This window comes from Nonomuraea sp. NPDC054003, from assembly GCF_055585125.1.
In genome coordinates, this window is the sequence record NZ_JBVJKR010000009.1 from 311,441 (window position 1) to 367,877 (window position 56,437).

Annotated in this window: 54 protein-coding genes (1 of these 54 only partly in view); 33 read left to right on the forward strand and 21 right to left on the reverse strand. The window is 71.9% G+C overall.

The annotated features are described in order from the left end of the window. Positions 1-331, reverse strand: partial view of a PaaX family transcriptional regulator gene (locus tag ACZ6YG_RS25195; RefSeq protein ID WP_148029251.1) — the start only. It extends 446 nt beyond the left edge of the window; only the first 331 of its 777 coding nucleotides appear in the window; it begins with the start codon at positions 329-331; its stop codon lies beyond the left edge, outside the window. Between the two features lie 188 nt (positions 332-519). On the opposite strand from ACZ6YG_RS25195, the gene ACZ6YG_RS25200 reads away from it, so the two are divergent. Together ACZ6YG_RS25200 and ACZ6YG_RS25205 are read left to right on the forward strand one after the other, a co-directional pair. Continuing rightward, on the forward strand, positions 520-687 hold the full coding sequence (locus ACZ6YG_RS25200) for a DUF3117 domain-containing protein (RefSeq protein ID WP_020545024.1): 168 nt from the start codon (positions 520-522) through the stop codon (positions 685-687). 76 nt (positions 688-763) lie between these two features. Beyond that, positions 764-2,173, forward strand: a complete 1,410-nt coding sequence (locus ACZ6YG_RS25205; RefSeq protein ID WP_397199164.1) for a leucyl aminopeptidase — start codon at positions 764-766, stop codon at positions 2,171-2,173. A 6-nt stretch (positions 2,174-2,179) separates the two neighbouring features. Here the strand turns inward: ACZ6YG_RS25205 and ACZ6YG_RS25210 are convergent, their stop codons facing one another. Then, positions 2,180-2,818, reverse strand: a complete 639-nt coding sequence (locus tag ACZ6YG_RS25210; protein WP_466019357.1) for an O-methyltransferase — start codon at positions 2,816-2,818, stop codon at positions 2,180-2,182. A gap of 248 nt (positions 2,819-3,066) precedes the next feature. Here ACZ6YG_RS25210 and sigE point away from each other — a divergent pair, with 248 nt between their 5' ends. The 4 genes from sigE to ACZ6YG_RS25230 all read left to right on the forward strand — a co-directional run bounded on the left by sigE (position 3,067) and on the right by ACZ6YG_RS25230 (position 6,854). After that, complete coding sequence (sigE, locus tag ACZ6YG_RS25215; protein WP_372452411.1) at positions 3,067-3,636, forward strand: RNA polymerase sigma factor SigE; 570 nt, start codon at positions 3,067-3,069, stop codon at positions 3,634-3,636. Position 3,637: 1 nt separating this feature from the next. After that, entirely contained in the window at positions 3,638-4,162 is a 525-nt protein-coding gene (locus tag ACZ6YG_RS25220) for an anti-sigma factor family protein (RefSeq protein WP_148029255.1), read from the forward strand. 165 nt (positions 4,163-4,327) lie between these two features. Further along, complete coding sequence (locus ACZ6YG_RS25225) at positions 4,328-6,289, forward strand: S1C family serine protease (protein ID WP_466019358.1); 1,962 nt, start codon at positions 4,328-4,330, stop codon at positions 6,287-6,289. A gap of 211 nt (positions 6,290-6,500) precedes the next feature. Then, positions 6,501-6,854, forward strand: a complete 354-nt coding sequence (locus tag ACZ6YG_RS25230) for a sec-independent translocase (RefSeq protein ID WP_148029257.1) — start codon at positions 6,501-6,503, stop codon at positions 6,852-6,854. A gap of 18 nt (positions 6,855-6,872) precedes the next feature. Here the strand turns inward: ACZ6YG_RS25230 and ACZ6YG_RS25235 are convergent, their stop codons facing one another. The 3 genes from ACZ6YG_RS25235 to ACZ6YG_RS25245 form a co-directional block, all read right to left on the reverse strand. After that, positions 6,873-8,012, reverse strand: coding sequence for an Mrp/NBP35 family ATP-binding protein (locus ACZ6YG_RS25235; protein ID WP_148029258.1), 1,140 nt, complete (start codon positions 8,010-8,012; stop codon positions 6,873-6,875). A 186-nt stretch (positions 8,013-8,198) separates the two neighbouring features. Further along, positions 8,199-8,666: a DUF1003 domain-containing protein gene (locus ACZ6YG_RS25240; protein WP_148029259.1), complete on the reverse strand. Its 468-nt coding sequence runs from the start codon at positions 8,664-8,666 to the stop codon at positions 8,199-8,201. 1 nt (position 8,667) lies between these two features. After that, the gene (locus tag ACZ6YG_RS25245) at positions 8,668-9,864 is read right to left on the reverse strand and encodes a magnesium transporter MgtE N-terminal domain-containing protein (protein WP_364231505.1); all 1,197 of its coding nucleotides are present in this window, start codon (positions 9,862-9,864) and stop codon (positions 8,668-8,670) included. Between the two features lie 96 nt (positions 9,865-9,960). Between ACZ6YG_RS25245 and ACZ6YG_RS25250 the strand changes: the two genes are divergently transcribed. After that, positions 9,961-10,932 carry an EamA family transporter gene (locus tag ACZ6YG_RS25250; protein WP_466019359.1) on the forward strand — a complete coding sequence of 324 codons (972 nt, stop codon included), beginning with the start codon at positions 9,961-9,963 and terminating at the stop codon, positions 10,930-10,932. Here the strand turns inward: ACZ6YG_RS25250 and ACZ6YG_RS25255 are convergent. After that, entirely contained in the window at positions 10,860-11,261 is a 402-nt protein-coding gene (locus tag ACZ6YG_RS25255; RefSeq protein WP_364231499.1) for a hypothetical protein, read from the reverse strand. The genes ACZ6YG_RS25250 and ACZ6YG_RS25255 overlap by 73 nt on opposite strands. 42 nt (positions 11,262-11,303) lie before the next feature. Here ACZ6YG_RS25255 and ACZ6YG_RS25260 point away from each other — a divergent pair, with 42 nt between their 5' ends. Further along, positions 11,304-12,245: an HpcH/HpaI aldolase/citrate lyase family protein gene (locus tag ACZ6YG_RS25260; protein WP_148029261.1), complete on the forward strand. Its 942-nt coding sequence runs from the start codon at positions 11,304-11,306 to the stop codon at positions 12,243-12,245. On the opposite strand, the gene ACZ6YG_RS25265 is transcribed toward ACZ6YG_RS25260, so the two are convergent. Both ACZ6YG_RS25265 and ACZ6YG_RS25270 read right to left on the reverse strand, forming a co-directional pair. Continuing rightward, positions 12,242-12,787, reverse strand: coding sequence for a DUF6529 family protein (locus ACZ6YG_RS25265; RefSeq protein ID WP_148029262.1), 546 nt, complete (start codon positions 12,785-12,787; stop codon positions 12,242-12,244). The genes ACZ6YG_RS25260 and ACZ6YG_RS25265 overlap by 4 nt on opposite strands. After that, a complete protein-coding gene (locus ACZ6YG_RS25270) occupies positions 12,784-13,491 on the reverse strand; it encodes a hypothetical protein (protein ID WP_397199161.1) in 708 nt (235 codons plus the stop codon). Before ACZ6YG_RS25270 ends, ACZ6YG_RS25265 begins: the two co-directional genes overlap by 4 nt. A gap of 194 nt (positions 13,492-13,685) precedes the next feature. Between ACZ6YG_RS25270 and ACZ6YG_RS25275 the strand changes: the two genes are divergently transcribed. Next, positions 13,686-14,582 carry a lysostaphin resistance A-like protein gene (locus tag ACZ6YG_RS25275; RefSeq protein ID WP_466019360.1) on the forward strand — a complete coding sequence of 299 codons (897 nt, stop codon included), beginning with the start codon at positions 13,686-13,688 and terminating at the stop codon, positions 14,580-14,582. 423 nt (positions 14,583-15,005) lie between these two features. Here ACZ6YG_RS25275 and ACZ6YG_RS25280 read toward each other — a convergent pair whose 3' ends face one another. Next, positions 15,006-15,194 carry a hypothetical protein gene (locus ACZ6YG_RS25280; protein WP_466019361.1) on the reverse strand — a complete coding sequence of 63 codons (189 nt, stop codon included), beginning with the start codon at positions 15,192-15,194 and terminating at the stop codon, positions 15,006-15,008. A gap of 915 nt (positions 15,195-16,109) precedes the next feature. Here ACZ6YG_RS25280 and ACZ6YG_RS25285 point away from each other — a divergent pair. Beyond that, positions 16,110-18,356: a beta propeller repeat protein gene (locus ACZ6YG_RS25285; RefSeq protein ID WP_466019362.1), complete on the forward strand. Its 2,247-nt coding sequence runs from the start codon at positions 16,110-16,112 to the stop codon at positions 18,354-18,356. A 21-nt stretch (positions 18,357-18,377) separates the two neighbouring features. Here the strand turns inward: ACZ6YG_RS25285 and ACZ6YG_RS25290 are convergent, their stop codons facing one another. Next, a complete protein-coding gene (locus tag ACZ6YG_RS25290) occupies positions 18,378-18,773 on the reverse strand; it encodes an NUDIX hydrolase (protein ID WP_466019363.1) in 396 nt (131 codons plus the stop codon). A gap of 74 nt (positions 18,774-18,847) precedes the next feature. Between ACZ6YG_RS25290 and ACZ6YG_RS25295 the strand changes: the two genes are divergently transcribed. The 3 genes from ACZ6YG_RS25295 to ACZ6YG_RS25305 are packed head-to-tail and all read left to right on the forward strand — an operon-like array spanning position 18,848 to position 21,201. Continuing rightward, the gene (locus ACZ6YG_RS25295; protein WP_148029267.1) at positions 18,848-19,474 is read left to right on the forward strand and encodes a DUF6758 family protein; all 627 of its coding nucleotides are present in this window, start codon (positions 18,848-18,850) and stop codon (positions 19,472-19,474) included. Positions 19,475-19,523: 49 nt separating this feature from the next. Then, positions 19,524-20,240 carry an MBL fold metallo-hydrolase gene (locus ACZ6YG_RS25300; RefSeq protein ID WP_219543983.1) on the forward strand — a complete coding sequence of 239 codons (717 nt, stop codon included), beginning with the start codon at positions 19,524-19,526 and terminating at the stop codon, positions 20,238-20,240. Between the two features lie 28 nt (positions 20,241-20,268). Further along, a complete protein-coding gene (locus ACZ6YG_RS25305; protein WP_466019364.1) occupies positions 20,269-21,201 on the forward strand; it encodes a RecB family exonuclease in 933 nt (310 codons plus the stop codon). A 5-nt stretch (positions 21,202-21,206) separates the two neighbouring features. Here ACZ6YG_RS25305 and ACZ6YG_RS25310 read toward each other — a convergent pair whose 3' ends face one another. Both ACZ6YG_RS25310 and ACZ6YG_RS25315 read right to left on the reverse strand, forming a co-directional pair. Further along, entirely contained in the window at positions 21,207-22,091 is an 885-nt protein-coding gene (locus tag ACZ6YG_RS25310; RefSeq protein ID WP_397199157.1) for an alpha/beta fold hydrolase, read from the reverse strand. Positions 22,092-22,246: 155 nt separating this feature from the next. Next, positions 22,247-24,163, reverse strand: a complete 1,917-nt coding sequence (locus tag ACZ6YG_RS25315; protein ID WP_466019365.1) for a DEAD/DEAH box helicase — start codon at positions 24,161-24,163, stop codon at positions 22,247-22,249. 349 nt (positions 24,164-24,512) lie between these two features. Between ACZ6YG_RS25315 and ACZ6YG_RS25320 the strand changes: the two genes are divergently transcribed. Continuing rightward, on the forward strand, positions 24,513-25,157 hold the full coding sequence (locus tag ACZ6YG_RS25320; RefSeq protein ID WP_148029271.1) for a ferritin-like fold-containing protein: 645 nt from the start codon (positions 24,513-24,515) through the stop codon (positions 25,155-25,157). 50 nt (positions 25,158-25,207) lie between these two features. Here ACZ6YG_RS25320 and ACZ6YG_RS25325 read toward each other — a convergent pair whose 3' ends face one another. The 4 genes from ACZ6YG_RS25325 to ligD form a co-directional block, all read right to left on the reverse strand. Continuing rightward, a complete protein-coding gene (locus ACZ6YG_RS25325) occupies positions 25,208-25,441 on the reverse strand; it encodes a DUF3107 domain-containing protein (protein ID WP_246639500.1) in 234 nt (77 codons plus the stop codon). A gap of 83 nt (positions 25,442-25,524) precedes the next feature. Next, entirely contained in the window at positions 25,525-26,145 is a 621-nt protein-coding gene (locus tag ACZ6YG_RS25330; protein ID WP_148029272.1) for a TetR/AcrR family transcriptional regulator, read from the reverse strand. Positions 26,146-26,207: 62 nt separating this feature from the next. Next, positions 26,208-26,420 carry a hypothetical protein gene (locus tag ACZ6YG_RS25335; protein WP_246639498.1) on the reverse strand — a complete coding sequence of 71 codons (213 nt, stop codon included), beginning with the start codon at positions 26,418-26,420 and terminating at the stop codon, positions 26,208-26,210. 33 nt (positions 26,421-26,453) lie between these two features. Next, a complete protein-coding gene (ligD, locus tag ACZ6YG_RS25340; RefSeq protein WP_397199155.1) occupies positions 26,454-27,338 on the reverse strand; it encodes a non-homologous end-joining DNA ligase in 885 nt (294 codons plus the stop codon). A 213-nt stretch (positions 27,339-27,551) separates the two neighbouring features. On the opposite strand from ligD, the gene ku reads away from it, so the two are divergent. Continuing rightward, positions 27,552-28,457 carry a non-homologous end joining protein Ku gene (gene ku / locus ACZ6YG_RS25345; RefSeq protein WP_466019366.1) on the forward strand — a complete coding sequence of 302 codons (906 nt, stop codon included), beginning with the start codon at positions 27,552-27,554 and terminating at the stop codon, positions 28,455-28,457. Positions 28,458-28,773: 316 nt separating this feature from the next. Beyond that, a complete protein-coding gene (locus ACZ6YG_RS25350) occupies positions 28,774-29,058 on the forward strand; it encodes a hypothetical protein (RefSeq protein ID WP_148029275.1) in 285 nt (94 codons plus the stop codon). 779 nt (positions 29,059-29,837) lie between these two features. Here the strand turns inward: ACZ6YG_RS25350 and ACZ6YG_RS25355 are convergent. Both ACZ6YG_RS25355 and ACZ6YG_RS25360 read right to left on the reverse strand, forming a co-directional pair. After that, positions 29,838-30,194, reverse strand: coding sequence for a hypothetical protein (locus ACZ6YG_RS25355; RefSeq protein ID WP_466019367.1), 357 nt, complete (start codon positions 30,192-30,194; stop codon positions 29,838-29,840). Positions 30,195-30,831: 637 nt separating this feature from the next. Continuing rightward, positions 30,832-31,197 (reverse strand): SH3 domain-containing protein, encoded by a 366-nt coding sequence (locus tag ACZ6YG_RS25360; RefSeq protein ID WP_466019368.1) that lies wholly within the window; start codon positions 31,195-31,197, stop codon positions 30,832-30,834. Positions 31,198-31,315: 118 nt separating this feature from the next. On the opposite strand from ACZ6YG_RS25360, the gene ACZ6YG_RS25365 reads away from it, so the two are divergent. From ACZ6YG_RS25365 to ACZ6YG_RS25415, 11 genes are all read left to right on the forward strand, one after another. Beyond that, positions 31,316-32,212, forward strand: a complete 897-nt coding sequence (locus ACZ6YG_RS25365; protein ID WP_271276323.1) for an alpha/beta fold hydrolase — start codon at positions 31,316-31,318, stop codon at positions 32,210-32,212. A 42-nt stretch (positions 32,213-32,254) separates the two neighbouring features. Further along, complete coding sequence (moeZ, locus tag ACZ6YG_RS25370; protein WP_148029279.1) at positions 32,255-33,436, forward strand: adenylyltransferase/sulfurtransferase MoeZ; 1,182 nt, start codon at positions 32,255-32,257, stop codon at positions 33,434-33,436. A gap of 56 nt (positions 33,437-33,492) precedes the next feature. Continuing rightward, entirely contained in the window at positions 33,493-34,209 is a 717-nt protein-coding gene (locus ACZ6YG_RS25375) for a hypothetical protein (RefSeq protein ID WP_364237133.1), read from the forward strand. Then, the gene (locus ACZ6YG_RS25380; protein WP_261808308.1) at positions 34,203-35,459 is read left to right on the forward strand and encodes a S8 family serine peptidase; all 1,257 of its coding nucleotides are present in this window, start codon (positions 34,203-34,205) and stop codon (positions 35,457-35,459) included. The genes ACZ6YG_RS25375 and ACZ6YG_RS25380 overlap by 7 nt, the downstream gene beginning before the upstream one ends. A 57-nt stretch (positions 35,460-35,516) precedes the next feature. Beyond that, positions 35,517-36,425 (forward strand): hypothetical protein, encoded by a 909-nt coding sequence (locus ACZ6YG_RS25385; protein ID WP_261808309.1) that lies wholly within the window; start codon positions 35,517-35,519, stop codon positions 36,423-36,425. Then, a complete protein-coding gene (locus ACZ6YG_RS25390; protein ID WP_148029280.1) occupies positions 36,419-37,576 on the forward strand; it encodes a S8 family serine peptidase in 1,158 nt (385 codons plus the stop codon). The genes ACZ6YG_RS25385 and ACZ6YG_RS25390 overlap by 7 nt, the downstream gene beginning before the upstream one ends. 22 nt (positions 37,577-37,598) lie before the next feature. After that, entirely contained in the window at positions 37,599-37,958 is a 360-nt protein-coding gene (locus ACZ6YG_RS25395; RefSeq protein ID WP_148029281.1) for a hypothetical protein, read from the forward strand. After that, positions 37,946-38,266, forward strand: a complete 321-nt coding sequence (locus ACZ6YG_RS25400; protein ID WP_148029282.1) for an MGMT family protein — start codon at positions 37,946-37,948, stop codon at positions 38,264-38,266. Before ACZ6YG_RS25395 ends, ACZ6YG_RS25400 begins: the two co-directional genes overlap by 13 nt. Positions 38,267-38,360: 94 nt before the next feature. Then, positions 38,361-41,213 (forward strand): CDP-glycerol glycerophosphotransferase family protein, encoded by a 2,853-nt coding sequence (locus ACZ6YG_RS25405; protein WP_466019369.1) that lies wholly within the window; start codon positions 38,361-38,363, stop codon positions 41,211-41,213. Between the two features lie 186 nt (positions 41,214-41,399). Continuing rightward, positions 41,400-44,570: an ATP-dependent helicase gene (locus ACZ6YG_RS25410; RefSeq protein ID WP_364237125.1), complete on the forward strand. Its 3,171-nt coding sequence runs from the start codon at positions 41,400-41,402 to the stop codon at positions 44,568-44,570. Further along, entirely contained in the window at positions 44,564-47,818 is a 3,255-nt protein-coding gene (locus ACZ6YG_RS25415) for an ATP-dependent helicase (protein ID WP_466019370.1), read from the forward strand. Before ACZ6YG_RS25410 ends, ACZ6YG_RS25415 begins: the two co-directional genes overlap by 7 nt. A 313-nt stretch (positions 47,819-48,131) precedes the next feature. On the opposite strand, the gene ACZ6YG_RS25420 is transcribed toward ACZ6YG_RS25415, so the two are convergent. After that, entirely contained in the window at positions 48,132-49,829 is a 1,698-nt protein-coding gene (locus tag ACZ6YG_RS25420) for an IucA/IucC family protein (protein ID WP_466019371.1), read from the reverse strand. Positions 49,830-49,944: 115 nt separating this feature from the next. Here ACZ6YG_RS25420 and nudC point away from each other — a divergent pair, with 115 nt between their 5' ends. Next, on the forward strand, positions 49,945-50,919 hold the full coding sequence (gene nudC / locus ACZ6YG_RS25425; RefSeq protein ID WP_271279778.1) for an NAD(+) diphosphatase: 975 nt from the start codon (positions 49,945-49,947) through the stop codon (positions 50,917-50,919). A 45-nt stretch (positions 50,920-50,964) separates the two neighbouring features. Here nudC and ACZ6YG_RS25430 read toward each other — a convergent pair whose 3' ends face one another. Both ACZ6YG_RS25430 and ACZ6YG_RS25435 read right to left on the reverse strand, forming a co-directional pair. Next, a complete protein-coding gene (locus tag ACZ6YG_RS25430) occupies positions 50,965-51,213 on the reverse strand; it encodes a glutaredoxin family protein (RefSeq protein WP_148029287.1) in 249 nt (82 codons plus the stop codon). Between the two features lie 74 nt (positions 51,214-51,287). Beyond that, on the reverse strand, positions 51,288-52,190 hold the full coding sequence (locus ACZ6YG_RS25435) for an alpha/beta hydrolase (protein WP_271279779.1): 903 nt from the start codon (positions 52,188-52,190) through the stop codon (positions 51,288-51,290). 152 nt (positions 52,191-52,342) lie between these two features. On the opposite strand from ACZ6YG_RS25435, the gene ACZ6YG_RS25440 reads away from it, so the two are divergent. The 5 genes from ACZ6YG_RS25440 to ACZ6YG_RS25460 all read left to right on the forward strand — a co-directional run bounded on the left by ACZ6YG_RS25440 (position 52,343) and on the right by ACZ6YG_RS25460 (position 56,430). Beyond that, a complete protein-coding gene (locus ACZ6YG_RS25440; RefSeq protein WP_466019391.1) occupies positions 52,343-54,379 on the forward strand; it encodes an ATP-dependent DNA helicase UvrD2 in 2,037 nt (678 codons plus the stop codon). Between the two features lie 134 nt (positions 54,380-54,513). Continuing rightward, positions 54,514-55,398 (forward strand): acyl-CoA thioesterase II, encoded by an 885-nt coding sequence (gene tesB / locus ACZ6YG_RS25445; RefSeq protein ID WP_466019372.1) that lies wholly within the window; start codon positions 54,514-54,516, stop codon positions 55,396-55,398. Between the two features lie 96 nt (positions 55,399-55,494). Continuing rightward, positions 55,495-55,791, forward strand: a complete 297-nt coding sequence (locus tag ACZ6YG_RS25450; RefSeq protein WP_219543968.1) for a hypothetical protein — start codon at positions 55,495-55,497, stop codon at positions 55,789-55,791. A 131-nt stretch (positions 55,792-55,922) separates the two neighbouring features. Beyond that, entirely contained in the window at positions 55,923-56,192 is a 270-nt protein-coding gene (locus ACZ6YG_RS25455) for a WhiB family transcriptional regulator (RefSeq protein WP_148029290.1), read from the forward strand. 40 nt (positions 56,193-56,232) lie between these two features. Next, entirely contained in the window at positions 56,233-56,430 is a 198-nt protein-coding gene (locus tag ACZ6YG_RS25460; protein ID WP_148029291.1) for a hypothetical protein, read from the forward strand. The last annotated feature ends 7 nt before the right edge of the window (positions 56,431-56,437 follow it).

Genomic DNA, 56,437 nt, shown 5'->3' on the forward strand with positions numbered 1-56,437 from the left:
TCCGCTCGCGGCGCGGCCGTTCCTTGACGGGCGGGAACACGATCAGGTGCCAGCGGCTGTTCCAGCTCAAGGTTCCGGCTCGGTAAATTCTCAGCGCCGCCTCATCCAGCCGTCTGACGCACTTCGGGGTGAGACCGTAGCCGGGCCCGCGCGGCAGCCGGACCGGCCGCAGCCAGCCCTGCCTGACCATGCGGGAAACGGCTGTACGCACGGCCGGTGCGGCGATTTCCAGGGGTTTCATCAATCGGACGAGAGCGGCCACGGACGCCTGCCCACCGCGAGAGCGCAGGTGGTCTCCATACAGGTCGAACAGAGCGGCGCGTGCGTGCACGAAGTCCAGTTTGGAGGGCTTCGCCCCGCTCGACAACGCATTCTGGGAGGAGATCGTTACCCATGAGGGCTCTCGATGCGGGAGAATAGGACATCACAGAAGACGTGAATACGCCGACCACCCGTTTCGGGAGGTCGGAGGTCGGAGATCGCGGGCCGCGGGAGCCCAAGGCAGGAAGGGATGCACGCATGGCGGCGATGAAGCCGCGGACCGGCGATGGTCCGCTCGAGGTCACCAAGGAAGGGCGCGGCATTGTCATGCGGGTCCCCCTGGAGGGGGGCGGACGGCTCGTCGTGGAGATCTCCGCGGACGAGGCCAAGGCTCTCGGCGAAGCGTTGAAGAACGTCGTCGGCTAGAGCTTCCGACCGATCTTCACCCCACGGCCCTGGCGTGCACCCGCGTGCCAGGGTCGCCGACGTATGAGGAGAGAACGTGCCGATCGAGACCGCTGCCTCGGTGGTCGCCCAGGTTCCCGACGACGCCCCGCTGCTGGCCGTCCCCTACGACTCCGCGCTCGCCCCGGCGCTCCAGCTCGACCTGCACGTGCCGGTCGCCGGGCTGCTCGCGCACTACGAGGCCGAGGGAGAAGCGGGCGAGGTCGTCGAGGTCCCGGTGGCCAGGGGCGACGGCGTCGGCCGCGTCCTCCTCTACGGGGTGGGCGACGGATCTCCGCGAGCCCTGCGCAAGGCCGCGGCCACGCTGACCCGCCGCGCCCGCGGCAAGGAGTCGCTGGCCGTGGTCACGCCCGAGGGCGACCCGCGGGCCTTCGCCGAGGCCGCGCTGCTGGCCGCCTACTCGTTCAAGATCGGTTCGGCGGGCAAGCGGCCGGTGGGCGCGATCACCTTCGTCGGCGCCGACGAGGAGCAGGTCCGCAGGGGCGAGAGCGTGGCGCGGGCCGTCGCGCTGGCCCGCGACCTGGCCAACATGCCGTCGTCGGTCAAGGGCCCGTCGTGGCTGGCCGAGCGGGCCGCCGAGCAGGGCGTTCCGATTCGCGTCTGGGACGAGGAGCAGCTCCAGGCCGAGGGGTTCGGCGGCCTCCTGGCCGTCGGCCGCGGCTCGGCCCGCCCGCCGCGGCTCATCCAGCTCTCCTACACTCCCGACGAGCCCGCCGAGCGCCACGTGGTGCTGGTCGGCAAGGGCATCACCTTCGACTCGGGCGGGCTGTCGCTCAAGCCCACCGAGAACATGAAGACGCAGAAGACCGACATGGCCGGCGGCGCCGTGGTGATCGCCGTGATGGGCGCGCTGGCCCGGCTCGGCCTCCCGATCCGGGTGACGGGCCTGGTGGCCGCCGCCGAGAACATGCCGTCCGGCACGGCCCAGCGCCCCGGCGACGTGATCAGACCGTACGGCGGGCGCACCGTCGAGGTGCTCAACACCGACGCCGAGGGGCGCCTGGTGCTGGCCGACGCGCTCGCCTACGCCGACGCCCGGCTCGACCCCGACGTGGTCGTCGACGTCGCCACGCTCACCGGCGCCGTCACCGTCGCGCTCGGCCGCCACCGCGGCGGCCTCTACGCCTCCGACGACGAGCTGGCCAAGCGGCTGCTGGAGGCCGGGGAGGCCAGCGGCGACCGGCTGTGGCGGCTGCCGCTGATCGACGACTACGCCGGGGCGCTGGAGTCGCCGGTGGCCGATCTGGCCAACGTCGAGATCGGCTCCCGTTACGGCGCCGGTTCGATCACGGCCGCGCTGTTCCTGCGCGAGTTCGCCGGCGACCGGCCGTGGGCCCACCTCGACATCGCCGGGGTGGGGCGGAGCACGGTCGACGAAGGGCTCCTGACCAAGGGCGCCACCGGGTTCGGCGTGCGCGTGCTGCTGGAGTGGCTGTCCGGGCTGTGACGCGCCTCAGCCGGAGACCTTGACCGCGGCCAGCAGGCCGTCGCCGAGCGGTATGAGCACCGACCGCAGCCGGTCGTCGGCCTGCACGAGCTTGCCCAGCTCGCGCAGCGACACGGTGTCGGGGTCGCGCTGGGCGGGGTCGGCCACCCGGTGGTGCCAGAGCACGTTGTCGAAGGCCACGATGCCGCCGACGCGGAGCAGGCGGATCGCCTCGGAGAGATAGTCGGCGTACTCCTGCTTGGCCGCGTCGGCGAAGACCAGGTCGTAGCCGCCGTCGGAGAGCCGCGGCAGCACGTCGAGCGCCCGCCCGGTGATCAGCCGCACCCGGCCGCCCGAGAAGCCCGCCTCCGCGAACGCCTGCCGGGCGAGCCGCTGGTGCTCGGGCTCGACGTCGACGCTCGTGAGCGTGCCGTCGGCGCGCATGCCCCGCAGCAGCCACAGCCCCGAGACGCCGCAGCCGGTGCCGACCTCGACCACCGACTTGGCGTTGATCGCGGTGGCGAGGAAGCGGAGCGCCGCGCCGCCGCCGGGAAGGATGGGCGGGGCACCCATCTCCAGCCCGCGCTGCCGCGCCGCGTGCAGGATCTCATCCTCGTGATGAAACTGCTCCGCATAGGCCAGAGTGGCCTCCAACGGACTGGTCATCGGCCTCCTCCCCCCACTTTCGTGCGATTGGTCACCGATCGCAGCCTAGGGGAGTAGTGCCGGGACGGGAACTCAGGAGGGCCTCGAGGCGTTGCAGGTTTAAACGGGCTTTGCCGGTCCGGATGGCAGTGAGTGCGCACGAAGGGACAAAACCAGGCACTATGACGGTAGCGGTGGTCCCAGAGAGAGGAGTGCTGGTGGACGAAAGTGACCACCAGGCCGATACTCCGTTGTCCGATGTCCCCGGCATGGTCCCCGAACCGGAATGGACCCCTCCCACCTGGGAGGAAGTGGTGCGGACCCACTCCGCGCGTGTCTACCGGCTGGCGTACCGTCTCACCGGCAACGTCCACGACGCGGAGGATCTGACCCAGGAGGTCTTCGTCCGGGTCTTCCGATCTTTGTCCAGTTACACCCCCGGCACGTTCGAGGGCTGGCTGCACCGGATCACGACCAACCTGTTCCTCGACATGGCGCGGCGCAAGCAGCGCATCAGGTTCGAGGGACTGGCCGACGACGCGGCCGAGCGGCTTCGCGGCCGGGAGCCGTCGCCGGCGCAGGCCCTGCACGACGCTCACCTGGAGCCTGACATCCAGGCCGCTCTCGACGCGCTCGCACCCGAGTTCCGGGCGGCGATCGTGCTGTGTGACATCGAGGGATTGTCCTACGAAGAGATCGCGGCCACGCTCGGCGTCAAGCTGGGAACGGTCAGAAGCCGGATTCACCGTGGCCGGGCACAGTTGCGCGAGGCGCTCGAACATCGGGCACCCCGTAATTCCCAACTCCCCCCGACCGTAACCCGTGGGGAGGAAGTCTGACATGGCTCACCTTGAAGAACGCATATCCGCGCTCGTCGACGGCGAACTCAATCACGCCGAGCGAGAGCGCGCGCTGGCCCACCTGACGTTCTGCGCCGACTGCAGGAGAGAAGTGGAGTCGGTGCGGGCGCTCAAGTCCCGCCTGCGCTCGCTGGAGACCCCCGCGCTGCCCGCGGACCTCACCATGTCGCTGCTGCGCATGGCCGAGCCCGGCGGTCCGCTGCCGCCCAGGGAGCGGCCTTTCCCTACGCGTACGTTCGGAGGGGTGCCCATCCCGGGGCCGCACAGCATCGCCCCTTTGGACAACCGGCCCCGAAGGAACGGCACTGGTGGCGCCTCCTCGGGCCCTGGCCGCGCGACTAGGCGCGGCACGTACGTCGCGGTCAGCGTCGTGTCGGCGGCCGTGGCGCTCGGCACGTTCTTCGCCGTATCCGGCGTCGGGCAGAACACCCAGACCCCGCCGGTCGAGCTCGTCAAGCGCGTGCAGCCGACGCCCACGGGCGCGCCGTCCACCGCCACTCCTTGAGACCGATCCCGGCTGGGATACTCGTGATGGCGTAGTCCATGGCGTGAGGGGCATACGATCTGAGATCGGGATATGTCAGGAGAATCGGGCTGACAATTGCTTTACAGCACCCGTATGCCGTACAGACCATGGTTGCGGTGTCGTGAGCAAGGAGTGGTGGATTAGATGACCGACGAGACGCGCCCCGAAGGACGCACGCCGTCGGGACACCCTGAGCCACAGGGCCGGCCGGAGTTCCTCCCCGCCGGAGACCGGCAGGACGGGCGGCCGCCCACCCCCGGCGGTGACGACGCCGGCGAGACCTCCGTCTTCGGCACCTCCCACCCCTACGACGAGCCGGCCCGCCCGGGCGACACCCGCGCGTACGAGCCCCCCGGCCCGCCCCCCGCCTTCGGCCACCCCAGCGGCGAGAGCCCGTCCTTCGGCAACCCGAGCGGCGAACGCCCCTCTTTCGGACACCCCGGCGGCGAAGGCCCGTCCTTCGGTCATCCGGGCGGCGAGCGTCCGTCCTTCGGCAACCCGAGCGGCGAGGGTCCGTCCTTCGGTCATCCAGGTGGCGAAGGCTCGCCCTACGGCGAGTCACCCCGCTTCGGCGACTCAGGCGAGGGCCCGCCCTTCGGGCATCCGAGTGGTGAGCGTCCCTCTTTCGGGCACCCCGGTGGTGAAGGCCCCGGTTTCGGCAACCCCGGTGGCGAGCGTCCGACCTTCGGGCATCCGGGTGGGGAAGGACCGGCTTTCGGCAACCCCGGCGGCGAAGGTTCGTCCTTCGGGCATCCCGGTGGCGAAGGACCGCGCTTCGGTGGCCCGGCCGGCGAGAACGCGTACGCGACCGGCGAGTGGCCGTTCTTCGGCAGCGGCGAGAAGCGCCCCGGCTCCTTCACCAACCCCAGCGGCGAGGGCCCGTTCGGCGGGAGCGGCCCGCCGCCGCCGCCGAACGCCCTGCCCATGGGCGCCAACTGGGCGCCGCCGCCCGGCGCCACCAGGGTCGCGGCCCCCCGCCGCGGCCCCAGCACCCCGATGCTGCTCGTGCTGGCCCTGGTCGTCGCCCTGGTCGCATCCGGGCTCGGCAGCGTCGGCACCTACCTGCTGACCCGCCCGAGCGGCAGCACCGACCCCTCCTACAGCCTCGGCCCCATCCCCACGGGCAACGTCGACCGCGCCCCCACCTCCGTCGCCGGCGTGGCCGCGCGGGTGCTGCCCAGCGTGGTCTCGCTGGAGGTCGGCAACGGCAGCAACACCGAGGGCGCCTCCGGCTCCGGGTTCCTGATCAAGAACGGGTACGTGGTGACGAACAACCACGTGGTCGCCCTGGCCGCCGGCGGCGGCGACATCAAGATCATGTTCAACAACCGCAAGACCACGACGGCCCGCATCGTCGGCCGCGACCCCGGCTCCGACCTCGCGGTGCTCAAGCCCGAGGAGACGTTCGGCACTCCCGAGATCACGCTCGGCAACTCCGACCAGGTGGTCGTGGGCGACCCCGTCATCGCGATCGGCTCGCCGCTGGGCCTGACCGGCACCGTCACCACCGGCATCGTCAGCTCGCTCAACCGGCCGGTCATCGCCGGCGACGAGAGCGGCGGGGGCGGCGAGGAGACCGCGTACATCAGCGCCATCCAGACCGACGCCGCCATCAACCCCGGCAACTCGGGCGGCCCGCTCGTCAACGGCCGCGGCGAGGTCGTCGGCGTCAACTCGGCGATCGCCACCCTCAGCCGGTCCATGACGAGCCAGAGCGGCAGCATCGGCCTCGGCTTCGCCATCCCGGTCAACCAGACGCGCCGCGTCGCCGAGGAGCTCATCACCACCGGCAAGGCCAAGCGTCCCAAGATCGGCATCGTGCTCGACACCGAATACCGCGGCGAGGGCGTACGCATCGCTTCCGGCATCCAGAACGGCCGCCCGCCGATCGACGAGGGCGGCCCGGCGGAGAAGGCCGGGCTCAAGCCCGGCGACATCATCCTTGAGGTCGACGGCCTGCGCCTCCAGGACGGCAACGAGCTCATCGCGCTGATCCGCAGCAAGGCGCCGGGCGCGAAGATCAACATCAAGTACGAGCGCGACAACGAGGAACGCACGGCCACCCTCGTGGTCAGCGCCGACGCTCCCACGCCTACTCCGTCCTGATCTCGCGCGCTCCCGCCGTAGGGGAACTCCCTCGGGTGAGGCGCTGTGACGCGTGCCTCCGGCCCGCTCGGCTGAAAAGCCGGGGGAGGTCCTGGAGCCTCTTCGGAGGCGGGATTCGTCCGCGAGGAGGAGACCGAGCTACCCGTTAGAGCCCTTAGTCTGTGGGATAGCCGGGGTTGTCCCCGGGGCGGTTGACTGCTTGGAGCTGACGGTGTTCGGACTTGGCTGGCTGGAAGTCGGCGCGCTGATCATTATCGCGCTGCTGGTCTTCGGCCCGGATAAGCTGCCCCAGGCGGCTTCCCAGGCCGGGAAGACCCTGCGCAACCTGCGCCGCATGGCCAACAACGCGCGTGACGACCTGCGGGCCGGCCTGGGGCCCGAGTTCTCCAATTTCGACCCGGCCGACCTCAATCCGCGCAACTTCGTCCGCAAGCATCTGCTGGAGGACGACGAGGACGACTGGAAGAAGCCGGCCGCGGCCGAGCTGGAGCCCGCCGACACCGTCCCGGTGGGCGGCGAGCTGGGCGTGGGCGAGATCCCCCCGTACGACAACGAGGCGACCTGACCCACGCCCGTCGCGGGGTCAGCCCCGGTTGGGCGAGAGCCCGAGCTGCATGCCCTTGAGGCTCGACGAGCGCTTGCCGAGCGTGGCCGCGATCGAGCGGAGCTGCGTCGCGGCGGGGGAGTCGGGGTCGGTGAGCACCAGCGGCTTGCCTTCGTCGCCGCCCTCGCGCAGCCGCAGGTCGATCGGGACCTGGCCGAGCAGCGGCACGCGCGCGCCGAGGATGCGGGTCAGCGCGTCGGCGACCGTCTGGCCGCCGCCCTCGCCGAAGACGGCGATGCGCTCGTCACAGTGGGGGCAGGGCAGCCAGGCCATGTTCTCGATGACGCCGGCGATCTGCTGGTGGGTCTGCGCCGCGATGGAGCCGGCCCGCTCGGCCACCTCGGCGGCGGCCATCTGCGGGGTGGTGACGACCAGGATCTCGGCCCCGGGCAGCCGCTGGGCCACCGAGATCGCGATGTCGCCGGTGCCGGGCGGCAGGTCGAGCAGCAGGACGTCCAGGTCGCCCCAGTAGACGTCGGCGAGGAACTGGTGGAGCGCCCGGTCGAGCATCGGCCCGCGCCACACGACGGGGGTGTTGCCCTCGGGCTTGAACATGCCGACCGAGATGACCTTGATGTCATGGGCCATCGGCGGCATGATCATGTCTTCGACCTTGGTGGGCCGCTCGGCCGCGCCCAGCATGCGGGGGACGCTGTGGCCGTAGATGTCGGCGTCGACGATGCCGACCTTCATCCCGCTCGCGGCCATGGCGGCGGCGAGGTTGACCGTCACGGACGACTTGCCGACGCCGCCCTTGCCGCTGGCCACCGCGAAGACGCGGGTCAGCGAGCCGGGCTTGTTGAACGGGATCTCCTTCTCGGGACCCCGGTCGCCGCGGAGCTTGGTCTGCAGCTCCTTGCGCTGCTCCTGGCTCATCACGTCGAGTTCGAGCTCGACGGCGCTGACGCCGTCGACCTTGGCGACCGCGGCGGTGACGTCGCGCCGGATGGTGTCCTTCATCGGGCAGCCGGCGACCGTGAGGTAGACGCCGACGCGCACCTTGCCGTCTGCGGCGATGTCGACGCCCTTGACCATGCCGAGGTCGGTGATCGGGCGGCGGATCTCGGGGTCGATGACGGTGGCGAGGGCGGCCGTCACCTGGTCCTGGGTTGGTGCCATCGAAGTCTCGGCACGCCCGGATGAGGGGGTGCCGTCCCTCCTTTGCCGGTATATGTGTGACAGGCGCTGGACGCCAGTTGAGGATGCCCCTCCATGGTATGAACCTGGAAGCCGGTCCCGTTAATCCAGTCGGATCCGTCGGTTTTCCGGGCAGCCCTCCAAGGTTACTCCCTGGCTCCCACGGCGTCAGCGCCGCTCCTTGAGCTCCTCGCCCAGCCGCTGGAGTTCGGAGCGCAGGTAGTCGCGGGTCGTCACCTCGCCGAGCGCCAGCCGCAGCCCGGCGATCTCGCGGGTGAGGTACTCGACGTCGGCGCGGTTGCGCTCGCCCGTCTCCCGGTCCTGCTCGTACTGGACGCGGTCGCGGTCGTCCTGCCGGTTCTGCGCGAGCAGGATGAGCGGGGCCGCGTACGAGGCCTGCAGCGACAGCATGAGCGTGAGGAAGATGAACGGGTACGGGTCGAACTGGAACCGGGCCGGGGCGGCGACGTTCCAGCTCACCCAGACCGCCACGAACACGGTCATGTAGACCAGGAAGCGCGCGGTGCCGAGGAAGCGGGCGATGCGCTCCGCCAGCCGCCCGAACACCTCGGGGTCGTAGTGCGGGCGCAGCGAGCGGCGCAGTTCGCGGGGCTGGTCCAGGCGTTCGGTGGTCACGTCAGAGCCTCTCGCGCCAGTCTTCGGGCAGCAGATGGTCGAGGACGTCGTCGACGGTCACCGCGCCGACGAGCCGGGCGTGCTCGTCGACGACCGGGGCCGCGACGAGGTTGTAGAAGGCCAGGTAGGCGGCCACGTCGTGGAGCGGCAAGTCCGGTTTGATCGGGTCGATCGACGGGTCGATGACGCTGCCGAGGAGGGTGGAGGGCGGGTCGCGGAGCAGCCGCTGGAAGTGGCTCATGCCGAGGTAGCGGCCGGTCGGGGTCTCGTTGGGCGGCCGGGTGATGAACACCTGGGCCGCCACCGAGGGAGTCAGCTCCTTCTGCCGGACGTGCGCGAGCGCCTCGGCGACCGTGCTGGTCGGCGGCAGGATGACCGGATCGGTGGTCATCAGGCCGCCGGCGGTGTCGTGCGGGTAGGTGAGCAGCCGCCGCACCGGGGCGGCCTCCTCCGGCTCCATCAGCGCCAACAGCGCGGCCGCCTGCTCCGGGGGCAGGTCGTGGAGCAGGTCGGCGGCGTCGTCGGGGCCCATCTCCTCCAGCACGTCGGCGGCCCGCTCCGGTTCGAGCGTGCGCAGGATGCCGACCTGGTCGCCGGGCGGCAGCTCCTCCAGCACGTCGGCCAGCCGGTTGTCGTCGAGCGCGCGGGCCACCTCCTCGCGCCTCTTGCCGGACAGCTCGTGCAGCGCGCTGGCCAGGTCGGCGGCGCGCAGCGACTCGAACGAGGCGATCAGCCCGGCGGCGCCCTGGTCCTTCTGCAGGATGTCGAAGCCCGACACCTCGCTCCAGTCGACCACCCGCGCGTCACGCCGCCTGCCCCGGTGGACCGCGATCCGGGTCACCTGCCACTCGGACCGCTTGACCTCGGCGACGGCCACGTCGTAGACGGTCATCGGCTCGCCGTCGACCCGCACGGTCAAGTCGAGCATCTCGCCGATCACCAGGGTCTCGGTGGGCCGCTGCTCGAACCGGCGGACGTTGAGCCTGCCGGTGAAGATCACCGCGCCCGCCTGGATGCCCCGTACGCGGGTGATGGGCAGGAACACCCGGCGGCGCGGGCGGACCTCGACCACCATGCCGTGCACCCGGGGCGGGCGCGTGCCGCGCAGCCCGACCACCACGTCTCTAATGCGCCCGATCTGGTCGCCCGCCGGGTCGAAGACCGGCGTGCCTGCCAGGCGGGCGACAAAGATCTGCACGTCAGCAGGCTAACAGTGCTATGGCATTGCGCCGCGGACCCCCGGCGTGTCAGTATCAAACCCGCTAAACAGTGATTACTTCTCACGGGGGTTCGCGTGCGCTACGCGGGACTCGCGATGGCGTTCGCGTCCTCGCTCTGCTTCGCCTTCTCCGGGCCCATGGCCAAGTATCTCAACGAGGCCGGCCTGGCGCCGCTGGAGGCGGTCTGGGTGCGGATGGCCGGCGCCGGGCTGCTGCTGCTCGCCGTGCTGGCCGTGGTGAAGCCGTCCGCGCTGCGGATCGCCCGCTCGCGGCTCCCGTTCTTCGCGGTGTACGCGATCGTCGCCGTCGCCGGTGTGCAGTCACTGTACTTCGCGGCCATCACCCGGCTGCCCGTGGGGATCGCCCTGCTGCTGGAGTTCATGGCGCCGGTGATGGTGGTGGCGTGGGTGCGGATCGTGCGCAAGATCCGGCTGGCCAGGGCCGCCTATATCGGCGCGGTCATGGCCGTGGCCGGGCTGGCCATCGTGGTCGAGGCCTGGGAGGGCATCCGGCTGGACGCGATCGGGCTGGTGCTGGCGCTGATGGCCGGGGCGTGCTGCGCCGGATATTTCCTGATGAGCGATAGCTTCGGGGACGACGTCGACCCGCTCGGCCTGATCGCCTGGGGCATGACCGGCGCCGCCGTCGTGCTCGCCCCGATCTCCCAGCCCTGGAACATCCCCTGGGACGCCTTCACCCTGACCGTCGCGCCGGCCGGCGGCGCCACGCTCCCGGTGCTCGGCGCGTACCTCTGGATGGTGCTGGCCGCCACCGTCGTCGCCTACATCCTCGGGGTGAACGCGGTGCGCAGGCTCTCGGCGGCCGTGGGCGCGACCGTCGCCTCGCTGGAGGTCATCGCCGGCGCGGTCGTGGCCTGGCTGCTGCTCGGCCAGGCGCTCGGCGCGTATCAGATCCTGGGCGGGGCCATCGTGCTGACGGGCGCGCTCCTCGCGCAGACCGCGACCGTCAGCCGTCAGGCGCCCGCGCTCGCCGAGCCGGTCGCGCCCGTGGACGTGGGCGTGAGCCGCAGCACCGTCGACTCCTGAGCCCAGCGCCCGGGCAGGCCCTCGCTGTCGCGGGCGTTGAGCCGCTCCTTGGCCAGCACGGCCACCACCTCGGGCGCCGCCGCCTGATCGACGACCGCCACGGCGGCGTCGAACTCCACCAGCCGGGCCCCGTTGTCCTTGCTGCGCAGCGTGACCCGTACGCGCTCACGGCTGGTCAGCCCCGGCAGCTCCTGCTCCTCGCCGCCGGTCACCAGATAGATCGCGCCGTCGTGCCACGCGTGCCAGGCCAGTCGCGGCCGGTCGAGATCGAGCCAGAGGATGCCGGACTTCTTGGCGCCCTCCTCGATTGCCAGGGTGTTGTCGGTCACAGCTTGAATGTAACCGGCCCGGGTGCCGTTACGGTGTGGCTCATGTTGCGTTCGCGTAGATCCGTCCTGGCCGTGCCCGGTAGCAACCCCCGGTTCGTGGAGAAGGCCCGCGGCCTGCCCGTCGACGAGGTGTTCCTGGACCTGGAGGACGCGGTCGCGCCGCTGGCCAAGGAGGAGGCGCGGCGCAACGTGGTGGCCGCGCTGCGCGAGGGCGGCTGGGACGGCAAGACCGTCGCGGTGCGGGTCAACGACCTGGCGACGCAGTGGGCGTACAAGGACGTGATCGAGGTCGTCGAGGGCGCCGGCGACCGGCTCGACTGCCTGATCCTGCCCAAGGTGCAGGACCCGACCGAGGTCGTGTGGCTCGACACGCTGCTCACGCAGATCGAGAAGGCCATGGGTTACGAACCCGGCAGGATCGGCATCGAGGCGCAGATCGAGAACGCGCGCGGGCTGGTGAACGCCGACGCCATCGCGGGCTCGTCCGGACGGCTGGAGACGCTGGTCTTCGGGCCGGCCGACTTCATGGCCTCGATCAACATGCGCACCCTCGTGGTGGGCGAGCAGCCGCCCGGTTACGAGGAGGGCGACGCCTACCACTACATCCTCATGCGCCTGCTCATGGCCGCCCGTACGCATGACCTCCAGGTCATCGACGGCCCCTACCTGCAGATCAAGGACGTCGACGGGTTCCGCAGGGCCGCCCGCCGCTCGGCCGCGCTCGGCTACGACGGCAAGTGGGTGCTCCACCCGCTGCAGGTCGACGCGGCCAACGAGGTGTTCTCGCCGCCGCAGGACGACTACGACCGCGCGGAGCTCATCCTCGACGCGTACGAGCACTACACGACGGTCGAGAAGCGCGGCGCGGCCATGCTCGGCGACGAGATGATCGACGAGGCGTCCAGGAAGATGGCGCTCGTCGTCGCGGCCAAGGGACGGGCCGCCGGGCTGAAGCGCACCACGCGCTTCAGCCCGGAGGGTTAGACCTTCAGCCCGACCGCGGTGAAGAACCAGAACGACGAGGTCAGCCAGAGACCGACGAGCGCGGCGAACACCAGCCCGCCGATCACCGGCAGGGTCCAGCCGGGGGCGTCCTCCTTGCGCAGGGCCAGCATCTTCGTGGTGAACACCCCGTAGAAGAAGCAGCCGAGCAGCGAGTGGACCATCACCCTCGGCACGTCGTACTGCAGGCCGAGCGCGTACAGGCAGTGGAAGGCCACCGGGATCGTGAGCAGGAACGCCAGCCTGCCCGACCACCGGTGGACCCCGGCGGGGATGTCCACCCCGAGCTTGCCCCACATCGACAGGGCCGAGACGACCTGCACCACGGCCAGCGCCGCCGAGGCCGTGGTCAGCCAGACCTTCATCGGCAGCGCGGCCGAGAAGCCCGCGACGCCGACGGCGAAGCCGGTGGGGGCGTGCACGCGCCCGTACACGCCGAGCGCGACCATGAGGACGCCGCCGGCCAGCAGCGGCACCAGCAGCGAGACGGCGCCGCGGGCGGGGCGGTGGTGGAGGGCGGTCATGACATCTCCTCGATGAAGCCGTCGACGTCCTCGGGGGTGACGGTGGCCCCGTTGACGGAGACGGGGCTGGTCGGGTCGTCGCCGTCGAGCCGCGGGATGTCCACCGGCTCGCCGTCCTGGGAGGCGGCGCCGACCTGCGTGTAGCCGCCCGACGGGTTCCTCACCACGATCCAGCCCGCGCGGACCTGGGCGCCCCTGACGACGGCGCTGGCCCGGTACAGGCCTGAGGGCTTCTTGGCGGTGCCGGCGACGAAGCTCCACTTCCTGCCGCCGACGGCGACCTGCCCTTCGGCCCCGCCGTCGCCGAGCTCGGCCTTGACCGTGGCCTTCCCCGAGCCCTTCAGGGTCAGCCGGTCGCTGGTCGCGTTCCCCTTGAACCAGGCCTCGGTTTTGCCGTCGCAGAAGTATCCGACGGCCTTGCCGTCGCGGATCGAGATCGCGATGAGGCCGCCGTTGTCCTTCACCCGGCCCGCGTAGTCGGCCTTCTCCGGGACGAGCGGCTCCGGCTCCTCGAACGTCGGCGTCTCACTGGGCGAGGGCTCGGCCGCGGCCGTCTCCTCGCCGGTTTCCGGTGATCGCGTCGCCTCATCGGCGGTGGCGACGGCCTGCTCCGCCGCCGGCGCCGCGGTGATGCTGGCGACACCCAGCCCCGCGGCGAGCACCGCGCCCGCCGCCAGGGTGACGATAGGTCCCAGCCTTGACATGGCTTGCTCCCAGGGTCGACATGCGTACGTCCCGAGCATCCGCCGAAAAGGCCGCGCCGTCTGTGAACTATTGCGCACCGGATGGACAGAATATGGAGATGCAGGATAATCCCGAGCCTTCACCAGGCCCTTACGGCGGTCCGCCGGCGGGCTATTACCCGTACCCGCCGCCACGACCGTCCTGGTACGCGCCCGTGCCGCATGACGCGCGGTACGACCAGCTCGCCAGGACCCCGGTCAGCCGGGTGTGGCGGCAGGTCGTGGGCACCCTCGCGGTCGCGGCCGCGTTCTTCGTCATCGGCGCGATCGTGCTGCTGGCGGGGGTGATCATCGGGGCCGTCCTGGGCATCCCGCAGCCCGAGCGGCCCGAGCAGATCTCCGGCGATCCGGTGTACGGGATGATCCTGCTGCTGTTGTCGATCGCGGCCGTGCTGCCGGTGGTGTTCGGCGTGGCCGCCTTGGTGCAGCGGCGGCGGCCGGGGACGCTCTCGTCCGTGGCCGGGCGGGTGCGCTGGTCGTGGCTGCTGATCTGCGTGGGCGCGGCCGTGCTGTCGATGGTGCTGGCCCAGATCGCCCAGGTGGTCCTGCTGGTCGCCACGGGGGAGCGGACCGAGGGCATCTTCGGGTGGACCGGGTGGGAGCGGTTCCTGCCGGCGCTCGTCGTCATCGTGCTGCTCGTGCCTTTCCAGGCGGCCACCGAGGAGTACCTGTTCCGGGGGTGGCTGCTGCAGGCGTTCGGGGCTCACCTGCGCAACCCGTGGTGGGGGATCGTGATCAGCTCGGTGCTGTTCGCGTCGTTGCACGGATACCAGTGGGCGGGGCTGCTCGACGTGTTCGCCTTCGGCCTGGCCATGGCGGTCCTGACGGTGTGGACCGGCGGGCTGGAGGCGGCCATAGCGCTGCACGTGCTGAACAACACGGTGGCGTTCGGCATCAGCGCGGCGGCGGGGCAGCTGGACCAGGCGCTGGATCAGGCGTCGGTGCCGGTGCCGTGGCAGTCGCTCGTGGGGACCGTCGTGCAGTTGGGAGTGTTCATCCTCCTGGTGCTCTATTTCGCTAAAAAGCGGTCAGTCAGCACTACTTCTGGATAAATCGACCGGTGGGTGTCGGGAATCTCGCTAGAGAGGTCTCGCCATTCCGGCTCCGGCGTGCTGGTCTGGTTCTTGTGGACTCGGGCGTACGAGATGAGGGGTGATCGTTTCGGGTGGCGGGGTAGGAGTAGTCGTTGTGCGAGCGATCCTGTGGCGCGATGCCGGGGAGGGGGCGCGAAGGTCGAAATTAGTCGATATAGCGCATATGTTCGGATAAGTCATCCTTGGAACGGTCCCCCTGTTCCTTCCGGTTCCGCCGAGCAGACTCGAACCCGACCCTTCGAGCCGACCGGCCCGCCCGCTCCGGGCCCCGTCCCGCTCGACCCGTCCGACTAGGAGGTACGGCGCGTGGCCTCCGGCGCCAGTGACCAGCATCGGCAGCCGCCAGACGACCCTCGTCCCGGCGACGCCACAGCCCCGGACTCACCCCCCGCCGACGAACCCACCTCCCCCGGCCAGGGAACCCCCGACGACGCGCTCGCGCCGGGCGCGGGAGTTCTCGGCGACGTACTCAGGCCCGGCCCGGGAACTCCCGGCGACGTGCTCGCGCCCGGCCCGGGAGCCTCCGACGACGTGGTCGCGCCCGGCCCGGGCGGCGCCCCGTCCGACCACGCCGGACTGGAGGCCTTCGGCCGCGGCGAGCCCGTCCCGCCGGCTGAGTCCTCAGCCCCGGGCGGTGCGCATGCGCGGGAGCCGCGCATCCGGCACAGTCCGCCGGGGCCGACGGACGACCGGGCGCGCGGATTACCGCTGACCTCGCCCTGGGGGATGCCGCCGTTCGCCGCGCCCACCCCGGAGGACGAGCCCCAGGAGCTCCCCAAGGGCCGCCGCCCGTACAGCTCCCCCACCGCGGAGCCGGACACGGAACCCAGGAGTCGCCGCCGCACGGTCAACCGCCCCGACAAGCTCGTGGCCAGCGGCCCCCCACGCCCCATCCCGCCACCCCCCGGTCCGCCACAAGAGCCCGAGCCTTCCCCGCCCGGCGAGGGGGCGGGGAAGGCCCTCGGCTCCCCCCATGACACCACCGGCACCCATCCCGATGCCGTCGCCGCCGGGAACAACCCCCCCACGGAAGCGGAGCCCGCCCCCGAAACCCGGACCAGGCGAGACGCCCGCACGGCCCCGTACGGAATCGCCCACCAGCCTCCGGCGCCAGACCGAGGAGACGACGCTCCGAGGGGTGGGGAAGCCCTCGGCACACGGGCTCCCGGGAGCGGCGAGGTCACTGGCACCTCGGCTCAGGCTGGAGAGGAAGTTCGTACGGCTCCGTACGGGATCGCGCATCAGCCCGGCCGAGGGGAGGAGACCAGCGGTGAGCCGTCACGGGCGGTCGCTTCCGGCGGAGCCGGGAACGCGGGGGACGGGCAGGACGAGAACGCTGACGGGGACGAGCCGGTGCGGCGGGTCGGGAGGCCTCCGGGCGGCAGGCCGGCGCGGCCTGATCTGCTGGTCGCGTCGGGTCCCGAACGACCCGGGGGAAGGCATCAGAGGGGCCCGGCCCCGGCGGCGATGCGGCGGGCGAGTCCCGTGCGGCGGGGGCGCAGCCCGGCCGTGCCGATGGCCGTGGCGCTGGCGGTCGCGCTGCTGGTGGCCGCCGGCGTGCTGGTGTGGCAGTGGCGCGCCGACGACGAGGCCCGGCTCAGGCTCGCCACCGGCACCGGCAGGTCAGGCGACAACCTGTTCACGGTCCCGGCGGCGGCCCAGGGCACCGACCAGAAGCTCAACGACGTGGCCGCCGTCGGCCGCGCCGTGGTGGTCGTGGGCAGCGACACCACCGGCCCGACGCCGAGGCCCCTGTTCCTCTACTCCGCCGACGGCGAGAAGTGGCAGCTCGGCCGCGTCACCGGCGCGAGCACGCCCATCGTGCAGCGGGTGGCCGGCGGCGACGGCCGCTGGCTGGCCACCGGCGGCGACGGGGTGCGCGAGCGAGGTCTGTGGACCAGCGCCGACGGCCTGAACTGGCAGGCGGTCGGCGGGGGAGAGGCCTTCAAGGACGGCGACCTGATCCACGACATCGCCAGGACGGGCTCCGGGTTCGTCGCGGTGGGCGAGGCGGCGCTGCGCGACGGCGGCGCGGGCCCGGCCGCCTGGCACTCCGCGGACGGCCACGCCTGGGAGCGGGCGGAGACCCGGGGCCTGGAGGCGGGCGAGATCCGCGCCGTGGTCGCCAGAGGCGACACGGTGGTGGCCATGGCCAGGCCCGCGCAGGGCGACGGCTCCCGCGTCCTCAGGTCGGCCGACGGCGGCCGCACGTGGCAGGCGACCGGCTTCCAGCTGCCGGAGGCGACGCCCAAGGCGGGTTCGCTGGCGGTCGCGTCGAAGCGGTTCGTGCTGGTGGCCACCAGGCAGCGTACGATCACCGGCGACGTGCGCGCCTACTGCTCGCCGACCGGCGCCGAGTGGTCGCAGTGCGGCACGATCGACGGCCTGCCCGCGGCCAGCCCCGGCGTGGAGCGGCTCGTCTCGTACGAGGACGGCGTGGCCGCGGTGAGCCAGGCGGGGATCGGCTCGTACGCGGTGCTGACCAGCACGGACGGCCGCTCGTGGAGCGGGCGGGCGGGCATCGGGGAGCTCCGGGGGGCGACGCTGCGCGGGTTCGCGATCGCCGCGGGCGGCACCCTGTACGCGGGCGGCGACCGCGCGGTCTCGGACGTGGACAACGAGCCGGTCCTCATGGCGGCGCCCCGGCGCGGCGAGCCTGTGCGCGTACCGCTCGACCAGGTCCGTGGCCTGACCAGGATGGCCCGCGAGACCAGCGGCCTGGCCAGCCACGACGGCCGCTACGTGGCCGTCGGCTCGGCCGGGGGCGAGGCCGGCGTCTGGACCAGCCAGGACTGGAAGGACTGGAGGTCCATCGGGCTCGGCGGCCCGCGACGGCAGCAGCTGAACGACGTCGCGTTCGGCCGCCGCGGCTGGCTGGCCGTGGGCGGCACCCAGGCCGGCCTCCAGGAGACGGAGCCGCTGCTGGTCAGTTCCGGCGACGGGCGCGCCTGGAAGAAGGTGCCGCTCTCGGGCGATCTGGCCAGGCCGGGCGATCATCCGTACCTGGACGTGCGGACGGTCGCGGCGGGCCCCGACGGCTACCTGCTCGCGGGCGAGGACCGCGGCCCGGCGGGCACGGCGGCGGCCGTCTGGTTCACCCCCGACCTGCGCTCGTACACCCGCTCGGAGCGGCTGCCGCAGGGCGGCTCGGGCGTGCGACTGCACGACGTGGCGGCCACCCCCGACGGGTACGTGGCGGTCGGCGGCGCGGGCGCGGGCGGGAACGAGAGCGGCATCGTCTGGGTGTCGCCGGACGGGCTGAACTGGACGGCCCGCGAGCGGCTCTCCCCGCCGGACGCGTCCTCGGCCGGGCTGCGCCAGGTGGCGGCGTACCAGGACAGGCTGGTGGCCATTGGGACCGCCTCCACTACCTCGGGCGCGTCCAGGGCCTTCTCGGCGATCTCCGAGGACGACGGCGTGACCTGGGAGACGTCATGGCTGCCCGCCGAACGGGCGGCCGGCGTGTACGACCTGGCGGCGGCCGGGCAGGGCCTGGTCGCGGTCGGCTGGCACGGCGAGCAGGGCGAGGGCGACAGCGCCGCCTGGATCTCCCAGGACGGCCTCTCGTGGAGCCGGCTCGACCTGAAGGAGGACCGTCTGGCCGGGCCGGGCGCCCAGTGGCTGGCCGCGGTGACGATCTCCGGCGAGGAAGTGGTGGCGCTGGGCCGGTCCACCACCTACAGCGACGACCACCTCATCCTCTGGACGTCCACCCTGACCGCCGGCCGCTGAGCCCCGCCAGGGTCCGCGGCGTCACGTGGGCAGGACCCGCCAGGCGCGCAGGGTGTCCAGCAGGCCGGTGGTGAGCGGCAGCCGGGCGAGCTCCTCCCGCGTGCACCAGCGGGCGTCGGCGGCGTCGTCGCCCGGTGTGAGGGTGCCGCCGACCACGGTGGCGCGGTAGTCGCGGACCGCGTACGTGTCGCCGCCGGGAGCGGGCAGGTCCACCGTGCCCGCGAGCGGGCCCACGGCCACCTCCAGCCCGGTCTCCTCCAGCACCTCGCGCCGCACCGCCACGGCGTCGGACTCGCCGGGCTCCACCCGGCCGCCCGGCAGCGACCAGCGACCCGCGTCCGGAGGATGCCCGCGCCGGATGAGCAGAAGGCGGCGCGCGTCGTCCAGGACGATCGCGCCGACACAATTTACGCGCACATGGTCAAGATTACGACGTGATAACGGACTGCGGTCTTGACGGGGCGGTGCCCGACGAAGCACCGTGGGTAGCTGTGAGAGCGGCTCCAACCTGCCCACGGTGCTTCGGCCCGCTGCACGCGCCGAGCGTGTGGTCCAGTGCCTGGCGTTGCGATGCGCACGGCGACGTCCTGCCGTACCAGCCGCCCTGGCCGCCGTCGCAGACGGCCGCGGAGGCGATGCGCAAGACCTCGCTGGTGCCGGTCTGGCTGCCCTGGCCGCTGCCGTCCGGATGGCTGGTGACGGGGTTCGGCGAGGTCGGCGACGAGCGCAAGGGCATACGGGCGAGCCTGGTCGCGCTGTCCGGGCCGTCCTTGACGCAGGGGCCCGCGGACATCCTCGTCATCGCCGAGGAGCCGGGCGTCGGCCTCGGGGCCGCGTTCGCCGGTCTGGACGGGGCCGACCCCGGCGAGGGGTTCGACTCGGGCCCGCCCAACGCCAAGATCGAGGTCCTCGGGCATCCGGCCCCGCTGTGGTGCGTGAACGGCGCCGCCGACCGGGCCGTCTACGCCGGTGAGGCGCTCGGCAACTGGCTGTGGGTCATCGCCTGGCCCGCCGAGGCCGGCTGCCTCATCGTGCTCGCCGAGCTGAGCCTGATCGACCTGCGCGACCATGACCTCGACATCCCCTTCGGCGCGTTCTCCCCCCGGCTCGAAGACTGATGCCCAACGGGATTCGCTCACCGGTGCGGACGGGCTAGAGTTCGGAGGCGTGACAGCGCGTATCGAGCGAGTGGTGACCGAGGGCCTCGTCGACATCGACGGCACCGAGCACAAGGTCGAGAACAACACCTGGATCATCGGCGACGACGAGGAGGCCATCGTCATCGACCCCGCCAGGGACGCCGAGAAGATCCTTGAGCAGGTGGGTGAGCGCGAGGTGCTCGCGGTCATCTGCACCCACGGCCTGCCCGACCACGTCGGCGCCGCCATCGAGGTGGCGGCCAGGGACGAGGCGGTCGTCGCACTCCACCCCAAGGACAAGCCGCTCTGGCGGGAGACCTGGACCGAGACCTGGCCCGACATCGACATGGAGGACGACGGCATCTTCCAGGTCGCCGACGTCCAGCTCGACGTCATGGAGACGCCCGGCATCACGCCCGGCGGGGTCTCGCTCTACTGCGAGGGCCTCGGCGCGGTCTTCTCCGGCAAGACGCTCCAGGCTGACGGGCCCGGCAAGCTCGGCGGCGAGTACCCCCGCCTGGCCGACCAGCTCACCGCCATCGGCGGGCGGCTGTTCACGCTGCCCGGCGACACGCGGGTGCTGCCCTCCCACGGCGAGGAGGTCACCATCGGCGACCTGGAGCCGCACTTCGACGACTGGATCGGCGGTTCGCTAACGCGGGTCGAGACCGAGCCCGAGGAGGAGGGCCCGCTCGTCGACGGCACCAGGGCCGCCCGCATCAGGCTCGACTCCGGCGACGACTAGGGTGTACGACCAGCTTCCGCTGGATGGGATGCCGCGGCGGCTCTACTCGTGCACGCCGTCGCGGCTGAACGCCTGGCTCGACTGCCGGCGCCGCTACCGGTTCACCTACCTGGACCGGCCGCAGCCGTCGAAGGGCCCGGGCTGGGCACACAACAGCGTCGGGGCGAGCGTCCACAACGCGCTGGCGGCGTGGTGGCGGGAGCCGTACGGGCGGCGCACGCCGTTGACGGCGGCCGTCTTACTCACCAAGGGCTGGATCACCGAGGGGTTCAGGGACGAGGCCCAGTCGGCGCAGTGGCTCGGCCGCGGCCGCGACCTGGTCTCCGGCTACGTGGCCACGCTCGACCCGTCCGACGACCCGGTCGGCGTCGAACGCACCGTGGCCACCCGGACCTCGGTCATCGCGGTCTCCGGCCGCATCGACCGGCTCGACCGGCGCGGCGACGAGCTGGTGGTGGTCGACTACAAGACCGGGCGGCGGCCGCTCACCCAGGACGACGCGCGCTCCTCGCTGGCGCTGGCGATCTACGCGGTGGCGGCGTCCCGTATGATGCGCACCCCGGCCCACGCCGTCGAGCTGCACCACCTGCCGACGGGCGAGATCGTGCAGTGGCGTCACACGGACGAGTCGCTCGACCGCCATCTGCGGCGCGCCGAGGAGATCGCGCTGGAGGCGGCGGAGGCGGACGAGCGCTACCGGACGGTGATGGGCCAGCCGGCCCAGGCCAAGCGCCCTCGGCCCCGCGACGCGGGCCGTTCACCGGCGGCCCGTGACGACGCGCCGGCCCCCGAGCGGCGTGACCGGCCTCTGGTGAGCCCGCCACGCGTGCCCGCGGAGCTGGACGAGGTGTTCGCCCCCAGCCCCGGGCCGATCTGCGGCTGGTGCGACTTCCGCCGCCACTGCCCCGAAGGCCTGACCGCCGCCCCCGAGCACCGCCCCTGGGACGGCCTGGCGGAGTGACGCTGTCAGGTGGCGCGGGTGTCGAGGGTGTGGCTCTCGGCCTCGTTCCAGAACCTGACGAGGGCCGCCGCCGTGGTCTCCGGGGCCTCCACCGCGGGTGAGTGGGCCGCGCCCGGCACCACCACGCAGTCGGCGCCCAGGGCCGCCGCCATCTCCTGCTGCGTCTCGGCAGGCCAGCCGTCGTCGTGTTCCCCGTACAGAACGAGCGTGGGCACCTCGATCTGGCGCAGTTCCTCGGTGCGGTCGCGCACGGACACCACCTCCTCGGCCATGCGCGCCAGACCCGTCGGCGAGTTGGACAGCAGCCGTTGGCGCAGGAAGGCCAGGATGTCGTCGGGCACGCCCGCGGCCAGCGCCTCCGGCTCGAAGCCGGCATGCCACACGTGTTCCAGCCCCGACAGGGGGATCGTGCGCGTCAGCCATCGGGCGTGTCCGGCGCGCTTGCCGGTGATGCCCGCGGGGCCGGAGCCCATCAGCGTGAACGAGGCGAACTTGGTGCGCCCGTCGATCGCCGCCTCGCGCGCCACCAGCCCGCCGAAGGAGTGGCCCACCAGGTGGACCGGCTCGCCGTCGCCGAACCGCTGGGCGAGCGCGTCGACGTCGGCGCCCAGCGCCGCGCAGGTGTAGGCGGCGGGGTCGTCGAGGCCCGGCGTCTCGTACTGGCCGCGCAGGTCGACGGCCAGCACGCGGCGGCCCGACAGGGCGAGCGTCTGCAGCACCGCGATGAAGTCTTCCTTGCTGCCCGTCAGGCCCGGAAGAAGGATCGCGGGCCATCGCTCCACCACGCCGGTCGCCGGCAGCGCCTCGAGGGCCGCGAACATGCCGCGGTCGGTCTCGATCTTGCGTGGGGTGACGCCAGGAGGCAGGTGCAGGAATCGCGGCGTACTCACGTGGGGCAACAATACCCAGAGCCCACCACCTCGACACCGGTGAACACGGTACGCCGGTGCGATCTGGGGCTAGTCGTGCCCATGTCCGTGAGAAAGCCCGTGACATGCGGAAAGGCGCGCACCCCGGTCGGGATGCGCGCCTTTCGCCGAACGTGTCAGCCGGTGCGGCGGCGGTTGCCGCGGTTGCCGCCGCGGCGCTGCTGCTTGCGCTCCGTGGCCGCCGACGGCGCGATGTCGTCGTCGTCCGTCGCCAGGTCAGGTGACTGGAAGATCACCGTGAACGGGCTGGCCGGGATGATCCGCTCCGGCTCGCGCCGCGGTGCGGCGAACTCCGGCTCGCCCGGCGCCGTGGCCTCGTCACGCGACGAGGACTCGGTCTCCTGGCGTGCCAGCGGCACGACCTCGTCCCGCTGGGAGGCGGCGATCCGGTCACGCGACGGCGTGGCGACCTCGTCCCGCTGGGCGGCCGGGATCCGGTCACGCGACGGCGTGGCGACCTCGTCCCGCTGGGCGGCCGCGACCCGATCACGCGACGGCGTCGCGATCTCGTCACGCGGAGGGGCCGGGATCCGGTCGCTCGGCGGGGCCGTGACGGACCGCTCCTGGCGGGCGGTGAGGTCCGCGACCTGCTCCTCCTGGACGGCGGACCGCTGGGTGCGGCGGCGCGGCTCGGCGGCCGTCGCCACCTCCTCCGTGGTGATGATCGCGGGCGTCTCCTCCTGGTGCTGGCTGGAGCGACCGGTCACGAGCTCGACCTCCGGCGTCTCGACGGCAGGGCTGCCCGCGGGGCTCTCCTCCGCGGACCTGCCGCCGCGGGTGCGGCGGCGCTGGCGCGTGCGGGCCGGACGCTCCCGCTCCCGCTCTCGCTCCTCACGCTCGTCGCGGCGCCGGCCGCGCGCGCGTGGCCGGCCCGTCTCGCCGAGGTCCTCGATGCGCTCCGCGGAGAGGCCCGCCCGGGAGCGGCTGGCGTGCGGCAGCACGCCCTTGGTGCCCTTGGGGATGTTGAGCTCGGTGTAGAGGTGAGGAGAGGTGGAGTAGGTCTCCTCGGGCTCCGGGAAGTCGAGGCCCAGCATCTGGTTGATCATCTTCCAGCGGGTCAGCTCCTCCCACTCCACGAACGTGACCGAGATGCCCGTGCGCCCGGCCCGGCCGGTGCGGCCGATGCGGTGCACGTAGGTCTTGTCGTCGGTGGGGCAGTCGTAGTTGACCACGTGGGTGACGTCGTCGATGTCGATGCCGCGAGCCGCCACGTCGGTGGCGACCAGCACGTCGACCTTGCCGTTGCGGAACGCCCGCAGCGCCTGCTCACGCTGGCCCTGGCCGAGGTCGCCGTGGACGGCCGCGACCGCGAAGCCGCGGGTGTCGAGCTGCTCGGAGACCATGTCGCAGGCGCGCTTGGTCTCGCAGAAGATCATCGTGAGCCCGCGGCCCTCGGCCTGCAGCAGCCGGGACACGATCTCGATCTTGTCCATCCGGTGGGCGCGCCACACGATCTGGCGCACCTGCGGGGTCGTCTCGGCCTCGCCGCTCTCGTTCTCGGCGCGCACGTGGGTGGGGCGGCTGAGGTACTTGCGGGAAAGGGTGACGATCTCGCCCGGCATGGTGGCGGAGAACAGCATCGTCTGCCGCTCCGCCGGGATGAGCTTGAAGATCCGCTCGATGTCGGGCAGGAAGCCCAGGTCGAGCATCCGGTCGGCCTCGTCGAGGACCAGCGTGTTGACCTGGCCGAGGTCGAGATGCTTCTGCTTGACCAGGTCGAGCAGCCGGCCGGGGGTGCCGACGATGACGTCGACCCCCGCCTTGAGCGCCTCGATCTGCGGCTCGTACGCGCGCCCGCCGTAGACGGTGAGCACCCGCGAGCCGAGCTTGCCGGCGGCGGTGACCAGGTCCTCGCTCACCTGGGTGGCGAGCTCGCGGGTCGGCACGACGACCAGCCCGCGGGGCTTCTTGCGGTTCTTGCGCGGCTTGCCGATGCTCTGCAGCATCGCGATGCCGAACGCGTAGGTCTTGCCGGTGCCGGTGCGGGCCTGGCCGATCAGGTCCTGGCCGTTCAGCGCCAGCGGAAGCGCCATTTCCTGGATCGGGAACGGTGTCGTGATGCCCTCGGTCTCGAGGGCATCGGCGATTTCTGGTGTGACTCCGAGGTCTCGGAAAGTCGTCAGCGTGGCCTGCCTCAGTCTCAAATGAAGGCGGGCCTGCCGGGACCTACGGGCGGAAATCCGACCTCGTATCTGGGTCCTCGCGGTAGAGCCAGCCCTCTCGCGTCATTACGACCGCGCACCCGGGGATCGGGGGATTCGGAGGAGAGACCCCCGAATGTACACAGTGCGGTCGCACTTTCTCAGAGCAGTGTACTCGATACCACAACGCTGACCAGGCTTACGGATGTTCCCGAAGATTCCCGGAAGTACGCTGCCTTCCATGAACGAGTCTCCTGGGGTCGCCGACCTGCTCGGCGTCCTGGCCTATGCCGAGCTGAGCGCATTCACGAGGATGACCGAGGACGCCGCCACGCTGGCGCCCACGCTCGCCGACCGGACGGCGCTGTGCGAGCTGGCCGTCGCCGAGTATCAGCACTTCCGGCTGCTCTACGACCGGCTGCGGGAGCTGGGGGCGGACCCGGAGCGGGCGATGCAGCCGTTCGCCGGGGCGCTGGACGCCTGGCACACCCAGACCAGCCCGGCCGACTGGTTGCAGGCCCTGGTCAAGGCCTATGTGGGGGTGGGCATCGCGCTCGACTTCTATCGCGAGGCGGCCCGGAGGCTGGACCCGTCGATCGTGGAGCTGGTCGACGAGGTGCTGACGGACGAGGGGCGGGCGGAGTTCGCCGTCGAGCGCGTACGGGCCGGCGTCGCGGCGGACCCGGCGGTGAGCGGGCGGCTGGCGCTGTGGGCCAGGCGGCTCGTCGGCGAGGCGCTCAGCCAGGGCCAGCGGGTGGCGGCGGAACGCCCGGAGCTGGCGCTCATGCTGGTGGAGTCGGGCGCGAACGACCAGGCGGAGATCTCCCGCCTGTTCGCCAAACTGACGGAGCAGCACGGCAAGCGCATGGCGGCGCTCGGCATCTGAGGCGTCACGCCCGGGAGCCGCGCCTCAAGGCGGCTCCCGGACGGCGGCGCCTAGAGGGTGCCGCCGAAGCCCACCGGACGCGACTCGTCCTCGCCGATCTCGATGAAGCCCAGCGACGCCACCGGCACCACCACACGCCTGCCCTTCACGTCGGTGATGGCGAACACGCCGCGATCGGCGGCAAGGGCCTTCCGGATTTCCTCCTCAACCTGCTCGGACGACAGGTCGGTCTCCACAACGAGCTCACGGTGCACCGAACGCACGCCGATCTTGATTTCCATCATGCTCCCTTTCCACGGGGCGGGGCTTCCCTCATCGTGGCCGTTCGACGCCGGAAAAGCGCAGCTGATCGCGCCCAGCGAACGGGTTAAGCCGTACGCGGAAAACCGCTGATGCCCCGCCAGGCGAGCCGGGCCATGAGCTGCTCGGCCGCGTCCTTGGGGATGGAGCCGTGCTCGCTGACCCAGTAGCGGGCACTCACCTCCGCCATGCCGACCAGCCCGACGCCCAGCAGGTGGGCCTCGTCGCTGGTGCAGCCGGTGTCTTCCTGGATCACCGCGCTGACCATCTCGGCGCACTCGTTGAGCGAGCGCTCCACGCGCTGCCGCACCGGCGCCACGTTGCGCAGGTCGGACTCGAAGACCAGCCGGAACGCCTCGCCCTGGGTGGAGACGAAGTCGAAGAACGCGCTGAACGTCGCCTGCACCCGCAGTTTGTTCTCGGTCGTAGAGGCGAGCGCCTCCCTGCACCGGGTGACCATGTCGTCGACGTGCAGGTCGAGCAGGGCGAGGTAGAGCTCCAGCTTGCCCGGGAAGTGCTGGTAGAGCACCGGCTTGCTGACCCCCGCGCGGTCGGCGATCTCGTCCATGGCGGCCGCGTGGTAGCCGTTCTCCACGAACACTTCCTGCGCCGCGCTCAGCAGCTGCCTGCGGCGGGCGAGTCGGGGCAGCCGGGTGCCCCGGGGCTTGGCGTCCGGGGTAGCGGTCACACGGGTCTCCAACGGGTTTCGTGCCGGGTCTGCCGACATCCTACGGGCGGGTAGTCATCACCTCAGCGATAGTCGTCGTCGTCGTACCCGACCACGCGGTCCTGCTCGATCGCGTCGGCCGGGTTGACCTCAAGGGGAAGCTCGAGGCGCCACTGCTCGTCGTCCTCCCGCAGCGGACGCTGTTGCTCGGCGGCGTCGGCCGGCGTCGCCTCGATCGGCAGCTCCTGGTCATCGGCGAAGTTGTCGTCGTCCCCGCGTACGTCCATCTCCGACATGTCGGTCCCCCTCTTCGTGTGGACTGAACCAGATTACGCCCGGCTGAAAAGGTCGCCGTGCTTCTCCATCCTGGCCAGCACGTCGGACGACGTGAACACCAGGTCTTCCGGGCTCTCGCAGCGTTCGACCTCCTTCCACAGCAGTGGCGTGGAAACCGTCGGACGCGTCCTGGCCCGCAGCGAGTATGGCGCGACCGTGGTCTTGGCGGGGTTGTTCTGGCTCCAGTCGATGAAGACCTTGCCCGGCCGCTGCTTCTTCGCCATCACGCTGACGATCCGCCCGGGGTGCCGCTTCGCCAGCGCCTGGGCCAGCCGCTTGGCGTACGCCGACGGCTCCTCGCGGCCGTCCCACGCGGCGTACAGCTGCATGCCCTTGCTCCCGCTGGTCTTCGGCCTGGCCTCCAGGCCGTCGGCCGACAGCACCTCGCGCAGCATCAGGGCGACCTCGCAGCACTCCACGATCGTCGCGGGGGGCCCGGGGTCCAGGTCGAACACCAGGGTGTCCGGGGGCAGCGCGCGTCCTTCCCCGTCCACCCGCCACTGGGGCACGTGCAGCTCCAGCGCGGCCAGGTTCGCGTAGTAGACCAGCCCCGGCAGGTCGTCGATCAGGGCGAAGTCGATGGTGTCGCGGTCCTTGGTGCTGCCGGGCGCCGGCAGCCGTGCCCTGCGCACCCAGCCGGGGGTGTGCTCGGGGGCGTTCTTCTCGAAGAACGACATGCCCTCGACGCCGTTCGGGAAGCGCTTGACCGTCAGCGGCCGGCCTTCCAGGTGCGGCAGGAGCACCGGGGCGATCCGGCTGTAGTAGTCGATGACCTCGGCCTTGGTGAAGCCGGACTCGGGATAGAGCACCTTGTCCAGGTTGCTCAGGACGAGCTCCCGCCCGTCCACCCGCACCGGGACCTTGCTCGCCGGGCTCATCGGGCCGTCACCTCCGGGGGCAGCTTCTCCGGGCCCGCGCCACACGGGACGGCGCGGCCTTCGTGTACGCCACCTCCCCGACGAGATCGGGTCTAACCCATCGATAACGCCACAGGACCGGCCCGGCATGGGTTCGACGAGCTATGGCATTGGTCGCACGGGGACGGGTATGTCCCCGTTGGCGAACCGCCCGACACTACTGAGGAGTTGCCCATGCGCAGCATCTGGAAAGGTGCGATCTCCTTCGGGCTGGTCACGATCCCGGTGAAGCTCTACTCGGCCACCGAGCAGAAGGACGTCAGCTTCCACCAGGTGCACCGCGAGGACGGCGGCCGCATCCGCTACAAGAGGGTGTGCACGCTCGACGGCGAGGAGATCGCGTACGCGGACATCGCCAAGGGTTACGAGCTGGCCACGGGCGAGATGGTCGTGCTCACCGACGAGGACTTCGAAGGGCTGCCGCTGAGCACCTCCCGCCGGATCGACGTGCTGCAGTTCGCCCCCGCCGAGCAGATCGACCCCATCTACTTCGCCAAGTCCTATTACCTGGAGCCCGACGCGCAGGGGGCCAAGCCGTACGTGCTGCTGCGCGACGCGCTGGAGAGCTCCGGCCAGGTGGCGGTGGTCAAGGTGGCGCTGCGCCAGCGCGAGTCGCTGGCGACGCTGCGGGTGCGCGACGGGGTGTTCGTGCTGGAGACCATGCTGTGGCCGGACGAGATCCGCAAGCCGGACTTCGAGTTCCTGGACGAGGACATCGACGTGCGGACGCAGGAGCTCAAGATGGCCGAGTCGCTGATCTCCACGATGGAGGCCGACTTCGACCCGGCCGAGTACCACGACACCTACCGCGAGGCGCTGCAGGAGGTCATCGAGGCGAAGGTGGCGGGCAAGGAGGTCATCACGCCTCCGGAGGCCGAGGAGGAGGGCGGCCCCGCCGTCGACCTCATGGCGGCGCTGCGGGCCAGCGTCGAGGCCGCCAAGCGCGAGCGCGAGGGCGCTCCCGCCAAGCCGAAGCGGGCCGCCTCGGGCAAGGCGAAGGCCAAGGACGACAGGGCCAAGGACGAGAAGGCCAAGGAAGAGAAGGCCCCCGCCAAGCGGAAGGCCCGCAAGTCGGCCTGACGCCTTCTGCCGCTGGACTCACCCCCGCTGTCCGTTCTCACGCGCGGCCATGCGGCCGCGTACTCGGATGATGCTGCCGGCGCTTGCCTTGCATTAGCGGACATATCGGACAATTCGTGCAGTTACATTCTATAAACGCTTAATTTAAGCAATAGCAACGCTAATGCATAGCAAAATGGAAGGATGACTGTTTGCTCACCCAGAGTGACGGGAATATCACTTACCGGATGAGTCTTCAGCATCATCCGGGGACCTTTCTTGGACCTTAAGAAAGGTCCCGAGTACGGGGCAATCGAACCTTTAGGGGGAAAACGCAATGCCCAAGCTCAAGAGTGTTCTCGCGGGCCTCGCCCTCAGCACCGCCGTGACAGGTGGCGTCGTGGTCGCGGGCGCGACCATGACCACCACCAGCGCAGCTGCCGCCACTCAGGTCAGCGCGGGCACGTCGGTCCTGACCGGCGGGCACTGCGGCCACCGCTGCTGGTGGCGCAAGCACCACCGCAAGCAAGTCCGGGTCATCGTCGAGAACTTCAACATCAACCGGAACCCGAACGAGCACCGGCGCCACCACCGGAACTGGGGCTGGGACGACCTCGACTGACATCGACAACCTCGCCGGCCGTCGCATGGCGCAGCCAGTGGATGACACGTCGGCTAGTGATCAATCGTCGTTGACGGCGCAGGAATGAGTGCTCGTTCTCATTGAGGATCGGTTCGGGGCCCCTTTTCAGGGGATACGGTTTCCGTTCTGTGGTGAATTCCGGGCTCTCGGGGGCGGGTCGCGTTCTATGGCGCGGCCCGTCCTGAGTTTTCCTTTCTCGTCTCCACGGCAACTTCGAGGGCTCCGCCGGCACTGGCGCCGGGGGAGCCCTCTCTTTTTTGTCGTGCACGGGCGCGTTCCCGGAGGCGGGGATTTCGGCATGTCCCTTGTCGGGCGGTCTTACGGGAGCGCTGATAGCCCTTGTGACGCCCGACGCGAACCTGGCTGAGGGGTGCGCAGGGGACATGAAAGAGCCCGTATCCATCGGTGCGGCCTTTCGTGAGAAGGGCCGCACCGATGGATACGGGCGTCGGCGGTGCGCGGGAGCTCGGCGCCTGGGCGGACTCCAGGAGCGGATCCTGAGGGCTCGGAAGCCCGGCCGTCCATGAGACGACGCAATGAGGGCCCCGCCGGCGCCATTGCCGGCGGAGCCCTCGAAGTTGCCGTGGAGACGAGAAAGGAAAACTCAGAACAGGCCGCGCCATCGCACACGGCCTGTCCCGAGAGCCCGGAATTCACTACGAGCCGGGAAACCACATCCCTTGAGAGGGATCGGACGACCATCCATGAAAACGAGCGCTCATCCCATCCGCACCCGGCGGTCGGCGAGGTCGCTCGCCTTAGTTGATGAGGTTGCTGTGGTGACGGCGGTGGTGGTGACGGTCGTGGCGGCGCTGCTTGTTCTCGTTGAAGTTGAAGTTCCGCACCACGACGCAGATGTGCTTGTTCTTGCTGCGACGGCCCCAGCCGCCGCCGTGGTGGTGGCCGCACCTGTGGCGGTTGCCGAAGTGGTGGTGCCCGAAGAAGCCGAAGCCGAGGCCGTTGTTGAAGCCGAAGTCGTCGCCGAAGTCGTCGTTGGCGACGACGGGCGCGGTGGTCGGCATGGCGACGGCGGCGGTCGCACCTCCGGCGACCAGGCCGCCGGTAAGCGCGGTGCTGACGGCGAGGCCCGCGATAACACTCTTGAGCTTGGGCATTGCGTATTCCCCCTAAAGGACGGATTGCCCCGTTCTCGACGATCTGGACGGCTACTAATGAGTCATCCTGTGAATGTCATTTCCGGCCTGTGGCCTATGAAACGGGGTTCGCCCTATTTTGCTATGCAATAACAATCTTATTGCTCGGCTTGTAGATCTATCTCGCAAAATGGCACGATATGTCCGATTCGGGCGGAAATGTGGGCGGCTCCACAGGGTGGAACACCGTCTTTCCGGCCTGTTCTCCCCCAATGGATTCCCTGCGGAAAAGGGCAGGCCGGAGCGCCCCGTAAATACTGCTCCGGAAAAGCGAGAACGCGCGAGCCGTGCCATGTTCGCGCTGAAACGGCGGCACCCAGCGAGCGAATTATCGCGGGGGCGCTTCCATGACCGGCGTCAACCGGAGGAGGCATGTGACGGGCTCCTCCGGCGCATGCCGTGGATGTGGCGCCATGTGCCGCGTCGTCGACCCTGACCGTTCGTCACGATGAGTGCCGTTGACATCACGCTGGGTGCCGCTGCTCTCATGTTTTCCGGCGATGGCCGCCATAAACGGCATGTGGTGGCTTTTGCCATGTTCTCGGCGTATCAAAAGATCGATTAGATCCCTAAACACGAAAAATCCGGATCTGTCCGGTCAGCGGGTGTCGATCCGCCTCAGGTAGTACGCCTGGCTGAACCCGAGCCGGTCCGCGTCCACCCCCCGCACCTTCCGCCACCTGCCGAACTTCCGGCAGCTCCCCCACGCGTAGTCGCCCGGGTAGAGCTTGTCCACGATCCGGTACCGGGTCCCCGGCCCCCCGCGCACGTTGAGTCTCGTCTCGATCCGGCGCACCGCGTACCTGCACCGCTTCGGCGCCCGCCCGTCCCCGTCCCGCGCTCCTCCGACGGCGGCGGCCACCGTCGGGGCCGGCCCCCGGGCGGCCCCCGCCGTGCCGGTCGCGAACCCGCCGCCCGCCACGACCGCGACCGCGAGCACCACCGCGACACGGCTGAACCTCATCACATTTCCCCTGTCCGTATCGTTGGACGTACGCGGCTGATGTCCTGCGGCGCGAGGTGAAAACGCGTCTGTACGGAATGCAGACCGCCCCTAAGCAGGATGGTTATGAGGAGGAGCCATGGCAGAGCCGGTCCCGCACTGGCCGGGACGGATGATCGGGCCCGTGCACGTCAGATCGACCCCGCAGGGCGCCCCCGAGCAGGCGGTGTTCGTGCACGGCCTGGCCGGCTCCGCGACCAACTGGACCGACCTGATGGACGAGCTGAAGGACGTCGTCACCGGTCACGCCGTCGACCTGCCCGGGTCCGGATGCTCGCCCGCCGCCTCCGACGGCGACTACGGCGTCCCCGCGCACGCCCGCGCGGTCATCGGCCTGCTGGAGCACACCGGCCCGGCCCACCTGTTCGGCAACTCGCTCGGCGGCGCGGTCTCCGTGCGGGTCGCCGCCACCCGCCCCGACCTGGTGCGCTCCCTCACACTCGTCTCGCCCGCGCTGCCCGACCTGATCCCCAGGTACGGCCCGGTCCGGGTCGCGGCGGCCGCCACGCCCTGGGTGGGGGAGTGGCTGGCGGGCAGGCTCAAGCTGCTCCCGGCGGAGCGGCGGGTCGAGGCCACGTTCGCCATGGTCTGGGCGAACGCGCGGGCGATCCATCCGGTACGGCTGAGTGAGGCGGTCGAGGAGCTGCGCCGCCGCGACGACCTGCCGCACACCATCGCCGCCATGCTCGGCTCGGCCCGCGGCATCGTGGCCGAATACCTGCGCCGTGGCCCGCAGTCGCTGTGGCGGCTGGCCGCCAGGGTCGAGGCGCCCACGCTGATCATCCACGGCAGGCACGACCGGCTCGTGAGGCCCGCCATGGCCGCCCGGGCGGCGCGCACGTTCCGGCAGGTGAGGCTGGTTCTGCTGCCCGGATCCGGGCACGTGGCGATGATGGAGCAGCCCCGTCTCGTCGCGCTGGAGACGCGTCGTCTGATCGGTGAGACGCGATTGGGGAATGCCCCACTGCCCGGCTAGGTTTCAAAGGGAGATAAGACCCCTGGAACGGGAGCGTAGAAAGTGTCGTTGCCACCGCTGGTCGAGCCGGCTGACGAGCTGACCGTTGACGAAGTGCGCCGCTACTCGCGCCACCTGATCATCCCCGACGTGGGGATGGCCGGGCAGAAGCGGCTGAAGAACGCCAAGGTGCTGTGTGTGGGCGCCGGCGGCCTCGGTTCGCCCGCGCTGCTGTATCTCGCCGCGGCGGGCGTCGGCACGCTCGGCATCATCGACTTCGACGTCGTCGACGATTCCAACCTGCAGCGCCAGGTCATCCACGGCCAGGCCGACGTCGGCCGGCCCAAGGCCGAGAGCGCCGCCGACTCCGTGCGCGCCATCAACCCGCTGATCGACGTGGTGATCCACAACACCACGCTCACCACCGAGAACGTCATGGAGATCTTCTCCCAGTACGATCTCATCCTCGACGGCACCGACAACTTCGCCACCCGCTACATGGTGAACGACGCCGCGGTGCTGCTGGGCAAGCCGTACGTGTGGGGCTCGATCTACCGCTTCGACGGTCAGGCCAGCGTCTTCTGGGCCGAGCAGGGCCCCTGCTACCGCTGCCTCTACCCGGAGCCCCCGCCACCCGGCATGGTCCCGTCCTGCGCCGAGGGCGGCGTGCTCGGCGTGCTGTGCGCGTCGGTCGGCTCCATCCAGGTCAACGAGGCCATCAAGCTGATCACCGGCATCGGCGAGCCGCTGGTGGGCCGGCTGATGATCTACGACGCCCTGGAGATGAAGTACCGCGACGTCAAGGTCCGCAAGGACCCCGAGTGCGTCCTGTGCGGCAAGAACCCGACGGTCACCGAGCTGCTCGAAGACTACGAGGCGTTCTGCGGCGCGCTGTCCGACGAGGCCGCCGAGGCGGTCTCCGGCTCCACCATCACCGCCCGCGAGCTCAAGGCCATGCAGGACAACGGCGACGGGATCTTCCTCGTCGACGTCCGCGAGCCCAACGAGTACGAGATCGTGAGCATCCCCGGCGCCACGCTGATCCCCAAGGGTGAGTTCCTCAACGGCTCCGCCCTGGAGAAGCTGCCGCAGGACAAGCGCATCGTGCTCCACTGCAAGTCGGGCGCCCGCTCCGCCGAGGCCCTGGCGGTCGTCAAGGACGCCGGGTTCTCCGACGCCGTCCACGTCGGCGGCGGCGTGCTGAGCTGGATCAAGACCGTCGACCCGAGCCTGCCGGAGTACTAGACCGGCGGTCCGGTTTCTGCGGATGGCGGAGGGTCGGCCGCATTAAGGTCGATCCTGTGGACAACGCTCGCCTCTGGCCCATCCTGGTGGTGGCCTCCGCGCTGACCTCGGTCTGCGCGGTGGCCGCCGGGGTCGCGGCGAGCTCGGTGAGCTCGGAGCTCACCCGCGGCCCGACGGCCGCCGAGCTCAGGGCGGCCTCCCAGCGCGAGGTCGCCGAGCGCTGGCGCACCTGGGACGCCGGCCGCGTCTTCCCCGCCACGCTGTCCTACTCCGCCGAGCAGGGCGGCAAGGAGCGGGCCCGCAGGCTGGGCATCTCACCGACGACCGGCTGCGCCGGCGCGGTCGACGCCGTGGCCGTCCCCGCGCTGACGGAGTCGGGGTGCCGCGCCGTGCTGCGCGCCACGTACATCGACGCCCTGCGCGGTGTGCTCGTCACCATCGGCGTCGTCGCCCTGCCCGACGCGGCGCGCGCCGCCCGGGCCAAGTCCGCGTTCCCCGCCGGCGGCGAGCCGGTTCCCGGCCTGCTCCCGCTGGCCTTCCGCGGCACGGTGGCCGACCGGTTCGCGCCGGCGGTGCGCCAGCGGGGCTCGGTACGCCAGTCCGGCCCGTACCTGGTGCTGACCACGGCCGGTCAGGTGGACGGACGGCCCGGTGGCGCGGCCGAGCAGCGGCCGGCCGTCTTCGCCTTCGCCACCGAGATCTCCGAGCGCGTCCTCGCCGAGCTGACCATGCCGCGGATGCCCGACTGCGCCTCCGAGGACTGGCAGTGCTGACCCGTCGCCCGCGTACCTCGCGCCCCGGCAGAGGCGGGCGCGGGCAGGCCGCGCTGACCGGGACGCTGGCGGTGGCCGGGGTGCTGTTGCTCGACGCGGCGCCCGCGGTGGCCGACGAGGTGCGGGCCAGTCAGGAGCGGGTCATCAAGACACTCGACCTGCCCGCCGCCTGGGAGGTCAGCCGGGGCGCGGGCGTCACCGTGGCCGTGCTCGACTCCGGCGTCGACCCCGGCCACCGCGACCTGGCCGGCTCCGTGACCGTGGGCGAGGACTTCACCGAGGGCGCCAACGCGCCGGGGGTGGCGCCGCGTCGCCTGCACGGCACGTACATGGCGTCACTGATCGCCGGCCACGGTCACGGCCCCGGCGGCGCCGACGGGATCATCGGCGTGGCCCCGGAGTCCGAGGTGCTGTCGGTACGGGTGATCCTGGAGGACGAGGAGCCGGGGTTCCGGACGTTCAACGTCGACCCGAGGTTCGAGGACGTGGTGGCCAGGGGCATCCGCTACGCGGTCGACCAGGGCGCCGACGTCATCAACCTGTCCATCTCGAAGGAGCTGGCCAGCAAGGCCGACCGGGCCGCGGTCCGCTACGCCATCGGCAAGGGCGTCGTGCTGGTCGCCGCGGCCGGCAACGAGGGCACCCGCAAGGTGGCGGGGGCGGCACCGTACTCCTACCCGGCGGCCTTCCCGGGCGTGGTGGCGGTCGGCGCGGCCGACGCGGGCCTGCGGCGGGCGGCCTTCTCCAACGGGAACGCCTCGGTGCTGGTGGCCGCGCCCGGCGTCGACATCATGGGCGCGGGTCCCGGCGACGAGTACTGGACGGGCCGGGGCACCTCGCAGGCGACCGCCCTGGTCTCCGGCGTCGCGGCTCTCGTCAGGGCGAAATATCCGAAGATGTCGCCGCCGCTCGTGGCCCGCGCCCTCGCCGCCGGGGCCGTCGACAGCCCGCCCACCGGCTACGACACCGGCACCGGCTTCGGCGTCGTCAACGCCGCCAGGGCGCTGGCCGAGGCGGCCAAGCTCGCCGGGCACACCGAGGCCGCGCCCGCCGCGCTGGCGCACGACCCCGACCGGCCGCTCGGCGGCGGCGCCGCGGGCCCGGTCAAGGTCGTCCACAGGGACGAGCGGCGCGTCGTGCTGCACGCGTCGATCGCGGTGGCGTCGGCCGGAGGCGCGGTCGGCTCGGTGGCGGTCATCCTCGCCTTGGTGAGGAGGGTGCGACGAGCGCACAATGACCAAGACGCATGATCCGCCCTGTTACGGGGACGAATGACACAGAAAGCCGAGCTTGGGAACGAGGCGGTGGTGAAGGCACGTAGGTCCACCACAGGGCTGCCGCGCGCCGCGGGGGACGCCACGCCGGGACGGAAGAACCCGCTCGGCGCCGGTACCGGCCGCAGGTCGCGGGTGCGCGACTGGTCGCCGGCGACCGGCCGGTCCATGTCCAGGCAGCGTGCCAGGCAACGGGCCGAGACCGACCAGTTGCAGCAGGGCGTCCGCTACCGGCGGGCGTTCGTGGCACTGGTGGGCGTCATCGTGGCACTCTCGGCCGTCGTCGTGCTGCTCGGCACCGTGGGCCTGTTCAAGGAGACGCGCTCGCGCCCGCTGACCGCCGAGGAGCAGAACCGCTACAAGCAGGAGGAGATCGCCCGGCGCTGGCAGTCGTGGCCCACCACCGGCATCTTCCCCGAGGAGCTGAAGTACCTCGGCCTCGACCGCACCCAGCAGTACGCCAGGCGGGTCGGCATCGCCCCCGAGGCCAGGTGCCGCGACGCCGTGGACCCCGCGGTCGGCGCGATCCTGGCCGAGCACGGCTGCGTGAGCCTGCTGCGCGCCACGTACGTCGACCAGAGCTCCACCTTCGTCTTCACCATCGGCGTGGCCGTGCTCAAGGACCAGGAGGCCAGGGTCTCGGCCGGTGGGGACCTCACCCAGGACGACCGGGTGGGCGTGCTGCCCGTCGCCTTCCCCGGCACCGTGGCCGAGCGGTTCGGCGCCGAGCAGCGCCAGCGCACCGGCTGGGCCGGCGCCGGGCCCTACCTCGTCTTCACCACCGGCGGCTACGCCGACGGCCGCACCAGGGCCGCGATCCCGCCGGAGGAGGAGCTGCACAGCGAGCTCTGGCCGGCCGCCCGGTCGATCGGCAACCAGATCGCCTACTTCCTGGCGGATCCGCCCAAGGTCCCGCCGTGCACCCAGGGGAACGTGTGCTGACCGTCGTGCGCGCCCTGGTCGCCGCCCTTCTCCTGTTGCAGACCCCGGCGCACGCCGCGCCCATCCGCGACCGGCAGCAGTGGGTGCTCGACGCGCTCAACGTCGAGCAGGCGTGGCGGACCACCAAGGGCGCCGGCGTCACCGTGGCCGTCATCGACAGCGCGGTCGACCCCGACGTCAAGGAGCTGCGCGGCCGGGTCACCGTCGGCCCCGACATGAGCTCGGGCGCGGTGCGCCGCGAGGTGACCCCGGGCCGCCACGGCACCGCGATGGCGGGGCTCATCGCCGCCTCCGGCGCCGACGACGGCTACGTCGGCGTCGCGCCCGAGGTCCGCGTGCTGTCCCTGCCGCTGGCGGTGGCGGAGGACCCGGACCGGGTGGACCCGCCGCTGGCCGACGACCGCGCGGTGATCGAGAGCCCGCTCGCGCGGGCCCTGCGGTACGCGGTCAACCAGGGCGCGCAGGTCGTCAGCATGTCCATCGGCACGTACGGGGCGCACAGGTCCGAGCGTGAGGCGGTCTCGTACGCGCTCGGCAAGGGCGTGGTGCTGGTCGCGGCCGTCGGCAACGACGGGAAGACGGAGTACGCCAGGGAGAACGGCACCTCCTACTGGAGCTTCCCGGCCGGATACCCGGGCGTCATCGGCGTCGCGGCCGTCGACAAGCAGCGCAGGGTGGCCTCGTACAGCAGTGACAACCTGTCGGTGCTGGTCGCGGCGCCGGGCTCGGGGGTCCCCGTGGTCAGGCGCGGCAGCGGCTACGAGCTGTCGGAGGGCACCAGCTCGGCGGCGGCTCTGGTGTCGGGGGTCGCCGCCCTGATCAAGGCGCGTTACCCCGGCCTGCGGCCCGACCAGGTGGCGCAGGCGCTGGCCGCGGGCGCGAAGGGCAGGCCGGCCGACGGCTATGACGAGGAGGTCGGCTTCGGCGTGGTCGACGCGGGCGCCGCGCTGGACGCCGCGGCCACGCTCGGCGGGCAGCGCCGCAGCGTCCCCGTACCCGACGATCAGCACTTCGGGCAGGGGGAGGACTCCCCGCCGCCGACGGCGCCGGGGCCGGACGCGTGGCGGCTCTGGCTGTACGGGATTGGGGTTCTGGTGGCCCTTGTCATGTTCTGCGGTGGAATCGTGGTTCTCAACCAACGCAGGGAGTGAAGATCCGCTAAGGTCGCGCCCCATGGGATACGAACTGCGCGTGGTTCGTGAGTCGCCGATCGCCCTCGCGGACCTCGCGAAGGCGATCGAGCCGGCGGGGTTCGAGCTGCGCGGTTCCGAAGAGATCGTCGCCAGGCACGGCGACGGCGCCCACGCGGTGGGGGCGTGGCGCGGCCAGGTGGTCGGCGAACCCGGCTCCGACTGGCAGGTGGCGCAGCTCGTGAGGCTCTCGGCGGCGCTCGGCGCCCGGCTCGTGGGCGAGGACGGCGAGGTCTACGCGCTGCGCGACGGCGCGGTCGAGGTGCTGGCCGAAGGACTGGCGACGGAGCTCGGCAGGCTCGACGAGATGCTCCGAGCGGGCCCGGCGGCGTGGACCCCCTGAACCCGTACGCCGAGCGGGTGCTCGACGTCGTCGACCGCATCCCTCCCGGCAAGGTCATGTCCTACGGCGACGTCGCCGAGTATCTCGGCGAGGGCGGCCCGCGTCAGGTCGGGCGGGTCATGTCCACCTGGGGAGGCGGCGTGCCCTGGTGGCGCGTGGTACACGCCGACGGCACGGGCGCCCCCGGACACCAGGCGCGATGCCTGTCCCACTGGCGCGAGGAGGGCACCCCGCTGCGCGGCGAACGGGTCGACATGCGCCGGGCGCGCTGGGACGGGCGTTCAGCGGATTCACAGGAAGCCCGTTGACCTGCCTCTTCGCGAACTGTGCGAATTCACATCTTGTGACTCCTATTACCATGGGCTGAACATAACGGCGGCCTGAAAGGCGGTGCCTACCGCGATGGCTAACGGCCTGACAGCCCAGAGCCCCGGCGGCGAAGCGATCCCCGACCGCCTGAAGGCTGTCCAGGACCTTTGCGACCGCGGCGAGCCGCTCGACGAGATCATGGCCCTGGTCGGGACCGGCGGGCGCAGCGCGGAGTTCGACACCGAGGTGCTCAGCGGGCCGCTGGGCACGCGGATGGACCTGGCGGTCAAGCGCGGCCCTGACACGCGGCGCGAGCTCCTCACCCTCGTGCGCCCGTACCTCTCCGGGGTGGACCCGAAGGTCAAGCGCGAGCTGCCGGTCGCGCGCCGCCTCATGTGCCACCTCATCGAGACCCGCGCCGACGAGGAGCTGGTCGAGGGAGAGACGCTCGCCCAGGTCGTGGCGGCCGCGGCCGAGCCGTCCAAGCGCATCCGCAAGGGCCTGCGCTGGTACGCCGACCTGCCTCTCAAGGACGAACTGCCGGCCGACCTGTACCGGCTGCGCAAGGCCGACCTGGTGCCCGTCACGCACATCGACGACATCGTGTGGGACGGCCGCAAGCTGCGCATCTCCGGCTACGCCTACCTGGCCGGGCTCTCGGTCCGCAGCCGCCGGGCCAACTGGGCGACGGTGGTCCTGCGCGGCCCGCGCTGGCTGCCGCCGGTGCGCCTGCGCACCAGGCGCGTGCTGGCACCCGAGGCCACCCACGGCGCCCGCGAGGTCGGCTGCAACTACGACTGGTCCGGCTTCACCGCCGAGCTGAACCCGTGGGCGCTGCGCTGGCGCGGCGCGGCCAGGGGCATGGTCTCCGCGGTGCGCCGCCGGCTGCGCCGCCGCCCGGCCGTGGCCGACACCACGACGTGGCGGGCCGAGATCGTGTTCTGGAGCCGCGGCGCCCGGGCCACCGGCCTGCTGCGCGGCTACGGCGTCGGGCGCAGCGAGCGGCCCGCCGGCCGCCAGCTCAGCCCCGGCTGGTGGGTCAGGCCGGTGTGGACCTCCGACCGCGCGCTCCAGGTGGCCTTCCAGCCCAACCGGGCCGAGCTCACCGGCGTCCGCGTGGACGACGAGCACCTGCAGTTGCAGATCACCCTGGCCGGCCGGGTCGTGACCAAGGGCCACGCCCGGGTCGGCGGCCACCGCATGGCCGCGGACTTCACCCCCAAGGGCGCCGCCACCGAGGTGACGCTCGACCTCGCCGTGCCCGCGCTGCTGCAGGAGAAGGACGGCCGCCGCCTGTGGGTCGAGCCCAAGGGCGACCCGGCCGCCACCGTCATGCTCGGCGACCTGGGGGAGACCAGGTTCACCAGCGGAGACCGCGAGATCACCGTGCTGGGCGACCGGCGTGACCGCGTGATCATCTCCGCCCACCGCATCCGGCCCGTCATCGTCTCGGCCGTGTGGGAGGGCACCACGCTCGTGCTGCGCGGCCGCTACCCCGACGCCGCGGGCCCGCGCGCCGTCTCGCTGCGCCACCGCTCCGGGCTGTCCTACCAGCTGCCGATGACGCGTACCGGCGAGGACTTCGAGGTGCGGTTCGAGCCCGGCGCGATGGACCGCTTCGGCGAGCCCGTGCCGCTGGCCTCCGGCACCTGGAACATGTCCATGCGGCACCCGTCCGGCGAGATCGTCCCGGTACGCATGGACCACGCCGCGCTGGAAGGACTCGACGAGAGCCCGCGCACGGCCGGCGGCCACTGCTTCCGCATCGTGTCGACCCGCTTCGACGTGCCGGTGGTGCTGTCGGAGGAGGACCGGCCCGCGAACGAGAAGGGCCTGGCCGGCACCCACGTGCTGCGCAAGGTCTTCTACCCGCAGCAGCGCACCGAGCCGCTGAACGACGCCACCGTCTACGTGGTCAACGAGGGCCGCCTGTACGCCGACAGCGTCCGCGCCATCTACGAGGAGCGGCTGCGCCGCGGCGACGACCGCGAGCACATCTGGATCGTCAAGGACGGCGCGTTCACCCCTCCCGGCCCCGCCACCGTCGTGCGGGCCGGCAGCCGCGAGCACAAGGCGGCGCTGGCCAGGTCCCGCTACATCGTGACGAACTCGTTCCTGCCCGTCTGGTTCCGCTCCCGCGAGGGCCAGGTGGTGCTGCAGACCTGGCACGGCACCCCGGTCAAGCACATCGGCAACGACCAGCCGCACATGCGCCGCGACCCCAGACCGCCGGTCTGGCACCGGCAGGCCGCCGACGTGCGCGGCTGGGACGTGCTGCTGTCGCAGTCGCCGTGGGCCACGCCCGTGCTGCGCAAGGCGTTCGGCTACCAGGGCGAGGTGCTGGAGAGCGGGCTGCCCCGCAACGACGTGCTGACCTCGCCCGACCGCGAGCAGCTCGCGGCCAAGGTGCGCGAGCGCCTCGGGCTGGCCGAGGGCAAGCGGGTCGTCCTGTACGCGCCCACGTGGCGTGACTACGACCGCAAGAACGCCATGGTCAAGCTCGACCTGGCGAAGGCCAGGGAGGCGCTGGGGGCGGACCACGAGCTGCTGGTGCGCGCGCACCCGATGCAGGCCGCGCCCGCCGTTCCCGACATCGCTCACGACGTCACGACTTATCCGGATATGGCGGATCTGCTGCTCGTGACGGACGTCCTGGTGACCGACTACTCGTCCGTCCTGGCCGACTTCGTCGTGACCGGCAGGCCCATCGTCCTGTACGGCTACGACCTGCCCAAGTTCTCGGCCAAGCGCGGCCTCTACCTGGACCTGCCGGAGATCGCGCCGGGCCCGGTGCTGCCGACGTCGGCCGAGGTGATCGACGCGCTGCGGTCGATCGACGAGGTGGCGGCGGCCCACGCCGACCGCTACGACGCCTTCCGCGCCACGTTCGCGCCCCGCGACGACGGCAAGGCCACCGCCCGCGTCGTGGACCACATCTTCTCCTGACGCCCGTTTTCCCGCCCGGCGTGTCGGGCGGGAAAACTCAGATTTGCCCCGCTACCCTGGACGATCGCTCGGGAGACCGGTCAATCCGGCACGATCTACCCCTGTGGTCTGGTGGAATCTAGGGTTGTGAGTGGTCAGACCTGGCGGCTGGTGCGCCGTGGCAGTGGGGGGCCTGCTGAGCCTCCTGTGCTGGACGAACATCAGCGCGCGGTGGTCGGCCATCCCGGCGGCCCGCTGCTCGTGCTGGCCGGGCCCGGCACCGGCAAGACCACCACGATCGTCGAGAGCGTGGTCGACCGGATCGAGCGCCGGGGCGCCGACCCCGAGCGCGTGCTGATCCTCACCTTCAGCCGCAAGGCGGCCGAGGAGCTGCGCCGCCGCGTCACCGGGCGGTTGCGCCGCACCACCCGCACGCCGGTGGCCATGACGTTCCACTCCTACGCCTACGCGCTGCTGCGCCGCGCGGCGGTGCAGGCGGGCGAGCCGCCGCCCCGGCTGCTGACCGGGCCCGAGCAACTGCTGGAGGTGCGGCGGCTGCTCCACGGCGAGCTGGAGGACGGCGCGCTCGACTGGCCGGAAGACCTGCGCGAGCCGCTCAGGACCCGCGGGTTCGCCGAGGAGCTGCGCGACTTCCTGTCCCGCGCGGCCGAGCGCGGGCTGGACGGCGAGCGGCTCAGGGAGCTCGGCAGGCGGCACGGTCGTGGCGACTGGGTGGCCGTGGGCCGCTTCGCCGACCGCTACGAGACCCGCTTCGACCTCGATCCTGAACGGACGCTCGACTACGCCGAGCTGATCGCCGAGGCGGGCAGGCTGCTGGCGGACCCCGGCGTGCGGGCGCGCGAGCGGGCCGCGCTCGACGCCGTGTTCGTGGACGAGTACCAGGACACCGACCCGGCCCAGGAGTTCCTGCTCCAGCAGCTGGCCGGCGACGGGCGCGACCTGGTCGCGGTGGGCGACCCCGACCAGTCGATCTACGGGTTCCGCGGCGCGGACGTGCACGGCATCCTGGGCTTCCCGCAGCGCTTCCGTACCCTCGACGGCCGCGACGCGCCGATCGTGGCGCTGCGCGTGTGCCGCCGCAGCGGCGCCGACCTGCTGGCCGCGACCCGGCGCGTGGCCGCCCGCCTCCCCGCCGCCCCCCTGCCGACCACGGACCCCGCGCCGAACCCCGCCGCACCGGAGCCCGCCGGGCGGGCCTTCGGCGGGCGCGGGCATCGTGACCTGGTGCCGTCGCCCGACGCGCCGCCGGGTGAGGTGCGGGTGCTGCTGGCCGACAGCACGAGCCAGGAGGCCGCGGTGGTGGCCGACACGCTGCGCCGCGCCCACCTGATCGAGGGCGTGCCCTGGCACCGGATGGCGGTGCTGGTGCGCTCGGCCAAGCGCCAGGTGCCCCTGCTGCGCCGGGCGCTGGTCAACGCCGGCGTGCCCACGATGATCGCCGGCGACGAGGTGCCGATCGCCCAGGAGCCCGGCGTCCGCCCCCTGCTGACGATGCTCAAGGTCGCGGTCGACCCGGCCGAGCTGGACGAGAACGTCGCCGAGGAGTTGCTGACCGGCCCGCTGGGCGGCACCGACATGATCGGCGTGCGCCGCCTCCGCCGCGCGCTCAAGATCGCCGAGAACGAGCTGGCCGCCGACCCCCCTGAGCTCCCGTACGTGCCGCGCTCGTCCGGCGAGCTGCTGGTCGCCGCGATCAGGGACCCCCGCGAGCTCGTACGGATCGAGCCGCACGTCGCGGTGCCCGCCGAGCGCGTCGCCAAGCTGCTGGCCACCGCCCGCACGGCGGTGGAGGAGCAGGGCAGCGCCGAAGAGGTGCTGTGGGCCGTCTGGCAGGCCGCCGGACTGGCCGGGAAGTGGACCGACACCAGCCTGTCCGGCGGCACCAGGGGCGCCCAGGCCGACCGCGACCTCGACGCGGTGGTGGCGCTGTTCGACCAGGCCGCCCGGTTCGTCGACCGGATGCCCAAGGCCGGGCCCGAGGTGTTCCTGGACGACCTGGCGTCCCAGGAGATCCCCGGCGACACGCTGGCCGAGCGGGCCCCCGACGGCGACGCGGTGCGCGTGCTGACCGCCCACCGGGCCAAGGGCCTGGAGTGGGACATCGTGGTGGTGACGGGCGTGCAGGAGGCGGTCTGGCCCGACCTGCGGCTGCGCGGCACCATGCTCGGCGTGGAGGACCTCGTCGAGGTGGTCGAGGGCGGCCGCCCGAACGCGGCCTCGCTCGCCTCCAAGCTGCTGGCCGAGGAGCGGCGGCTGTTCTACGTGGCCGCCACCCGCGCCCGTCACCGGCTCGTCGTCACCGCGGTCGGCGGCGAGGACACCGACGAGCGGCCGTCCAGGTTCCTGTCCGAGCTGATGCCGGGCGCGGTCGAGGAGGCCGGCGTCGGCGACCGGTCGCGCTGGCTCAGCATGCCGGCGCTCGTGGCCGACCTGCGCAGCGCCGTCACCGACCCCACCAAACCGGCGAAGATGCGCAGGAACGCGGCCAGACAGCTCGCCAGGCTCGCCGCCGCCGGCGTGCCCGGCGCCCACCCCAACGACTGGTACGCGCTCACGCCGATCTCCGACGACCGGCCGCTGAGCTGGCCCGACAACGTGGTCACCATCTCCCCGTCCGCCGTGGAGAGCTTCACCAAGTGCGGCCTGCGCTGGCTGCTGGAGACGGCCGTCGGCGCCGCCGGCACCAGCACCGCGCAGGGCCTCGGCAACGTCATCCACGCGCTCGCCGTGATCGCCGCCACCGGCCTGCCCGACGAGGACATGCTCGGCAAACGCCTCGACGACGTCTGGAAGGAGCTCGACTTCGGCGGCGTCTGGTTCAACCGCAAGCAGCGGCAGGTGGCCGAGCAGATGATCGGCAAGTTCCTGCGCTGGCAGGAGGACAACGGCCGCGACCTGATCGCCCTGGAGGAGTCGTTCGTGGCCACCATCGCCGAAGGCGTCCAGATCAAGGGCCGGGTCGACCGGCTGGAGCGCGACGAGGACGGCCGCGCGGTGATCATCGACCTCAAGACCGGCGGCTCCAAACCCAGGCCCGGCGACCTCGACCGCCACCCCCAGCTCGGCGTCTACCAGCTCGCCGCGCTGCTGGGCGCGTTCGCCAGGCACGGCATGGACGAGCCGGGCGGCGCCGCGCTCGTCCAGCTTGGCAAGGCCGCGGGCAAGCACGACGCGATCGAGCAGAAGCAGGACGCGCTCGCCGACGACCAGAACCCCGGCTGGGCCAAGGACCTGGTCGACACCGTGGCGATAGGCATGTCCGGCCCCCTCTTCCAGGCCAGGACGAACGACGGCTGCCGCACCTGCGCGGCCAGGGCGAGCTGCCCCGTGAACGACAGCGGGGGACAGGTGTGCTGAACTCGGTCGAACTGGCCGACAAGCTCGGCATCCTGCCGCCCACCGCCGAACAGGCCACCGTCATCGAGGCCCCGCTGGAGCCGATGGTCGTCATGGCCGGCGCGGGCTCGGGCAAGAGCGAGACCATGGCCGGCCGCGTGGTCTGGCTGGTCGCCAACGGCCTGGTCAAGCCCGCGAACGTGCTCGGCCTGACGTTCACCCGCAAGGCCGCCGCCGAGCTGGCCACCCGCGTCAGGGAACGGCTCGCCGGGCTCGCCGAGGCCGGCCTGGTCGAGCCCGAGCTGCTGCACGACGAGCCGACAGTCTCCACCTACCACGCCTACGCCTCGCGCCTGGTCACCGACCACGCGCTGCGCGAGGCGCTGGAGCCCACCATGCGGCTGGTCACCCCGGCCGTCTCCTGGCAGCTCGCCTCGCGCGTGGTCGCCATGTACGACGGGCCGATGGACAGGATCGAGCTGGGCCCCGCCTCGGTCACCGCCGCCGTCCTGGAGCTCGCCGGTGAGCTGTCGGAGCACCTGCGCGGCCCCGGCGACGTGCGCAGGATCGGCGAATGGCTCCGCGATCGGCACGCCGAGCTGCCCGGCCGCGTCACCAAGGCGCAGGGCCGGCCGGTCGTCGTGCACGAGGCCAGGGAGCAGCTGCTGCCGCTCGTGGAAGCGTACGAGAGACTCAAGCGCAGGCGGGAGGTCATCGACTACGGCGACCAGATGGCGCTGGCGGCGCGGATCGCCGCCGGACACAAGGAGGTCGGCGAGATCGAGCGCTCCCGCTTCGCGGTGGTGCTGCTCGACGAGTACCAGGACACCAGCCACGCCCAGCTCGTGCTGTTGCGCTCGCTGTTCGGCGGCGGGCACCCCGTCACCGCCGTCGGCGACCCCTGCCAGTCCATCTACGGCTGGCGCGGCGCCTCGGCCGGCAACCTGCGCCGCTTCCCGGCCGACTTCCGCGCCGCCTCAGGAGACCCGGCGCCGGTGCGGCAGCTCAGCGTCAGCTTCCGCAACGGCGACCGGGTGCTCGACGTCGCCGCCCGGGTCCAGCTCCCGCTGCGCATGGAGGCCCGCGAGGTGCCGGTGCTGGTCCCCGGCGCCAACCGGGTCGACCGGGGCCGGGTCACCTGCGCCTTCCACGAGACCGCCGAGGACGAGGCCGCGTGGATCGCCGGCATGGTCGCCAAGCTGATCGGCCAGGAGGTCGCGCCCGACGGGCTGCCCTGGGGCGACAAGGAGCGCAAGAAGACCCTCGCCATCCAGCCGCAGGACGTCGCCATCCTGGCCCGCAAGCGCTCGCAGTTCCCCGCCCTGCGCAGGGCGCTGGAGGACCGCGACATCCCGGTCGAGGTGGTCGGTCTCGGCGGCCTGCTCACCGTGCCCGAGGTGAGCGACATCGTGGCCACGCTGCGCGTGCTCTACGACGCGACCGCCGGCGACGCGCTGGCCCGGCTGCTGGCCGGGCCGCGCTGGCGGATCGGCCCCGCCGACCTGCGGGTGCTCGGCGACCACGCCCGCGAGCTGGTCCGCCAGTCCCGCGAGAGCCGCCACGAGGACGACCCGCTGGAGCAGGCCGTCGCCGACCTGGCCGACGAGCAGGGCAGCCTGGTCGACGCGCTGGACGAGCTGCCCGACAGGGAGGAGTGGCTGGCGTCGTTCTCGCCGCTGGCCGCCACCCGGCTGGTCGCGCTCGCGCACGAGCTGCGCCAGCTCCGCGCGCACACCGCGCAGCCGCTGCCCGACCTGATCAGCGAGGTGGAGCGGCGGCTCGGCCTGGACATCGAGGTGGCCGCCCGCAGCGGCACGGCGAGCGCGTTCGCCGCCAGGGCCGACCTGGACGCGTTCCTGGACGCGGCCTCCCGGTTCGCGGGCGACGCCGAGGACCCGACGCTGGGCGCGTTCCTCGCCTACCTGGAGGCGGCCGAGAGCGAGGAGTTCGGGCTGGAGGGCGGCCGGGTCGGCGAGAGCAACAGCGTCAAGCTGATGACCGTGCACGCCTCCAAGGGCCTTGAGTGGCCCGTCGTGGTCGTGCCCGGACTGTCGCAGCTCCTCAGCTCCATGGGCACGATCACCACGGGCAGCGTGTTCCCCGCCACTCCCGTCGTGAACGGCCGCTGGACGGAGAACCCGCGCAAGCTGCCCTACCCGCTCCGCGGCGACGCCGCCGACCTGCCCCGGCTCACCGGCCTCGGCAAGGAGGAGCTGGCCGCCTTCGACGAGCACTGCCGCGCCAGGGACCTCATGGAGGAGCGGCGGCTGGCGTACGTGGCCGTCACCCGCGCCCACTACCACCTGATCGCCTCCGGCTACCGGTGGGGCACCGCCTCCAAGCCGCTCGCGCCGTCGGAGTTCCTGCTGGAGATCCGCGACACCGCCGACCGGGTCGCGGTCTGGGCCCCGGACCTCGAACCCGGCGCCACCAACCCGCTGCTGGCCGAGCCTCCCCAGGCCATCTGGCCGGTCGAGCCTGCCGGTCTGCGGTACGAGTCCGTCCTCGACGGCGCCCGGCTGGTGGAGGACGCGCTCGCGGGCGGCTTGGACGGCGACGAGGACGAGGCGTTGCGCGCCTTCGAGGAGGAACGCGTCCAGGCCTGGGAGCGCGACACCGACCTGCTGCTGCGCGAGCGCGAGCTGCACCGGCGGCCCGACTCCACCACCGTCGAGCTGCCCGCCAGGCTGACCGTCTCGTCCCTCGTCACCCTGGCGGACGATCCGCGCGAGCTGGCCCGCAGGATCCGCCGCCCGGTCCCGATCAAGCCCGCGCCGCTGGCCCGGCGCGGCACCTCCTTCCACAGGTGGCTGGAGACCCGCTGGGACCAGCAGCGGCTCATCGACGACTTCGAGCTCGGCCTGGACGTCGAGCCGGAGGAGGCGGACGTGCGGCTGGCGGAGCTGCAGGAGCGGTTCGAGCAGAGCGAGTGGGCGGATCGGCGGCCGGTCGACATGGAGGTGCCGTTCGAGACCATGATCGCCGACCGGCTGGTGCGCGGCCGCATGGACGCCGTCTTCGAGCTGTCCGACGGCCGCTACGAGGTCGTCGACTGGAAGACGGGGCGCCCGCCCAAGGGCAAGGCGGCCCGCGCCGCGTCCGTGCAGCTCGCCGCGTACCGCCTGGCCTGGTCCCACCTGGCCGGCGTGCCCCTGGACCGCGTCGGCGCGGCCTTCCACTACGTCCGCGCCAACCTCACCGTCCGCCCCGTCAACCTGCTCGACGCCGACGGCCTGGTAGCACTCATCGAATCGGTCCCCACAACCTGACCCCACACCCCACCGCCGCGCATCCGCCCTCCGGAAGGTCAGCACCACACCGTTACGCCACGGCGGCGCGCCCGGCCCGAGGACGTGAGCGCCGTACCACGGCGGTGGGTCCGGCCCGAGGGTGTCAGCGCCGTACCGCTGCGTCGCGGTGGTGTGTCCGTCCTCTGGGGACGTCAGCACCGCGCCGCTACGCTGCGGCGGCGCGTCGGGACCAAGGGCGTCAGCGCCGTACTGTTCGGTCCGGTGGTATGTCCGGCCGGAAAGCGTCAGCGTCGTACCGCTGGGTCGCGGTGGCGCGTCTGGGTTGAGGGCGTCAGCGTAGGCGCAGGTAGTTCGGGCCGCTCATGCGTGGCGGCTTGGTGGACAGCCGCTCCGCTGACGCCAGCGTGCCGGCCGTCAGCCACGGCCTGCCGGTGAGCCTGGCCGCGTCGAGCGTTCTGGCCCGTAGCAGCCTGGCCGTCGGATGGGCGTCGTACGGTCGCAACGCCTCCTCCAGCGAGCGGCGCAGCAGCGCGGCCGCGTCGGCCGGAGGCAGCACAGCGAACGCGACCGCCGCCGCGCCCAGATGCAGCGCGCCTGTCACGAACGCGTCCGCCAGCGCGTGCGGGTCGTCCGTCAGCATCCGCTCGGGCAGCCCCGGCGCCACGATCCCCGCCGCCGCCAGCCTCGCGGGCGAGACCAACACCCCGTCATGCCCCTGCACGAGCACTTTCACCACGCCATCCACCAGCACCAGCGCCGCGTCGTGCCACCGGACCTCCGGCACCACCCCGTACTCCACCAGCAGCCGCACGCTCCACCGCAACAGCGCACGCACATAGGCGACCGGCACATCCACCACCTCGCCAGGCACCCCGCCTTGCAGCTCAGCTTGGAGCTCGCCTCGCACCCGACCAGGCATCTCGCCCCGCACTCCGCCAGGCACCTCGCGTTCCGCCCCGCCAGGCACCTTGCCCTGCAATTCGCCCTGTGCCTCCCCTTGCAGCTCGACTTCAGCACTCACGCTGGTCCGGGCGCGCGGACCCGGGCGGCGCAGATTGCCAGGCTGGTCTTGTGCGCCGAGTTCGTCCGGGGCTTCAGGCAGGGTCAGCGCCGCCACTGGGACGCGACGGCCCTCCGGCAGTCGGCGCACCAGCCAGGCGAGGTGTTCGTGCCCGGCACGCGCGTACTCCTGTTCGCCCGCCACCAGCACGTCAGGGCCGGCCAGCGCGCGCAGGAGCGGCTCCGCGCGGGCTGCCGCGCTCAAGCTGCCCGGTTCGATGCCGAGGTGGTCGCGCGTGCCGAGGACGCTGATCGGCAGCGGCAGCACCAGGTGCGTGCGCGGCCCGGCCTCGACGGCGCGCATCGACGCGGTAGGTCGTACGGTGCCGCGCCGTACGTCGAGCACCCGCGCCCCGGCCCGCCGCGCCTCGTCGACCGTCAGCGGATGGACGGGGAACAGCACCTCGTCCGGCCCGAGCGGCTCCCGGGAGAACGCACCGGCACCCTGGGACGCCAGGACGTCCGGCGGCAGCCGTGGCGCCGAGCCCGGCTCCAGCATGCGACGCGGCACCGCCGCCCAGCGCAGCTCGAACACGGGCCCGAACTCCGGCGCGTACGAGGCCAGCTCCCCGTCCGGCACCCCGGGCCGTGCCCGCGCGGTCGGATAGCAGGGATGGTCGGCGAGGGCCGCCAGCGTCTCGTACGACCGCACCCCGGGAGGCCGCGCGTCGTGCAGCTCCAGCACGGCCAGCGCCGCCACGCACTCGTCGAAGAACGCCTTGACCCCGTCGGCGTCCTCCTCGGGAGCGATCTCCGCCAGAGTGTCCAGCACCTGCTCCAGGCCCAGCAACTCCCCGGCCGCCACCACGAAGTCCTGGAAGGGCGCACCCGGCGCCAGCCGCACCAGCCTCCCGTCGGCCAGCGTCAGCCCGACGCCGCCCCGGCCCCTGACGACCTGGGACGACAGGCCGCCGTAGTCTTCGCGCAGCAGCGCGTCCAGCACCCGGGCGGCCAGGTGAGACTCCCGCACGCGGCACCCCCGGGCCCTGCAAGTAAGGTTTGCCTAACTACCCAAGATCCTAACCCCTTCGAAGATCTTCCCGAAGCCGCCATAGGATGACAGAGAGTTTGGAAGGGTGGACCCTGTGGAAACGCAAGCGGAAGAGCAACTCATCGGACCGCTGCTCCTGGCCCGGGGCACCATCGACAGATCGGCCGCACTGAGATCCGACAGCGCGTGGCTGGAACGTGCCTGGAACGCCCCCTCCACCCGGGTGCTCGTCATCGACAACGGCCGCACCCTCGTCGAACGCGCCGGCGACGAGGTGCGGGCGGTGCTCTACACCACGGCCGACGCCCCGGCCGGCGAGCGCTTCCTGCTCGGCGTCGCCGACGGTGTCGCCTACTTCGCCGTGGCCGCCCCGCTGCCCGGTTCCCCGCCGGGCGACGTCAACGGGCGCGTCACCGTACCGATGAGCCCGCACGACGCCCCCGAGGGTCACCCGGTGCCGGCGGGGCTGCGTCAGGCGGGCGGTCTGCTCGGCGACCGCGACGCCGGCCTCCTGGTCTACGCCGTGGCGCTGGAGGCCTGGCACAGCACCCACCAGTTCTGCCCGCGCTGCGGCGCGCGCACGGCCGTCGAGGCGGGCGGCCACATCCGGGTCTGCCCTCACGACGGCAGCCAGCACTTCCCCCGGGTCGACCCGGCGGTCATCATGCTGATCCGCGACCCCGACGACCGCTGCCTCCTGGCCCGCGGTCCTCAGTGGCCGGAGGGACGCCTGTCGATCCTGGCCGGGTTCGTCGAGCCCGGCGAGTCGCTGGAGGCCGCCGTCGTCCGCGAGGTGGCCGAGGAGGTCGGCATCCTCGTCACCAACCCGCGCTACCTCGGCAGCCAGCCGTGGCCCTTCCCGCGCAGTCTCATGCTCGGCTTCTTCGCCCAGGCGCTCTCCACCGACCTCACCCCGGACGCCGAGGAGATCGCCGAGGCCCGCTGGTTCTCCCGCGAGGACCTGGCCCGCGCGCTCGAAACCGGCGAGGTCCGCCTCCCGCCCCCGGTCTCGATCGCCCGCCGGCTCATAGAGACCTGGTACGGCAGCGCTCTGACGGGCGACTGGTAGAAGACCTGGGTGATCCACGCACCCAGGTCTTCGGAGGAGTCCGTCTCAGGCCGGTTCGAGTAGGGCCTTGACCTCGCGGGCGGACGGGTTCGTGCGGACGATGCGCCCGTTCGGGGTTTCGATGACCACCGTGGGCACCACCTGGTTGCCGCCGTTGACGCTCATGACGAAGGTGGCCGCGTCCGGGTCGCGCTCGATGTCGACCTCGGTGAAGCTGATGCCCTCTCGGGTCAGCTGGGACTTGAGGCGCTTGCAGGGGCCGCACCACGTGGTGCTGTAGACCGTGAGCGTCATCGCTGGGGAATCCCTCCAAGGTCAGGGGAAACGAAGGCGTTCGGTGCAACAACGCGGGTGGCCTGGTTAATCCCTCACCCGATGCGGCTGGCGATCCACGCCTGGACGCGCTCGGCCACGCCCATCTCGCGGTAGAGGGTGGTGCTGTGGGACTGGCCCGGGACGGTGATGATCTTCACAGGCACGCCGAGCTTGCCGAGAGCGTCCTTGACCAGCTCGCTCTGCTGCGGCGGCACGAACTCGTCCTGGGCGTGCACGGTGAGCATCGGCGCGTCCTTGCGGCTGGCGTGCCAGGCGACCTCCATGCTGGCCCACACCCGCGAGCACTTGCCCTTGGGGTGGCAGCCGCCGGCCAGCCGGACCGCCGCCTTGCGCAGTCGTACCTTGTTGGGCTGGGTGGCCGCGGCCCCGTCGGTGTAGGCGCGCAGCGGGGAGATGATCGGCGACAGCCCGACCACGCCCTTCAGCCCCTGCGTGCCGTTGCCGAAGGTGCCGACGGCGGCGGCGATGTGGCCGCCGGCGGAGAAGCCGACCACCACGTAGTTGTTCGCGTCGAACGCCCACCGGTCGGCGTGGCGGCGGGCGGCGGCGATCGCGGCCAGCGCGTCGGTGCGCTGCGCGGGCCAGGCGGCCTGGGTCGACAGCCGGTAGTTGATGTTGAAGACCGTGTAGCCCATGTCGGCGTACGAGCGGGCGATCTGGGTCATGCCCCGCTTGTCGCCGCTGGACCACCAGCCGCCGTGGACGATGAAGACTCCGGGCCGTTGCATGCCGTCGGGGGTCCACCACACGTCCATCTGCTGGCGGCGGTGCTTGCCGTAGGAGATGGTCTCCGTGGCATGCCCGCCGATGCCGTCAGGGTCGGTCGGCATGGTCACCGCGGGACCCGGCGTCGGATCCTGCGCCGCCTGCGCGCCCACCGGGGTGAGCGCGACACAAGCGAGCGCGATCGCGCTCAGGGAAACCGCTGTACGCACGGCTTTCCTTCCTCCCCGCCAGATGGTCGGGCCCCATTGTGGTGGAAGAGACCGGTTGTTTGCATCTCGTTGCCTGTGAAACGGGTGCGGCCACCTGTTGCCAGAATGGCTTCCGGACCGCCACCGGCTGGGAGGATGGACAGGTGAGCAGCGTGGACGACGTGTTGTCCGGGCTCGACCCCGAGCAGCGCGAGGTGGCCGAGACCGTGCGCGGCCCGGTGTGCGTGCTGGCCGGAGCCGGCACGGGCAAGACCAGGGCCATCACCCACAGGATCGCGCACGCGGTGCGCAGTGGGGCGGTCGACGCGCGGAGCGTGCTGGCAGTGACGTTCACCACACGTGCCGCGGGCGAGCTGCGCCAGCGGCTGCGCGAGCTGGGCGCGCCGGCGGTGCAGGCGCGCACGTTCCACGCCGCCGCGCTGCGGCAGCTCACCTACTTCTGGCCGCGGGTGATCGGCGGCGAGGCGCCGTCGGTGATCGAGTCCAAGCTTCCGGTGCTGGTCGAAGCCTGCCGCCAGATCCGGAAAAATCCCGAACGGTCCGAGCTGCGAGACATCGCCGCCGAGGTCGAGTGGGCCAAGGTCACCCAGATCGGCCCCGACGACTACGTCGCCGCCGCCGCCAAGCACCACCGCACCCCTCCGGTTCCCGCCGAGGAGGTGGTGCGCCTGTACGAGGCGTACGAGCGGATCCGGCGCGAGCGCCACCTCGTCGACTTCGAGACGATCCTGGAGCTGACCGCGGCGGTGATGACCGAGCACGCCGAGGTCGCCGCCCAGATCCGCCAGCAGTACCGCTACTTCGTCGTCGACGAGTACCAGGACGTCAACCCGCTGCAGAAGCTGCTGCTCGACACCTGGCTCGGCGGCCGCGACGACCTGTGCGTGGTCGGCGACCCCAACCAGACGATCTACAGCTTCACCGGCGCCACCCCGCGCTACCTGACCGGCTTCGCGGTCGAGTTCCCGAACGCCGCGGTCATCAAGCTGGTGCGCGACTACCGCTCCACCCCCCAGGTGGTCAACTTGGCCAACCTCGTCATCGCCAAGAGCAAGTCGCCTCACCGTCTGGAGCTCGTCGCGCAGCGCCCTGACGGCCCCAGGCCCGTGTTCGCCGACTACGACGACGAGCCCGCCGAGGCCGCCGGCGTCGCGCGCGGCATCCGCAAACTGATCGACCAGGGCGTCCCGTCCCGCGAGATCGCGGTCCTCTTCCGTACCAACTCGCAGTCCGAGTCCTACGAGGAGGCGCTGTCGAAGGCGGAGATCCCGTACGTGGTGCGCGGCGCGGAGCGCTTCTTCGAGCGGCCCGAGGTGCGGCAGGCCGTCGTGCTGCTGCGCGGCGCGGCCCGCTCCCACAGCGGCGAGCCGCTGGCCTCCGAGGTCCACGACATCCTGACCGGCGTCGGGCTGACCCCCTCGCCGCCCGGCGGCGGCAAGGCGCGTGAGAAGTGGGAGTCGCTCAAGGCCCTGGCCGACCTGGCGGAGGACCTGGCAGCCGAGGGCGCCGACCTGCCGGCGTTCGTGGCCGAGCTGGAGCGCCGCGCCGCCGAGCAGCACGCACCGCCCGTCGAGGGCGTCACGCTCGCCTCCCTGCACGCCGCCAAGGGCCTGGAGTGGGACGCCGTCTTCCTCGTCGGCCTCACCGACGGCATGGTGCCGATCATCTACGCGGAGACGCCGGAGCAGATCGAGGAGGAGCGCCGGCTGCTGTACGTCGGGGTCACCCGTGCCCGGTTGCACCTCTCGCTGTCGTGGGCGCTGGCCCGCGCGCCGGGCGGGCGCAGGAGCCGCCGCCCGTCCCGGTTCCTCGACGGGCTGACGGGCCGCCCGTCCGCGCCGTCGCGGCCCGCCGCGCCCACCCGCGACCGCAGGGAGGTGGCGGCCCCGGTCAGCTGCCGGGTCTGCGCCAAGACCCTGGTGGCCGCGGCCGAGCAGAAGCTGGGACGGTGCGCGACCTGCCCGGCCGACTACGACGAGGCGCTGCTGGAGAGCCTCAAGGCCTGGCGCACGGCCACGGCCAAGGAAGCCAAGATCCCGCCGTACGTCGTGTTCACGGACGTGACGCTGCAGGCCATCGCCGAGCGGGCGCCGACGACCGAGCAGGAGCTGCTGTCGATCGCGGGCGTCGGCCGCGTCAAGCTCGACCGCTACGGGGAGGCGGTGCTCGGCCTGTGCCGCGGCTCCTGACCCTGACCCCGCGTATCCTGTCCTGTCGTCTCCGGCTCAGGACGACACCGTCGTAACCACCGCGAAACCACGGGATGCCACCATAAGGGGGCGAGCCCGGGGGTTGCTCGCGCGTGCCGCGTGAAGGGGGATGAGTGAACGAGGCCCTGAAGGAAGTGCTCGACCTGCTCGACCTGGAGCAGATCGAGCAGGACATGTTCCGCGGCCGGAGCCCGGAGGAGCGCGTCCAGCGCGTCTTCGGCGGGCAGGTCGCCGCGCAGGCCCTCGTCGCCGCCGGGCGCACCGTCCCGGCCGGCAAGAACGTCCACTCCCTGCACGCCTACTTCATCCGCCCCGGCGATCCGGCCATCCCGATCGTCTACGACGTCGAGCGGGTCCGCGACGGCCGGTCGTTCTCCACCCGGCGGGTGGTGGCGATCCAGCACGGCAAGGCGATCTTCACGATGTCGGCCTCGTTCCACGTCGAGGAGCCGGGCATCGAGCACCAGGCCTCGGCGATGCCGGTGGTGCCCGCCCCCGAGACGCTGCCGACCTTCCAGGAGCAGATGACCGCGCTGGTCGGGGAGGACCACGAGCAGCGCGAGTGGCTGGCCCGGCCGCGCCCGGTCGACGCCCGCTACGTCTCCCCGCTGGTCTGGGAGGCGCATCTCGACCCCGACCTGCGCAGCACCGAGACCAACGTGTGGTTCCGCTTCGACTCCGACCTGCCCGACGACCCGCTGCTGCACGTCGTGCTGGCCGCCTACGCCTCCGACTACACCCTGGTCGACACGATCCTGCTCGCGCACGGCCTGGCCTGGGGCGCCTCCGACATCATGGGCGCCTCGCTGGATCACGCCATCTGGTTCCACCGGCCGTTCAGGGCCGACGAGTGGCTGCTCTACGCGCAGCAGTCGCCCTCCGCCGGAGGCGCCAGAGGGCTCGCGCGGGGGGAGATGTTCAACGCCTCGGGCGAACTCGTGGTGTCCGTGGTTCAGGAGGCCATGATCCGCACGAATTTGTCACGAAATCGCAGGTAGAAAATACGTTGCCCAACCCCGAGATCCGGGTTTAGGGTCATGGTCAAGCGAGTCGGGCGTCCCTGCCCGACGATCCCAGAGCGGAGGTGAGTCACAGTGATCAGCATCAACAACACGCCGGCCACGCAGTGGCTGCTTTCCGCGTGCCGTGACTCGGTGAGGCTCGTCAGTGGGCCGGCCAAGCTGCGGCAGGACGAGTCTGCCCGTCGCCAGGAGTCCCTGATGTATGCGCGCGCCCACGCCGGCGCCGCCACCTCCGGTGCTCCCGTCTTCGCCGCAGCCGTCGCTCTGGGCGTCCCTGCGGGCACCGCAGGCGCCGAAGTGCCGACCCAGCCGATCGCCAAGCGTGGAGTGGGTCCGCAACCCTGGAGGGATGCTCCGGTCATAACCTGACCGGCACACAGCAGCCCCCAGGCCGCGGATCCGCAGACAGGATCCGCGGCCTCTTTGTTTGTCCGTGATCCCGATCACCCACGAGGTGTGTCCCGACCAAGAACAACGTGTTCGATCAAAGGAGAATCCTGATGGGGGCGAAGACGATCATGGACCTGATCGACGAAGCCGAGATCCCCTGTCGTACCGACCCTGACCTGTGGTTCGCCGAGTCGCCGGAGGACGTCGAGTTCGCCAAGGCGCTCTGCACCGGGTGCCCGATCCAGAAGGCCTGCCTCGAGCGCGCGCTCGAGCGCGAGGAGCCGTGGGGCGTCTGGGGCGGCGAGCTCATCCTCCGCGGGACCATCGTGCCCCGCAAGCGTCCGCGTGGCCGTCCGCGCAAGCACCCGGTCGCGGCCTGACCCACCGATCCAGCAACACCAGCAGAAAGAAGACGATCTGATGAGCCTCATCCCGACGAGCGGCGAGTTCTCGGCCCCGTATCTCTACCATGAACTGGTCAACGACCGAATACGGACCCTCCACCGCGAGGCGGAGGAGCAGCGCTTGGCCTCCCGCATCAGCCGCGTCCGCAGGGCGCAGCGTGGTGTCCAGCGCGCCAACGAGCGCCTGAACCGGGCGTTGCGACTGGTGCTATGACAGGGGA

What these genes read in the sequence shown, in the direction of transcription:
- ACZ6YG_RS25200 (WP_020545024.1), top strand. Translation starts at nt 520, where the DNA reads ATGGCGGCGATGAAGCCGCGGACCGGCGATGGTCCGCTCGAGGTCACC.
- ACZ6YG_RS25210 (WP_466019357.1), bottom strand. Translation starts at nt 2,818, where the DNA reads ATGACCAGTCCGTTGGAGGCCACTCTGGCCTATGCGGAGCAGTTTCAT.
- sigE (WP_372452411.1), top strand. Translation starts at nt 3,067, where the DNA reads ATGGTCCCCGAACCGGAATGGACCCCTCCCACCTGGGAGGAAGTGGTG.
- ACZ6YG_RS25220 (WP_148029255.1), top strand. Translation starts at nt 3,638, where the DNA reads ATGGCTCACCTTGAAGAACGCATATCCGCGCTCGTCGACGGCGAACTC.
- ACZ6YG_RS25225 (WP_466019358.1), top strand. Translation starts at nt 4,328, where the DNA reads ATGACCGACGAGACGCGCCCCGAAGGACGCACGCCGTCGGGACACCCT.
- ACZ6YG_RS25235 (WP_148029258.1), bottom strand. Translation starts at nt 8,012, where the DNA reads ATGGCACCAACCCAGGACCAGGTGACGGCCGCCCTCGCCACCGTCATC.
- ACZ6YG_RS25260 (WP_148029261.1), top strand. Translation starts at nt 11,304, where the DNA reads ATGTTGCGTTCGCGTAGATCCGTCCTGGCCGTGCCCGGTAGCAACCCC.
- ACZ6YG_RS25265 (WP_148029262.1), bottom strand. Translation starts at nt 12,787, where the DNA reads ATGACCGCCCTCCACCACCGCCCCGCCCGCGGCGCCGTCTCGCTGCTG.
- ACZ6YG_RS25270 (WP_397199161.1), bottom strand. Translation starts at nt 13,491, where the DNA reads ATGTCAAGGCTGGGACCTATCGTCACCCTGGCGGCGGGCGCGGTGCTC.
- ACZ6YG_RS25305 (WP_466019364.1), top strand. Translation starts at nt 20,269, where the DNA reads ATGCCGCGGCGGCTCTACTCGTGCACGCCGTCGCGGCTGAACGCCTGG.
- ACZ6YG_RS25315 (WP_466019365.1), bottom strand. Translation starts at nt 24,163, where the DNA reads ATGGCGCTTCCGCTGGCGCTGAACGGCCAGGACCTGATCGGCCAGGCC.
- ACZ6YG_RS25320 (WP_148029271.1), top strand. Translation starts at nt 24,513, where the DNA reads ATGAACGAGTCTCCTGGGGTCGCCGACCTGCTCGGCGTCCTGGCCTAT.
- ACZ6YG_RS25325 (WP_246639500.1), bottom strand. Translation starts at nt 25,441, where the DNA reads ATGATGGAAATCAAGATCGGCGTGCGTTCGGTGCACCGTGAGCTCGTT.
- ACZ6YG_RS25335 (WP_246639498.1), bottom strand. Translation starts at nt 26,420, where the DNA reads ATGTCGGAGATGGACGTACGCGGGGACGACGACAACTTCGCCGATGAC.
- ligD (WP_397199155.1), bottom strand. Translation starts at nt 27,338, where the DNA reads ATGAGCCCGGCGAGCAAGGTCCCGGTGCGGGTGGACGGGCGGGAGCTC.
- ku (WP_466019366.1), top strand. Translation starts at nt 27,552, where the DNA reads ATGCGCAGCATCTGGAAAGGTGCGATCTCCTTCGGGCTGGTCACGATC.
- ACZ6YG_RS25350 (WP_148029275.1), top strand. Translation starts at nt 28,774, where the DNA reads ATGCCCAAGCTCAAGAGTGTTCTCGCGGGCCTCGCCCTCAGCACCGCC.
- ACZ6YG_RS25355 (WP_466019367.1), bottom strand. Translation starts at nt 30,194, where the DNA reads ATGCCCAAGCTCAAGAGTGTTATCGCGGGCCTCGCCGTCAGCACCGCG.
- ACZ6YG_RS25360 (WP_466019368.1), bottom strand. Translation starts at nt 31,197, where the DNA reads ATGAGGTTCAGCCGTGTCGCGGTGGTGCTCGCGGTCGCGGTCGTGGCG.
- ACZ6YG_RS25365 (WP_271276323.1), top strand. Translation starts at nt 31,316, where the DNA reads ATGGCAGAGCCGGTCCCGCACTGGCCGGGACGGATGATCGGGCCCGTG.
- ACZ6YG_RS25395 (WP_148029281.1), top strand. Translation starts at nt 37,599, where the DNA reads ATGGGATACGAACTGCGCGTGGTTCGTGAGTCGCCGATCGCCCTCGCG.
- ACZ6YG_RS25405 (WP_466019369.1), top strand. Translation starts at nt 38,361, where the DNA reads ATGGCTAACGGCCTGACAGCCCAGAGCCCCGGCGGCGAAGCGATCCCC.
- ACZ6YG_RS25430 (WP_148029287.1), bottom strand. Translation starts at nt 51,213, where the DNA reads ATGACGCTCACGGTCTACAGCACCACGTGGTGCGGCCCCTGCAAGCGC.
- ACZ6YG_RS25455 (WP_148029290.1), top strand. Translation starts at nt 55,923, where the DNA reads ATGGGGGCGAAGACGATCATGGACCTGATCGACGAAGCCGAGATCCCC.
- ACZ6YG_RS25460 (WP_148029291.1), top strand. Translation starts at nt 56,233, where the DNA reads ATGAGCCTCATCCCGACGAGCGGCGAGTTCTCGGCCCCGTATCTCTAC.